Origin of the sequence: Bradyrhizobium sp. USDA 241, assembly GCF_049739505.1 — a bacterium.
Lineage (GTDB): Bacteria > Pseudomonadota > Alphaproteobacteria > Rhizobiales > Xanthobacteraceae > Bradyrhizobium > Bradyrhizobium liaoningense.
In genome coordinates, this window is record NZ_JBMGPZ010000009.1 from 56,728 (window position 1) to 114,126 (window position 57,399).

The 57,399-nt window shown below is 62.1% G+C and carries 44 protein-coding genes and 12 pseudogenes (1 of these 56 only partly in view); 13 read left to right on the forward strand and 43 right to left on the reverse strand.

All coding sequences use genetic code 11. From position 1 onward, the window contains the following. Positions 1–192, reverse strand: partial view of an IS256 family transposase gene (locus ABIF91_RS45435; RefSeq protein ID WP_014497957.1) — the 5' portion only. It extends 1,077 nt beyond the left edge of the window; 192 of the gene's 1,269 nt are visible here — the first part of the coding sequence; its start codon is at positions 190–192; its stop codon lies beyond the left edge, outside the window. 95 nt (positions 193–287) lie between these two features. Between ABIF91_RS45435 and ABIF91_RS45440 the strand changes: the two are divergent. The 3 genes and pseudogenes from ABIF91_RS45440 to ABIF91_RS45450 all read left to right on the forward strand — a co-directional run. After that, positions 288–767 (forward strand): annotated as a pseudogene (locus tag ABIF91_RS45440) (IS3 family transposase); the annotation flags it as partial. Positions 768–830: 63 nt separating this feature from the next. Then, complete coding sequence (locus tag ABIF91_RS45445) at positions 831–2,099, forward strand: IS256 family transposase (protein ID WP_038952271.1); 1,269 nt, start codon at positions 831–833, stop codon at positions 2,097–2,099. A gap of 235 nt (positions 2,100–2,334) precedes the next feature. After that, positions 2,335–2,571: pseudogene (locus tag ABIF91_RS45450) on the forward strand (IS630 family transposase); the annotation flags it as partial. Positions 2,572–2,768: 197 nt separating this feature from the next. Here ABIF91_RS45450 and ABIF91_RS45455 read toward each other — a convergent pair. From ABIF91_RS45455 to ABIF91_RS45505, 11 genes are all read right to left on the reverse strand, one after another. Continuing rightward, complete coding sequence (locus tag ABIF91_RS45455) at positions 2,769–4,112, reverse strand: IS1380-like element ISBdi2 family transposase (RefSeq protein ID WP_208086440.1); 1,344 nt, start codon at positions 4,110–4,112, stop codon at positions 2,769–2,771. 406 nt (positions 4,113–4,518) lie between these two features. Further along, a complete protein-coding gene (locus tag ABIF91_RS45460; protein WP_424579927.1) occupies positions 4,519–4,965 on the reverse strand; it encodes a hypothetical protein in 447 nt (148 codons plus the stop codon). A 239-nt stretch (positions 4,966–5,204) separates the two neighbouring features. Continuing rightward, positions 5,205–5,465 (reverse strand): transcriptional regulator, encoded by a 261-nt coding sequence (locus tag ABIF91_RS45465; protein ID WP_018273761.1) that lies wholly within the window; start codon positions 5,463–5,465, stop codon positions 5,205–5,207. Between the two features lie 171 nt (positions 5,466–5,636). Next, positions 5,637–6,842, reverse strand: a complete 1,206-nt coding sequence (locus tag ABIF91_RS45470) for an MFS transporter (RefSeq protein ID WP_051393982.1) — start codon at positions 6,840–6,842, stop codon at positions 5,637–5,639. A 132-nt stretch (positions 6,843–6,974) separates the two neighbouring features. After that, a complete protein-coding gene (locus ABIF91_RS45475; protein ID WP_028181296.1) occupies positions 6,975–8,108 on the reverse strand; it encodes an FAD-dependent oxidoreductase in 1,134 nt (377 codons plus the stop codon). An 89-nt stretch (positions 8,109–8,197) separates the two neighbouring features. Then, a complete protein-coding gene (locus ABIF91_RS45480) occupies positions 8,198–9,622 on the reverse strand; it encodes an NAD-dependent succinate-semialdehyde dehydrogenase (RefSeq protein ID WP_028181295.1) in 1,425 nt (474 codons plus the stop codon). Positions 9,623–9,635: 13 nt separating this feature from the next. Next, positions 9,636–10,652, reverse strand: coding sequence for a dihydrodipicolinate synthase family protein (locus ABIF91_RS45485; RefSeq protein WP_026193395.1), 1,017 nt, complete (start codon positions 10,650–10,652; stop codon positions 9,636–9,638). Positions 10,653–10,727: 75 nt separating this feature from the next. Next, entirely contained in the window at positions 10,728–11,705 is a 978-nt protein-coding gene (locus ABIF91_RS45490) for an ornithine cyclodeaminase family protein (RefSeq protein ID WP_018273766.1), read from the reverse strand. A gap of 183 nt (positions 11,706–11,888) precedes the next feature. Then, positions 11,889–12,587: a FadR/GntR family transcriptional regulator gene (locus tag ABIF91_RS45495; RefSeq protein ID WP_424579928.1), complete on the reverse strand. Its 699-nt coding sequence runs from the start codon at positions 12,585–12,587 to the stop codon at positions 11,889–11,891. 75 nt (positions 12,588–12,662) lie between these two features. Then, entirely contained in the window at positions 12,663–13,031 is a 369-nt protein-coding gene (locus ABIF91_RS45500; RefSeq protein ID WP_100213550.1) for a Rieske (2Fe-2S) protein, read from the reverse strand. Between the two features lie 159 nt (positions 13,032–13,190). Continuing rightward, positions 13,191–14,111, reverse strand: a complete 921-nt coding sequence (locus ABIF91_RS45505) for a VOC family protein (protein ID WP_028181293.1) — start codon at positions 14,109–14,111, stop codon at positions 13,191–13,193. Positions 14,112–14,272: 161 nt separating this feature from the next. Between ABIF91_RS45505 and ABIF91_RS45510 the strand changes: the two genes are divergently transcribed. Together ABIF91_RS45510 and ABIF91_RS45515 are read left to right on the forward strand one after the other, a co-directional pair. After that, positions 14,273–15,178, forward strand: coding sequence for a LysR family transcriptional regulator (locus tag ABIF91_RS45510; RefSeq protein ID WP_244430210.1), 906 nt, complete (start codon positions 14,273–14,275; stop codon positions 15,176–15,178). A gap of 86 nt (positions 15,179–15,264) precedes the next feature. Further along, on the forward strand, positions 15,265–15,843 hold the full coding sequence (locus ABIF91_RS45515) for a hypothetical protein (RefSeq protein ID WP_051393981.1): 579 nt from the start codon (positions 15,265–15,267) through the stop codon (positions 15,841–15,843). Here the strand turns inward: ABIF91_RS45515 and ABIF91_RS45520 are convergent. From ABIF91_RS45520 to ABIF91_RS45550, 7 genes and pseudogenes are all read right to left on the reverse strand, one after another. Continuing rightward, a pseudogene (locus ABIF91_RS45520) lies at positions 15,844–16,650 on the reverse strand (IS256 family transposase); the annotation flags it as partial. It lies immediately after the preceding gene. A 3-nt stretch (positions 16,651–16,653) separates the two neighbouring features. Next, on the reverse strand, positions 16,654–17,517 hold the full coding sequence (gene istB, locus ABIF91_RS45525; RefSeq protein WP_038952122.1) for an IS21-like element helper ATPase IstB: 864 nt from the start codon (positions 17,515–17,517) through the stop codon (positions 16,654–16,656). Next, a pseudogene (gene istA, locus ABIF91_RS45530) lies at positions 17,426–19,016 on the reverse strand (IS21 family transposase). The gene istB and the pseudogene istA overlap by 92 nt, the downstream one beginning before the upstream one ends. A gap of 286 nt (positions 19,017–19,302) precedes the next feature. After that, positions 19,303–20,538, reverse strand: coding sequence for a plasmid replication protein RepC (repC, locus tag ABIF91_RS45535; RefSeq protein WP_028181603.1), 1,236 nt, complete (start codon positions 20,536–20,538; stop codon positions 19,303–19,305). A 197-nt stretch (positions 20,539–20,735) separates the two neighbouring features. Beyond that, positions 20,736–21,755 carry a plasmid partitioning protein RepB gene (gene repB / locus ABIF91_RS45540; protein WP_018273801.1) on the reverse strand — a complete coding sequence of 340 codons (1,020 nt, stop codon included), beginning with the start codon at positions 21,753–21,755 and terminating at the stop codon, positions 20,736–20,738. Continuing rightward, a complete protein-coding gene (gene repA / locus ABIF91_RS45545) occupies positions 21,752–22,966 on the reverse strand; it encodes a plasmid partitioning protein RepA (protein WP_018273802.1) in 1,215 nt (404 codons plus the stop codon). The genes repB and repA overlap by 4 nt, the downstream gene beginning before the upstream one ends. A 1,020-nt stretch (positions 22,967–23,986) precedes the next feature. Beyond that, positions 23,987–25,255 carry an IS256 family transposase gene (locus ABIF91_RS45550; RefSeq protein WP_038952271.1) on the reverse strand — a complete coding sequence of 423 codons (1,269 nt, stop codon included), beginning with the start codon at positions 25,253–25,255 and terminating at the stop codon, positions 23,987–23,989. Positions 25,256–26,151: 896 nt separating this feature from the next. On the opposite strand from ABIF91_RS45550, the gene ABIF91_RS45555 reads away from it, so the two are divergent. The 3 genes from ABIF91_RS45555 (at position 26,152) to ABIF91_RS45565 (ending at position 28,279) form a co-directional block, all read left to right on the forward strand. Continuing rightward, positions 26,152–26,397 carry a type II toxin-antitoxin system VapB family antitoxin gene (locus tag ABIF91_RS45555; protein ID WP_018273804.1) on the forward strand — a complete coding sequence of 82 codons (246 nt, stop codon included), beginning with the start codon at positions 26,152–26,154 and terminating at the stop codon, positions 26,395–26,397. Next, a complete protein-coding gene (locus ABIF91_RS45560; RefSeq protein WP_018273805.1) occupies positions 26,397–26,792 on the forward strand; it encodes a type II toxin-antitoxin system VapC family toxin in 396 nt (131 codons plus the stop codon). Before ABIF91_RS45555 ends, ABIF91_RS45560 begins: the two co-directional genes overlap by 1 nt. 287 nt (positions 26,793–27,079) lie before the next feature. Beyond that, positions 27,080–28,279 (forward strand): RHE_PE00001 family protein, encoded by a 1,200-nt coding sequence (locus ABIF91_RS45565; protein WP_244430221.1) that lies wholly within the window; start codon positions 27,080–27,082, stop codon positions 28,277–28,279. A 289-nt stretch (positions 28,280–28,568) separates the two neighbouring features. Here the strand turns inward: ABIF91_RS45565 and ABIF91_RS45570 are convergent, their stop codons facing one another. From ABIF91_RS45570 to ABIF91_RS45640, 15 genes and pseudogenes are all read right to left on the reverse strand, one after another. After that, positions 28,569–28,865 (reverse strand): type II toxin-antitoxin system mRNA interferase toxin, RelE/StbE family, encoded by a 297-nt coding sequence (locus ABIF91_RS45570; RefSeq protein ID WP_018273807.1) that lies wholly within the window; start codon positions 28,863–28,865, stop codon positions 28,569–28,571. Then, positions 28,862–29,170: a type II toxin-antitoxin system RelB/DinJ family antitoxin gene (locus tag ABIF91_RS45575; RefSeq protein ID WP_018273808.1), complete on the reverse strand. Its 309-nt coding sequence runs from the start codon at positions 29,168–29,170 to the stop codon at positions 28,862–28,864. The genes ABIF91_RS45570 and ABIF91_RS45575 overlap by 4 nt, the downstream gene beginning before the upstream one ends. A gap of 133 nt (positions 29,171–29,303) precedes the next feature. Further along, the gene (locus ABIF91_RS45580; RefSeq protein WP_028343038.1) at positions 29,304–29,615 is read right to left on the reverse strand and encodes a DUF736 domain-containing protein; all 312 of its coding nucleotides are present in this window, start codon (positions 29,613–29,615) and stop codon (positions 29,304–29,306) included. Positions 29,616–30,274: 659 nt separating this feature from the next. Further along, positions 30,275–31,201 carry an ArdC family protein gene (locus ABIF91_RS45585; protein ID WP_018273812.1) on the reverse strand — a complete coding sequence of 309 codons (927 nt, stop codon included), beginning with the start codon at positions 31,199–31,201 and terminating at the stop codon, positions 30,275–30,277. A 294-nt stretch (positions 31,202–31,495) separates the two neighbouring features. Next, entirely contained in the window at positions 31,496–32,083 is a 588-nt protein-coding gene (locus ABIF91_RS45590) for a hypothetical protein (protein ID WP_284280205.1), read from the reverse strand. A 396-nt stretch (positions 32,084–32,479) separates the two neighbouring features. Next, on the reverse strand, positions 32,480–32,893 hold the full coding sequence (locus ABIF91_RS45595) for a hypothetical protein (protein WP_018273814.1): 414 nt from the start codon (positions 32,891–32,893) through the stop codon (positions 32,480–32,482). Beyond that, entirely contained in the window at positions 32,890–33,780 is an 891-nt protein-coding gene (locus ABIF91_RS45600) for a DUF7007 domain-containing protein (protein WP_035677528.1), read from the reverse strand. Before ABIF91_RS45600 ends, ABIF91_RS45595 begins: the two co-directional genes overlap by 4 nt. Then, the gene (locus tag ABIF91_RS45605; protein WP_018273818.1) at positions 33,777–34,256 is read right to left on the reverse strand and encodes a hypothetical protein; all 480 of its coding nucleotides are present in this window, start codon (positions 34,254–34,256) and stop codon (positions 33,777–33,779) included. Before ABIF91_RS45605 ends, ABIF91_RS45600 begins: the two co-directional genes overlap by 4 nt. 91 nt (positions 34,257–34,347) lie before the next feature. Next, positions 34,348–36,033, reverse strand: coding sequence for a ParB/RepB/Spo0J family partition protein (locus ABIF91_RS45610; protein WP_018273819.1), 1,686 nt, complete (start codon positions 36,031–36,033; stop codon positions 34,348–34,350). Between the two features lie 246 nt (positions 36,034–36,279). Next, positions 36,280–41,382: an N-6 DNA methylase gene (locus tag ABIF91_RS45615; RefSeq protein WP_424579929.1), complete on the reverse strand. Its 5,103-nt coding sequence runs from the start codon at positions 41,380–41,382 to the stop codon at positions 36,280–36,282. A 159-nt stretch (positions 41,383–41,541) separates the two neighbouring features. Beyond that, positions 41,542–42,141: pseudogene (locus tag ABIF91_RS45620) on the reverse strand (DUF1419 domain-containing protein). A gap of 330 nt (positions 42,142–42,471) precedes the next feature. Further along, positions 42,472–43,041, reverse strand: a pseudogene (locus ABIF91_RS45625) (DUF3991 and toprim domain-containing protein); the annotation flags it as partial. Between the two features lie 23 nt (positions 43,042–43,064). Next, positions 43,065–43,904: an IS5 family transposase gene (locus ABIF91_RS45630; protein WP_038975173.1), complete on the reverse strand. Its 840-nt coding sequence runs from the start codon at positions 43,902–43,904 to the stop codon at positions 43,065–43,067. Positions 43,905–44,003: 99 nt separating this feature from the next. After that, positions 44,004–44,297, reverse strand: a pseudogene (locus ABIF91_RS45635) (hypothetical protein); the annotation flags it as partial. 141 nt (positions 44,298–44,438) lie between these two features. Further along, entirely contained in the window at positions 44,439–44,657 is a 219-nt protein-coding gene (locus tag ABIF91_RS45640) for a hypothetical protein (RefSeq protein ID WP_424579930.1), read from the reverse strand. A 706-nt stretch (positions 44,658–45,363) separates the two neighbouring features. Between ABIF91_RS45640 and ABIF91_RS45645 the strand changes: the two are divergent. Then, a pseudogene (locus tag ABIF91_RS45645) lies at positions 45,364–45,620 on the forward strand (WGR domain-containing protein). Positions 45,621–45,699: 79 nt separating this feature from the next. On the opposite strand, the gene ABIF91_RS45650 reads toward ABIF91_RS45645, so the two are convergent. Continuing rightward, complete coding sequence (locus ABIF91_RS45650) at positions 45,700–46,296, reverse strand: LuxR C-terminal-related transcriptional regulator (protein ID WP_424579931.1); 597 nt, start codon at positions 46,294–46,296, stop codon at positions 45,700–45,702. Here ABIF91_RS45650 and ABIF91_RS45655 point away from each other — a divergent pair. Further along, a protein-coding gene (locus tag ABIF91_RS45655; RefSeq protein ID WP_424579938.1) for an IS3-like element ISRj2 family transposase occupies positions 46,260–47,356 on the forward strand; the annotation gives its coding sequence in 2 pieces (ribosomal slippage) (positions 46,260–46,521 and positions 46,521–47,356; 1,098 coding nt in all). The two genes, ABIF91_RS45650 and ABIF91_RS45655, sit on opposite strands and share 37 nt — an antisense overlap. 20 nt (positions 47,357–47,376) lie before the next feature. On the opposite strand, the pseudogene ABIF91_RS45660 reads toward ABIF91_RS45655, so the two are convergent. Continuing rightward, positions 47,377–48,102: pseudogene (locus tag ABIF91_RS45660) on the reverse strand (IS256 family transposase); the annotation flags it as partial. 33 nt (positions 48,103–48,135) lie between these two features. Further along, positions 48,136–49,404 (reverse strand): IS256 family transposase, encoded by a 1,269-nt coding sequence (locus tag ABIF91_RS45665; RefSeq protein WP_038952271.1) that lies wholly within the window; start codon positions 49,402–49,404, stop codon positions 48,136–48,138. Between the two features lie 468 nt (positions 49,405–49,872). On the opposite strand from ABIF91_RS45665, the gene ABIF91_RS45670 reads away from it, so the two are divergent. Together ABIF91_RS45670 and ABIF91_RS45675 are read left to right on the forward strand one after the other, a co-directional pair. Further along, on the forward strand, positions 49,873–51,261 hold the full coding sequence (locus tag ABIF91_RS45670) for an ABC transporter substrate-binding protein (RefSeq protein WP_244430220.1): 1,389 nt from the start codon (positions 49,873–49,875) through the stop codon (positions 51,259–51,261). Between the two features lie 304 nt (positions 51,262–51,565). Beyond that, a pseudogene (locus ABIF91_RS45675) lies at positions 51,566–52,356 on the forward strand (IS110 family transposase); the annotation flags it as partial. Positions 52,357–52,509: 153 nt separating this feature from the next. Here ABIF91_RS45675 and ABIF91_RS45680 read toward each other — a convergent pair. The 6 genes and pseudogenes from ABIF91_RS45680 to ABIF91_RS45705 all read right to left on the reverse strand — a co-directional run. Next, positions 52,510–52,779, reverse strand: a pseudogene (locus tag ABIF91_RS45680) (integrase core domain-containing protein); the annotation flags it as partial. Between the two features lie 47 nt (positions 52,780–52,826). Continuing rightward, on the reverse strand, positions 52,827–53,477 hold the full coding sequence (locus tag ABIF91_RS45685; RefSeq protein ID WP_063712394.1) for a UPF0149 family protein: 651 nt from the start codon (positions 53,475–53,477) through the stop codon (positions 52,827–52,829). Next, the gene (gene tnpC, locus ABIF91_RS45690) at positions 53,474–55,024 is read right to left on the reverse strand and encodes an IS66 family transposase (protein WP_424579932.1); all 1,551 of its coding nucleotides are present in this window, start codon (positions 55,022–55,024) and stop codon (positions 53,474–53,476) included. The genes ABIF91_RS45685 and tnpC overlap by 4 nt, the downstream gene beginning before the upstream one ends. A 50-nt stretch (positions 55,025–55,074) precedes the next feature. Further along, positions 55,075–55,431 carry an IS66 family insertion sequence element accessory protein TnpB gene (tnpB, locus tag ABIF91_RS45695; protein WP_018273742.1) on the reverse strand — a complete coding sequence of 119 codons (357 nt, stop codon included), beginning with the start codon at positions 55,429–55,431 and terminating at the stop codon, positions 55,075–55,077. After that, complete coding sequence (gene tnpA / locus ABIF91_RS45700) at positions 55,428–55,850, reverse strand: IS66-like element accessory protein TnpA (RefSeq protein ID WP_424578819.1); 423 nt, start codon at positions 55,848–55,850, stop codon at positions 55,428–55,430. The genes tnpB and tnpA overlap by 4 nt, the downstream gene beginning before the upstream one ends. A gap of 86 nt (positions 55,851–55,936) precedes the next feature. Then, a pseudogene (locus ABIF91_RS45705) lies at positions 55,937–56,137 on the reverse strand (DDE-type integrase/transposase/recombinase); the annotation flags it as partial. A gap of 64 nt (positions 56,138–56,201) precedes the next feature. On the opposite strand from ABIF91_RS45705, the gene ABIF91_RS45710 reads away from it, so the two are divergent. Then, positions 56,202–57,397 (forward strand): IS3 family transposase gene (locus tag ABIF91_RS45710; RefSeq protein ID WP_424578816.1). Its coding sequence is split into 2 segments (ribosomal slippage): positions 56,202–56,450 and positions 56,453–57,397, totalling 1,194 coding nucleotides; the frame shifts between segments, so codons are not numbered across the junction. The last annotated feature ends 2 nt before the right edge of the window (positions 57,398–57,399 follow it).

The window sequence follows — 57,399 nt, forward strand, 5'->3', positions numbered from 1 at the left end:
ATGGCCGTGTCGCACGAGGCGGTCGCGGCCATCGGGAAGCTTCAAGCCCTTCATCGCGGCGAGAAACGCCTCGGCTTCCATCTCGACAGCCTGCGCAAGCAGCTGCCGAGCTCCAGATCGCAAAATATTCGTCAGTGGATCGTCGATCTCATCGGGCTGACGCAGTGGGACAATGTTGCTATGCTCGTTCATGGCGTATCGCTCTCCTTGAGGTTCTGGCAGGCTCGACACCCGCCTCGATACGCCGCCTATCTCATTCCGTCATCACCCAGTTTCCCGCATAGCTCCCCGACCATGCGTGGGCAATGGACATCACCTACATTCCGATGCGGCGTGGCTTCGTCTATCTCGCGGCGGTCGTCGATGTGTTCAGCCGACGGGTCCTGGCCCATCGCGTCTCGATCACAATGGAGGCGGCCTTCTGCGTCGAAGCGGTCCAGGAGGCGTTGGCGAAGCACGGCAGGCCCGAGATTTTCAACACGGATCAGGGCAGCCAGTTCACCAGCCTCGAGTTCACCGATGTGCTGCTGGACGCGAAGATCGCCATCAGCATGGACGGCAAGGGCGCCTGGCGCGACAACGTGTTTGTCGAGCGGCTCTGGCGCACGGTCAAATACGAAGAAGTATATCTCCGCGCCTACGACAGCGTGTCCGAGGCGCGAGCGTCAATTGCCAAGTATCTGGCCTTCTACAATCAGGGACGCCCTCACTCGAGCCTTGACGGGCGCACGCCGAGCTATGGCGGAATCTGGGTGATGACGGTGTGAGGAAGGCGGCGTATCGAGGCGGGTGACGAGCCTGCCAGAACCTCTCGAGGAGAGCGATACGCCATGACCGAGACTACCAATGTTCTTGCTTTCCGTCAGCCGTCCGCGGTTGATGATCCACTGACCGATATCGTTCGTGCCGGCGCGCGGGACCTGCTTGCCAGGGCGATCGAGATCGAGGTTGGCGCGTTTCTGGCCAGCACGGCCAATCTGACGCTGCCCGACGGTCGAGCGCGCCTGGTCCGACATGGGCACGGTCCGGTGCGCGAGATTGCGACCGGCATCGGTCCGGTGGAGGTCGCTCGTCCCAAGGTCCGCGACCGCGGAGCGAGCGGGCCAGGCGACCGCCTCCGCTTCAGTTCGGCAATCCTGCCGCTATGGGCGCGGCGGACGAAGAGCCTGGATGCCTTGATCCCGGTCCTCTATTTGCGCGGCATCTCGACCGGCGACTTCCAGGAGGCGCTCTCGGCGCTGCTCGGCAAGGATGCGCCGAACCTGTCGCCTTCGGTGATCGCCGGCCTGAAGGCCGATTGGCAGGTCGAGTACGAACGCTGGCAGAGACGCGATCTGTCGGCGCGTCGCTATGTCTACATCTGGGCCGATGGCGTGTACCTGCAGGCCCGCATGGAAGATCACAGCGAATGCATGCTGGTGCTGATTGGCACCACGCCGGAAGGCAAGAAGGAGCTGATCGGCTTCCAGGTCGGCGTGCGCGAGAGCGCGCAGAGCTGGCGCGAACTCCTGATCGACCTGCGGCAACGCGGGTTACGGATTGCCCCGCAACTCGCCATCGGCGACGGCGCCCTCGGCTTCTGGAAGGCACTGGACGAGGCCTTTCCCGGCACGCGGCACCAACGATGCTGGTGCCATAAAGTGAGCAACGTACTCGACAAGGTCGCCAAATCCGTGCAGGGCCCCATGAAGAACGACCTGCGGAACATCTATCTGGCCCCACACCGGGCCGAAGCTGAAACCGCGATCGACGTCTTCGTCGAGAAATACCACGTCAAATACGGACGTGCGGTGGAGTGCCTGATCAAGGATCGCCATGCGCTGCTCGCCTTCTTCGACTTCCCTGCTGAGCACTGGATCCACCTACGCAGCTCGAACCCGATCGAGAGCGTCTTCGCCACGGTGCGCCACCGAACGGTGCGGACCAAGGGATCGCTGTCGCAACAAACTGCGAAGCTGATGGTGTTCAAGCTCATCGACGCCGCATCGAAGACCTGGCGGCGATTGAAGAGCACGAACCAGTTGCCGAAAGTCATCGCCGGTGTAAAGTTCATCGACGGAATCGAAGTCATTCCGAACACTGAAAGCCACGCCGCCTGATCAGGCCGCGTCACCCAAAATCAGCCATAGCTCGCGCACGCCCGACGAGGCTTACTTCGGCACGCAAGCTATGGTGATGGCCGCATGACCGTCGCCGACGGTTTTGTCGTCGCTCTGGTCGGGCTACGCCCTCCCGACGCAACGACAAAACCGTAAAGCCCCGCGTTCAGCATAACCCGGCAGGAATCCACTTAAATCCAGCGGGGCGCTGTCCAAACAACCGGGGCCAGCTCTGACTTCCACGTCATGGATCAATCAGATCGAGCGCTGGTTCGCTGAACTCACCAGAAAGCAGATCCAGCGAGGTGTTCACACCTCAGTCAGGCAGCTCGAGGCCGACATCCGTACCTTCATCGAACTGCACAACAATAACCCGAAGCCCTTCAAATGGACCAAGTCCGCAGACCAGATCTTGGCTTCCGTCAAACGCTTCTGCCACAGAGCCCAGCAGACTTTATGTAGCGAACTTTAGATTCACGTGACTAGCTCAATTCGTTGGCTAGCCCGTCCTATTCGTGAGAGTGCGGCTTTTGGGCCCGATTGATGCGGCCGCACATCTTGTCTGACGAGGCGCACAGGATTGCCTTCGGCTTTTCGCCGCCTGACGACCGGTACTTTGCAACGCGCTTGAGGGATGGGTTGGGCGAACGGGGGCGGACGCCCCGCCGGTCAAGGACCGAGCGGCAGCAGCGCGCCGGGCAAGCCGCAGATCAGGTCGGCTTCGGGACATGCCGCGGCAAACGCAAGGCGAATGCGGCTCGTGGTCTCGACGACACGGGCGGCGATTTTCAAGAGCCGAAGACGCAGCGTCGCGAACTCGGCAGCGGCCAATTCCCGGGCTTTGGGAATGGCGTCGCGCACGGTCAGCATCAGCCAATAAGCGGCCGTATGGAGCACGAGACGGACCTGGTTGGCGAGCGCCGAACGGCAGCTGGTGCGATCGGAGGCGAGCTGCGTCTTATGCAGCTTGATCAGATTCTCGGCTTGGCCGCGCGCGCAATACAGGCTGTCGTAGATCCACTCGGCCGAGCCGACATCGAGGCTGGTGACGACGAAGCGGATGTCGAGGCCGAGCATCGTCGCCTCAATACGGGCGACAGTGCGCCGTTCGCGATCCCAGGACTTTGCCTTGTGGCGCGTCTCGGTATAGCCACGCAGAACCGGCAGGTTCTCGATGGCGCGTCGCGTGCGGATGTCGTCGGCGACCTCGTCGACTTTTCTGGCGAGAGGCTTGGTGCCGGACAGACCGAAGATGTAGTCGATGCCGTTGGTCTCGCACCACGCCATTGCCTCCGGCCGGGCATAGTGCCCGTCGCCACGGAACGTAATTTGCGTGTTGTGCCATCGCGTCCGGATATGCCGTACCAGGCGGCGCAGATGGGCACGCACCTCGACGCCGCCCGGCGTCTTGCCGGGCCGCAGCACGACGGCCACGGGCCGGCTCTTCTCCGTGTCGTAGACGTGGATCGGCAGGAAGCAGCGTTCGTCATAATGAGCGTTGAACAGCGAGAGCTGCTGATGGCCGTGGACGACGTCGCAGGTATCATCGATGTCGAGCGTGACGGATGCCGGCTCGCGCGGGTAGCTATCCATCCATGCGTCGACCAAAGTGTAGGTCAGCCGGATCACGTCGCGCAGGCGCGGAGCATTCTCCAGCCGCGACAGCGTCGGCTGGGAACACAAATCCCGGCCCGTGTCCGGTAGGCGACCGCAGGCCAGCTTGAATGCCGGATCGGACCTCAGATGATCGAGGTCGTCGGCGTCCTCGTAGCCGCAGCAGATCGCGAACATGCGAGCGCGGAACATATCGACCAGGCTGTGCACGACCCGCGTCGGATCGCGCCGATCCGGGAACACCCGGGCCAGATTGTTGGCCAAACCGAGACGCCGCTCGGCCATCGCCAGAAGCATCACGCCCCCGTTCGAGGTTAGGCGCCCACCATCGAAGGCAGCTGTGACTTTCTTGGCGTGAACGGCTGGAAACGAGAAGGGCGGAATCGTATCGTCGGTCATGGCGGGCGTGGCGTTCGCGGTTGGAGGTGATGGGGTTGGCTTCGCAACCGAATCCTACGCCGCATCAGCGCTTTACCCCTCAGGCGCACTCTTACGAATAAGACGGGTTAAGTTGAAGAAAGATTGAGTGACTCCCGATCATTTCTGTGCCGAAACGTGGAGTCGCGGTCGTGCCGCGTCCAAAGAAACCGGCGCGAGCGGCCTATTAGACGCGGTAGGTGCTCAGCCTCCGAAACGAGACTATCAAGCATGAAGAGATCGAGCGCGAGGCAGAGGTTTTATTTGTGTTGAATTCTTGCTTCTCGATAGTGGTCTGAAATCGTATCATCGGTCATGGCGGGCGTGGCGTTCGCGGTTGAAGGTGATGGGGTGGCTTCGCAACCGAATCCTACGCCGCATCAGCGCTTTACACCACGCTCGCCAGCCTCTCAGGCGCCCTCTCGCGAATAAGACGGGCTAGAAACATGTTGTGCATGCCCGAGGGGTTGGCGTCCATCGGAGGACCAACGCTCGCCGAAATGAATGGCACCACGCCAACAACGTCATAGGTCGCGCCGAGGAAATTCCAGCCGGGCACCCAGAGCAGGCCTTGCGCGAAGACATCGGCTTTCACGCCGGTCGACGCTCCTCCGGGATTAACCGGGGCTCCTGGACCGACCAGGTTCGACTGATAGGTGAACACCTGATCGAATCCGTAGAGGCCAGGCGGCGGCGCCGCGGCGGCAGCTCCAAGCACGATCCCGGGCTTTTGAGCCCAACCGGACGATCCAAACTCATACGCATTGGCCACCGTAGCAACAGCTGACAACGTCAGCGCTCCGACCATCACGGCCACGTTGCGTTTCTTCATCATTCCCCCTCCCGCGTTTCCAAATATCCCGTTTCAACGGACTCTTTGCCAGTATCCGCCAAGCGGATTGCGGGGGTAGAGCAGTACAAAAATCACGCGTCATCAATAGATTCCGCGATGGAATATTCAAATAATCCAGTTGATTACAGTAATCACACTAGTTTGTATTTGCGATACAAGCATTCGGTTCTGTGATACGACATGATATACTTGAAGCGCCGGCTTGTGGCTCTGCGCCCACCTCATTCCGCCAGCTTGTTTACTGACGGCTCGGCAGAAAGCTTCACTCCCGGCCCTGGGCCGTTCAGAAATTCGATTCCTGCTGCTTCGAATGCCCGACTTATCTTCGTGAGCGTCTCGACATGCGCGCCCAACGGCGCATCCTTGAAGCCTTCGAGCCGGCGTATCGTCGAGATCGCCACGCCTGATCGCGCCGCGAGATCGTGCTGCTCCCAACCGAGGAGCGACCGCGCAGCTTTGATTTGACGCGCGATCACCAACATCGGCTAGGTCACCTTCAAGAACAAGCGCTCTGTGGCGTTCATCACATGCCTTGCTTCGTAGACGTCGTGGGCGATGCGCACGGAATACGCGGACAGTGGCGGGCATGATCGGCTGCCTCCAGTCGCCAATGGCAGTGATCGATCAATGCCCGCGCGCTCATTCACCACGCCCTACTTTGCTTCCGCCAGTTCAAGTCGGATAGTCCCGCCCAGCCGTGTCAGGCCGTAGACCAGAGCGATGATGGCGGCTGCGGCGGCGGTCCATCCCAGTATGCCGATCGCAGCGTCAAGTCCGCCTGCTCCCGCAGCAAGAATACCGGCAACGATCGGGCTGAAGAATTGCCCGACATAGAACGCACCGGAGAATCCGCCAGCACCCAGCCCGCGCTGTTCGAAAGGAAGCCTGGACATGATCCACGTCAGGTGAAGCGGGATGACGAGGCCGCCACCAATGCATGCGATGAACGCACCAACGACCGTGAGCTGAGGAGTTCCGGCAGCGGCAACGATCGCAAATCCAGCCGCGAACAACACGAGACCCGAGGTCAGGAGGCGCATCACCGGCTGTCGCGCGAAGGCCTGGAAAAGATAGGAGCCCAGCGGAACACCGAGGTTGGCGATGGCACTCGCCAAACCAATACTCTCGGGCGTTGCAAGCCCGCGAGAATTAAGCACGAAGCTGAGCTGGACCGGCACAACGTAGAATGCGATGGATGAGAGCATCGTCATCAACCAAAGCGGCGCAATGTGCAGCCAAGGGAACGGCGCTGATTGTTTGGCTTCGTCCGTAAGCCGATCGATCGGCTGAGTTGGCTCCCAGAGGAAGAAAATGAAGAGCGGCAACAGCAGGATCATGAAGCCATAGACAAGAAAGGGGGTGTGCCACCCCCACGCCAGCCCGCCCAAAGCACCACCTAGGCCGAACGCGATCACCGCAATCACCGATGCAGAGCCGAATTGGAATGCCAGCCACCGCTCTCGCGCCCGGCCAGAGAAGTAGTCCACCGTCAAGACAGTGGCCACCGCCGTCAGTACCGCCTCGGTCGCGCCGACGATCATGCGGCTGGCAATGATATGGTAGATATCATTGAGCCAGACCGGCGCCGATCCCGCGATAGCGTAAACGACAATAGCCGCTATCAGGGCATTCTTGCGTCCGACGCGCTTGACCAAAACGCCTACGAAAGGAGACAGCAGCGCGATGATCAACGCAGGGCCGGCAAGTACCGTCGTAACCAATACCTGCGCATTCGGGTGCTGCGCAAACTCTTTCATCATGAACGGCAGGACCGGCGACAACAGAACCACCCCAAAAACCGTCATCCATGGAGCAGACGTCAAGATCCATCCCTGCAACGAGCCCGCTTGCCTTGTCATGCATTCCCCCTCTCGTGATTTATTTGTCGTAGGCCGAAGTTAAGTGACGGAGTTTGCCTTCTGTCCTCGGATGGGCCCTATCACCGTGGAAGCGACGTCCGTTGATTCCGGTTCGACTTCGCCTACCCGCAATCAGACAGGCGCGGCCAGGAACGCGTAGCCTTCGCGAAGAAGGCCCATCGAATAGTCCCGACCATGCTCCGGTTTGCGCTCTTCCCGGCAAATGGCGTATGCGATGTCGTAGACGCGCCTGGCCCTTTCCTCGCGCCGACGGCAATAGCTCACGAGCGCAGTCTCCAGACCGTCGTTCCGATCCAGTTCCTGAGAGAGAACCAGCGCATCCTCAATCGCCATACCGCCGCCAGACGTCATTTGCGGCGTCAGTGAATGGGCCGCATCGCCCAGCAGCACGACCCGGCCGCAGTGCCAGGGAGCCGGCATCATCAAGACATCGAATGGGCGGTAGCTTATGTGCTTGTCCACGCCGACCATTTCAGCAGCCGCGACCAGTTCGGGCGCCGTAAAGGGGGTGAGCAGGTTACGGAGATAATCGCACACCTGATCTTGCGGGACACGAAGCTTTTCATCCGTGCTTTCCAGGAAGAACAGATAGCACAATTCCTTCGACAGCGGCAGCGAGCCCACCATTCGACCTGTCGGAAGACGGTATAGGACGAAGCCATTCATGGACTGGGTGCGGGAGACCGTGTAACGCCACACCCCCTGGCCGGCATAATGCGGCTTGAACTCTTCGCCGAAGATTTTCTGGCGTATCTTCGAATATGCGCCATCCGCGGCGATCAGCAGATCGGCGCGATCTGTCTCGCCGTTCGATAGATGAACCGTCACCCCATCATCGTCCTGGTCAATCTGGGTGACCGTTGTATTGAAATCGATCTTCGCGCCGCTCTTCGTCGCAAAGTCCTCCAGGACCTGCCCCAAACGCGGGCGCATGATCCCCAGCGCAGCCGGACGATTGGGGTCCCAAATTCTTGGCGAGGATTGCTCGCTCAGGACCGTTCCGGCACCATCGCGCACCGACACGATGTCCCAACCATGGCCGCCTTCGAGGCAAGCATCCACCAATCCCAGTTCGGCGAGTGCCCGCAAGGCATTCCCAAGCAGCGTAATGCCGGTGCCGATCCGGTCATGCCTGTCGCCCATTTCAATGACTCTGGTGGATACGCCTATCCGCTGAAGCGCATGGGCGACCGTCAAGCCGCCAATCCCGCCGCCCACGACGAAAGCCTTCTTCACCGCGCCCATGTTATCCTCCTTCTCGTGGTATTCTATTTTTTTGGCTCCCGGTCCTACACGGGCCACGCAATGATCAGCAAACGGCTCCTTGTCGCTCGTTACAGCGAGACCGCGATGTACTTGGTTTCGAGATATTCCTTGATGCCTTCGGTCGAACCTTCGCGCCCCAGACCGCTTGCCTTGCTGCCGCCGAAGGGCGCGGCAAGGTCAGTTGCCAGCCCCCTGTTGAGCGCAACCATGCCGCTCTGCATTTGCCCCGACAGGCGCAAACCTCGCTTCAAATCCTCGGTGTACAAATAGGAGATCAGTCCGAATTCGGTGTCGTTGGCAAGTTTCATGGCGTGCGCCTCGTCGTCGAACGGCACGATGGGCGCAACGGGTCCGAAGATTTCGTTCTTCAGGATGGCTGCATCCTCAGGGACGTCGGCGAGTACTGTGGGTGCATAAAAATGGCCTGCGCGATTGAGCCGGTGCCCGCCGGTAACGACGCGCGCGATGGCATCCCGGACGAGCTCGTCGATCTTCAACACCGCCTCGGCATTCACCATTGGGCCGAGCTGCGTATCTTCGTCGACCCCATCACCGATCTTGAGCCCCGACATCCGTCTGGCCAGCCCTTGAGTGAAGTCCTCGTAGAGATTGCGCGCGACATAGAACCTGTTTGCCGCCGTGCATGCTTCTCCGCCGTTGCGCATCTTCGCGACCATGGCGCCGTCGAGCGCGGCGTTGAGGTTCGCGTCATGGCAAACCAGGAACGGGGCGTTGCCACCAAGCTCCATCGACGTGGTGAGAACCTGGTCGGCGGCCTCTCTCAGCAGAATACGACCGACCTCGGTTGAGCCGGTGAACGAGACAGTCCGCACGCGCGGGTCGTGCAACATCGCACCAACCGACTTGCCCGACTGAGAGGTCACGATCACATTGATCGCGCCCTTTGGGACACCCGCCTTCAAGATGATTTCAGCGACCGCGAGTGCGGTCAGCGGCGTTTCCGTCGCAGGCTTGAGCACGCAGGTGCAGCCGGCTGCAAGGGCCGGCGCCATCTTGCGCGTGGCCATGGCCGCGGGGAAATTCCAGGGCGTCACAAGGACGGCAATGCCTACGGGCTCATAGGATACGAGAATATGGTTCTGCCCCGAAGGCGCCAAGCTCATCTCGCCGATGATCCTCGGCGTTTCCTCGCTGTACCAGCGAAAGAACTCGGCAGCGTAGCGTACCTCCCCTAGCGCGTCTGAGTAAGCCTTGCCATTTTCGAGAGAGATCAGGCGCGCCAGCTCCCTCTCCTCTGCGATCAGCAGGATTTCGGCTCTTTGGCGCGGCGACGTGGCGGCCCACGCCGGCGCGGCGGCCGCGGCGGCATCTACGGCAGCAAGCGCGTCGGCCACGCTGGCGTTAGCGACATGGGCAATCACTTCATCATTCGAGGGATTTCGGACCTCGATCGTCGCGCCGGTTTCGCTATCCCGCCAATCTCCGATCAGGATCGGGTGGCGGCCGGACTGATATTTCCTGGCAATCGTCATGTCCTCGTCCTGATCAGGAGGGACTGCGGCCTATGAAGTACTCGTGGAGCGGATCCTCACTGGGATTAAGACCTGAGGCCCGTTGCGCGTTGCGCAGCGCAAGCATGTGATTTTCGTGCAACCTCGGCGTCGGCCCGCGCAATGGGCCACCATTGTAGCCCTGCAACCAACCCTGAAATTTCCACTGCATGCGGTTCAGCATGAACGCACCCGTCATCGACTGGGTCATCTGGTTCTTCACCTTGCGTGCCGGATGCATACGCCAGTAGATTTCGGTCGCCTCGTCGAACTTGCGCTCGCGTAGCAGCTTCATGACGTGCGGGATCAGCGGGCCCCAGAACTCGTGGTCCGAAGTCGCCGAGAGCTGGATTGGAAATAGCTGTGACAACGGGATGAGATCCCATTCCAGCGGCATCGAGATCACCACTTCTTCGCCGAACAGCCGATGGCATTCGATCACGCTCATGATCGAGGGATGGCCGCCCTCCGCCTTGATGGCGCCGATGTTGGGGCAGGCGTCCAGCATCCGACGGATCACACTCGATGAGATGTCGGCCGGATGCAGCCGAGAAAATCCCCAGATCGCCATCGGAAACAGCAGGACACCGAGATTCGTCGCATCACAGAACGCCTTGGTGTATTGGAAGATCTCATCTTCGGACTGCGGATAAAAGTTTGCGGGATAGGTCAGGAGCACGTAGTCAGCTCCGGCACGCTCAGCGAGCTGCACGGCCTCGATGTTCTGCTCGAGTGTATTCCAGCTTGCATGATGCATGACGTAGAAGTCCTTGCCGGCCTCCTCCTTCATAATCCGGACGAAATCGACGTATTCGGGAAGCGTGATGTTGACTTCACCGATGGCAAGCGACCCGACGAAGCCGTGCTTCTTGGCGAGCGCGACATCGTGGCGAATCGCCGTTTCGTTGATGCCGTTCATGTCCCCGGTGAAGGAAGGGATGGTGCAGTTCACAGCACCGATCATCCTTTCGCGAGTCCAGCCGCGTGTTTCATTTTTCGAATAAGAGGCCACTTCTATCTCCTCCCGGACTGCCGAACATGCACGGCCAGTCTCAACACTCCACCAAGAGAGACGCAGAGCTCTGCGCTAGATCGTCTTCCTGTAGAACTCGATCGGCAACGGAACGAGACGACGGGCTTTGTCGGCAAGCTCATAAGCAAGCTCGGCGCAGACGATGTCCTGGATACCGGCGCCGACGCTCTTGAACATCGGCATGCTCGCACTTCTGACCCTGTCCGCGACCTTTCCGCACAAGAGATCGTTGAGCGATACGCATTTCTGTTCGAAGCTGACGCCCGCTTTTTTCGCCGCGATCATGTCACCCGTTTCGTGCATGACCTCCTCAAGCACATCGCACACGATCAGATCAGAACGCGCGACCACGCTGGTGTCGATTTCGCGCTGTTCGGGGACCGTGGATCCGACCGAGACCACGGCCCGGCAATTATCCAGCCAGTCACCGTACAGGATTGGTGACTCGTCGCGCGAGCGCGCTGCCGCGACCACGAGGGTCGCCGGCCTTACGGCATCCTCAGGCGTATCTGCCGCGACGCAAGTGACGCCGGTCTCGGCCTGAAATGTTTTTGCAAAGCGTGCCCTGCTTTCCGGCGTGGGGCTAAAGATGCGCAGCTCGCCAATCCTGCGAATGGCGTGAATGGCGCGGGCGTGGGCTACGGCCTCCTGGCCGCTACCAATCATGCCAATGACCAAATCCTCTTTCGGTGCGAGCACGTCGAGGGCTGCCGCGGAGGTAGAGGCGGTGCGGAAGCTGGTGATGAACGCTCCATCGACAAGCGCGCGGAGCTCGCCGGTTTCCTGCTCAAACAGTGGGATCAGATAGTTGATCGCCGGCTTCGGCCCCATGCCGAACAGCTTGCCGCCCATGAAGCGAGCGCCCGGTGGAATCGCCGTCAGGCTTCTGAGCCAAATCCGGCCATTCCGCGCCACCGTCCGAAGCGGACTGACCATCGGCCCGTGCGGCACGGAATAGGCGCGAGACAGGCTTTCGATGACCTGTTTCCAATCCAGGATTTCCAAAACTGCCGAGGCCGGCACGAAGCTCACGGCCGCATTTGATACCGTCAAGGCCCAATCCTTGTATAACCAATTTCCACCCAATTAAGATCAATAATCGACCAATTTGGAAGAGTCAATCAACCAATTTGAGCGTTGGCCCAATCGGAATAGCAATCGGCGGGCACGGGGCCCGATGCCGATACAAGGATACTGCGAGGCTTACGTTTGGGGTCAGATCGGCGCGAACGGGCCCAGCAGGGCCTTGCGCACTTCCTCGAGATGTCGGCGCATGAGAACCGCAGCATCGCGAGCTTCTCGCGACTGGATGGCGTGAAAGATCGCATCATGCTCGTGCGTAATATGGCTGCGCCTAGCAATCGCGGACGGCAAGTCGGAGAGCCGCCCCCAATTTCTCTGGGTCTGGCTTTCCTGAATCATCACCAGAATTTTCAGCAGCAGCTGGTTCTTGGAAGCCTGCGCGATGGCGAGATGAAACGCCTTGTCGAGTTCGCGCCACTCCTCCCAAGCCTCTATTCCCTTCGATGTTTCGAGGATTCCCTTGATCCTTTCGACATCACTGCCAGTCGCGCGCTGCGCCGCAAGGAAGGCGATCTGCGGCTCTAGCGTAAGCCTGGTCTCCAGGATCTCAGCTGGGTTGGTTTCCAGGGTTGGGCCGGCGTCCGTAAACTGAGCCAAGCCCTGCGCTTCCGCCCGCGCGCTCATGAACGTACCCTGCCCGACATGCCTCCAGATCACTCCCTCACGTTCAAGCCTTGCCAGAGACGTGCGCAGGCGACTACGGGTCAGGTTCAGGTCGTCGGCGAGCTGGCGCTCGGGGGGCAATTGTTCGTTGGGGCGGAAGCCGCGCTCCTTCAGATAGCTCCGGAGGATTTCGATGACGGGTTGACGGGAATCAGAGATTTCATTCATCCGCCCAATATCAACCAATTCCAGCCGAATGACAAGGCCGAGCTTTCTGAGCGAACGTGATCGCGATCAGAGGGGTCAGCCGGTGGCAACCGGTGTGCGGATCGGGCCCTCCTCCGGTTCGAGGAAAAGCCGGATCTCCCCCGCCTGGGAGATCGCGATCTGCACTGAGGTCAGCGATTGGCCCAGGCACGGGCCCAGTGTGCAAGTGCCGGTTTCAATATCGAACGTTGCCCCATGCGCGCTGCAGAAGATGTGCTGCGCGTCTCTGGTCAGATAAGCGTTCTTCTTCCAGGGAAGCGGCGTGCTGCCATAGTGCGGACATACGTCCCGATAGGCATAGACCTTGTCGCTCCTGCGCACGACGAACACGGTGTCGCGCCCTATTTTGAAAGGGTCGAACCCGCGAGCCTCACCGTCCTCCAGATCCGAAAGACAGCATAGCACTTTGGTTAGCGGCTTCGTTTTGTCCGCGCTCAAATCAGGCCCCGCGCAGCGGTAGAGGAAATCTCCGCATCATTGTGTAAGCATGCTGCCTTGCATTTTCACGGAACAAGAATACGGGCGCGGCCCCCTACTCCCGCACCCGTTGGTACCCGCCGCGACCTAGCCCGGAGCCCATTTTTCCCGATGCTCCAGCAGGAAGATCTGAGAATGCTCGGTCCTCATCGGCAAGACGCGCGGCTCCCACTTATCATCGAAGACATCCATATCAGCGTCGAATTCAGCGTGGGTACCCATTGGGCTGTTGAAATACCAGAACCAGTTGGAGCCGAACTTGTGGCGACCCGGTCCCCAGAACGACTGGTATCCCTTCTTCACCATTCGCGATCCGGCAAGCATCAATTCCGTCGGACCTTGCATGTGGAATGCAAAATGCTCGATCCCTTTCATGTATTCCGGGGTTTGGATCAGGAATAGCGTGTGATGATCGGTGTTCGAAGCTGGGCGCAGGAATGGACCGCCCCCGGTGAACCGGTCCATCACGGCAAACCCAAGACGCTGGATGTAGAAGGCCTCCATCTTTGCCGCATCGGGCACGAAATAGACGACGTGCGACAGGGTTCGCGGCAACGCCGCGGCGTCCTCATTAGCGCCGATTTCGTTGAAGCCACGCTGCGGAGCAGCACCGGGCGAATTGATGCGCTCCGGCAGCAGGGTCAGCTTGCGGCGCCGCGTAATGCGGAAGCCGAGCGCGAACCCTAAGTCGTCCACCGCTTCAACCGTACCATCCGGCCGAACCTGGACTTGACGGTCCTTGCTGAGTTCATCCTTGATCTGATCCAGGGTCTGCTGATCCTCGACGCCATAAATCGTCTTTCTGAGCATGTTGCTGGTCGGCAGCGGCGGCGGCAGGCTGGGATCATCCTTGGGATAGATCGACAAGCCCGTTCCATCGAGGGCCTCGTAAAGCCCGGAGCCGTCCTTCTCACCGACATGTTTCAATCCAAAATCGGTGATGAACGCGGCGCACGCCTCCACACTATCAACACCGAACACAAGCTCATCGGGGCCGACGATTTTCAAGGCTGTCCTCCTCCATTATCTTTGTCGAAACCCGCCAATCCAAGGAGCGCATTGCGCGGGTGATCCGAGACATCAGCATATGCCCTGGCAATTCATCAAGAAAATGGATAGTTTAAATCATATCTATTCATCAGATCAATAAATTGGAGGTAAAGTTGCGGTTGAACAATCTCGATCTCAACTTGCTCGTCGCGCTCGACCACCTGATTGTCACAAAGTCCATCAGCCAGACGGCAGAGCGCATGAACCTCAGCCAGTCCGCGATGAGCAACGCCCTTGGCCGGCTTCGGCAATATTTCGACGATCCGCTGCTCGTTCGCGTTGGTCAAAAAATGGAACTGACCGTACGCGCCGAAATACTGCGCCCCGAAATCGCCGACGTGCTCACGCGCATCGAGGCCGCTTTGGCCAAGAAGCCTGATTTCGATCCCAAACAGGCGAGCCGTGAATTCCGCCTGCTCGTCTCCGACTACTCGCTTCACACCATCATTCCGCTGGTACTCGAGCTCACGGCCCCCTTCGGCGATCACATCCGCTTCCATTTCTTGCGGCAGACGGATCGACCCAACGTCTATCTGGAACGGGGTGAGGCGGATCTTCTGCTCGCGCCGCGTATCGTTTGTTCACCGGAACACCCGTCGATCAAGCTGTTCGACGACGATTATTGTTGCGTGGCATGGCGTCGCGGCAAGTACGGCCGAGAACCGCTCACCCGGAAGGCGTTCGCAGCCGCAGGTCACGTGCGATATCTTTCCTCGCCGACGGGGGGCGCGCTCGATTCCGTTCTCCTGGATCAATTGGGGATCACGCGGCGGACGGAGATCTCGACCTTCGCTTTTTCTTCCGTACCGCACCTTGTTGTCGGGACCGACCGCATAGCGGTCGTCCATCGCCGCACCGCGCAACTCTGGGCACGTCACCTCTCCATTTCAGTCCTCGAGCTCCCGTTCCCGATGGAGCGGTTCGAGCAGCAGATGCAGTGGCACCACTATCGCAGCCGCGACCCCGGCATTATTTGGATACGGGACATCTTCAAGAAAGCCGCCGCTAAGATGCAGAAGAAGTAGCCGCGGGGCAGCAAAGCTATTCCGGCGCGTTCTTTACACAACGATACGTTTCGTTTAGCTCTCCTCGGCGGGAGGAGTGACGAGGAATGCAAATCACCGTCAATTGGTTTGTCGAGCCCGCAATCTCGATCCTGGCGCGCGCCAGCACGCGATCGACGCCGGCGCGCCCGCGAATTGACGGCATTGCAACAAAATCCTCCGATGAGCAGTTCGTGGCTCTCGTGAGCGGGGCGGCAGATGCAGTCGTCACTGCCATGGACAATGTGATGGACTGGAGGATGCGCGACTTCGGACGAGATCTCTGTATCATCGCGCAAGTCGAGCAGACGACTCCCCTCTCCCTGATTGCCGGTGCGGACGTTTCCGAAATCGAAGACTTGAGAGGCGGCACGCTTCTCGTCGATTCGACGAAGAACGGTTTCGTGGTGGCCGCCAGAGCGTTGCTGGACGATGCCGGATTGCCGAGCGGATCGTATGCACTCAAAGCTGCCGGCGGCGTGCGTGAACGATACCAGAGTTTATTGGCCGGAGAAGGGGACGCCACCCTGCTCGGGCCCCCCTTCGACGGCACGGCCATCGCACAGGGGGCGCGAGTGCTGTCACGCGTGAACGATCGCTATCCTGCATTTCCCGAGCTATGGCTGATTTTGGGTGACGCGGCCTGATCAGGCGGCGTGGCTTTCAGTGTTCGGAATGACTTCGATTCCGTCGATGAACTTTACACCGGCGATGACTTTCGGCAACTGGTTCGTGCTCTTCAATCGCCGCCAGGTCTTCGATGCGGCGTCGATGAGCTTGAACACCATCAGCTTCGCAGTTTGTTGCGACAGCGATCCCTTGGTCCGCACCGTTCGGTGGCGCACCGTGGCGAAGACGCTCTCGATCGGGTTCGAGCTGCGTAGGTGGATCCAGTGCTCAGCAGGGAAGTCGAAGAAGGCGAGCAGCGCATGGCGATCCTTGATCAGGCACTCCACCGCACGTCCGTATTTGACGTGGTATTTCTCGACGAAGACGTCGATCGCGGTTTCAGCTTCGGCCCGGTGTGGGGCCAGATAGATGTTCCGCAGGTCGTTCTTCATGGGGCCCTGCACGGATTTGGCGACCTTGTCGAGTACGTTGCTCACTTTATGGCACCAGCATCGTTGGTGCCGCGTGCCGGGAAAGGCCTCGTCCAGTGCCTTCCAGAAGCCGAGGGCGCCGTCGCCGATGGCGAGTTGCGGGGCAATCCGTAACCCGCGTTGCCGCAGGTCGATCAGGAGTTCGCGCCAGCTCTGCGCGCTCTCGCGCACGCCGACCTGGAAGCCGATCAGCTCCTTCTTGCCTTCCGGCGTGGTGCCAATCAGCACCAGCATGCATTCGCTGTGATCTTCCATGCGGGCCTGCAGGTACACGCCATCGGCCCAGATGTAGACATAGCGACGCGCCGACAGATCGCGTCTCTGCCAGCGTTCGTACTCGACCTGCCAATCGGCCTGTCAATCGGCGTTTGACTGGGACCCCCTATCGGCCTCCAAAAGGGACCCCTTTGATCGGCGTGCTCTGCTGGTAGCGCTCGGGTCGTCGGAGCTGGTCGGGGTTGCGGAGACGGCGCGAGCGCGGGTTGTTTGAACATCGTCGCGGCTTTTGAATCGCCAGCTGTCGTTGCCGGTCTCGACGATGTCGCAGTGATGGGTCAATCGGTCGAGTAGCGCGGTGGTCATTTTGGCATCGCCGAACACGCTCGGCCATTCGCCGAACGCAAGATTTGTGGTGACAATGACTGAGGTGCGCTCGTAGAGCCGACTGATGAGATGGAACAAGAGCTGACCGCCGGATTGCGCGAACGGCAGATAGCCCAGCTCGTCGAGGACGATGAAGTCCATGCGGGTCAGATGCTCGGCGAGCCGTCCCTGCCGACCGTTGCGGGTTTCGGTCTCGAGCCGGTTGACGAGGTCGACGACGTTGTAGAAGCGTCCTCTAGCGCCATTGCGGATGCAACTTCTGGCGACGGCAATGGCCAGGTGTGTTTTGCCTGTACCGGTGCCGCCAACCAGCACGACGTTGCGTTGTTGGGCGATGAAGCCGCCGTCAGCGAGATCATTGACGAGAGTCTGATTGATCGGCGTGCCGTCGAACTGGAAGTCGGCGATGTCCTTGGCGAGCGGCAGCTTGGCAATGGTGAGCTGGTATTTGATCGACCTGGCTTGCTTCTCGTTGATCTCGGCGTTGAGCAGGTCGCCGACAATGCGCTGAGGTTCGTGCTGGCGCTTAACGGCAGTTGCCATGATCTCGTCGAAGGCAGCCTTCATGCCGTAGAGCTTGAGTTCGCCCATGAGGTCGAAGATTTGGGTTCGTTCCATCAGATGGTCCTCCGGAGGTTGTCGTAGCGGGCACAATCGGCGATCGGTGCATGACGGAGCGTCAGTGCGGCCGGCGTCATGATGTTGGCCGGTGGGGCGGGTTCACGTTGACGGGCCAGGATATTGAGAACGACATCGGCGGAATGAACGCCATGAGCGACCGCCTCGGCGCAGGCGGCTTCCACCGCGGGCAATCCGTCTGTCAGCACCGCATTGAGGATGTCGACCATCTGTCGATTGCCATCGTCGGCACCGGCGAGTTTGCGCCGTACACGCTCAATCGCTGCGGGCAGCACCCAGTCCTTGAAGGGAGCGCCATTACGCAAGGCACCGGGCTTGCGCACCAGCACGGGCACATAGTGCCAAGGGTCGTAGACCGTCTCGCCGCGACCGAATGATCGCGGGTGCTCGGCAACGATACGTCCATCCTGACGGATCACGATGCGATCGGCATAGGCTTGAACCTCGACCGGTCGTCCGACTGCGCTGGCTGCGACCGAGTACTTGTTGTTGTCGAAGCGCACCAGGCAGGTCTTCGAGACCGATGCCGTCACCGCATGGAAGCCGTCGAAGCGGCCGGCATAGGGAACGAGTTTGGGGCGTTCGGCTTCGAACACGTCCCAGATCGTCTGATCGGTCAGCTCCGGATGGCGATGAGCCTTGGCGTAGGCGATGCATTTGTCGAGCAGCCAGGCGTTTAACTCGTCGAGGGTTTTGAACCGCAGCCGCGGCGTGAAGAAGCGTTCCCGGACCAGCCCGACCTGGTTCTCGACTTGCCCCTTCTCCCAGCCCGACGCTGGCGTACAGGCGACCGGATCGACCAGATAGTGGCTGCACATCTGCAGGAAGCGGCGATTGTAGAGACGGCCTTTACCGACAAAGATCGTCTCCACCGCGGTCTTCATGTTGTCGTAGATGCCGCGGGTGCAGGTGCCTTTGAACAAGGCGAATGCCCGGTCGTGGGCGTCGAACACCATCTCCTGCGTCTCCCGCGGATAGGCCCGCACGAACAGCATGCGGCTGTGACAGAGCCGGACATGAGCAGCCTTCACCATCACCGTGGTGCCGCTCAGCAGGACGACCTCGTGGCTCCAGTCGAACTGGTAAGCTTCGCCGGGTGCAAAGCTCAGCGGCACATAAGCCGACGCTGTCGAGGTGCCGCGTTCCTTGCTCCACCGTCGTGCGTATCGACGAACCGCATCATAGCCGCCGGCATAACCCAGGCCGCGAAGCTCCTCGAATAGCCGGATCAGCGTCAGCCGTTCCCGCGCCGCCTTGCTCTCATTCCCTGCCAGCAACCGATCAAGCTCGGCACTCCAGGCACCCATCTTCGGGAGCGGCTGCGTCTCGCGCTCGTACCGGAACTCCGTCGCTTGAGAACGAATGACCTTGCGAACCACCTTCCGCGATACGCCAAGTTCTCGGCAGATCGCCTTGATCGGACGACCATCAACAAAGTAGGCGCGACGGATCTTACCAATCGTCTCCACCACCAGCATCCCAACCTCGGCTTCCATGACTCGATGGAAGCCACTGTGGACCCTTATCCCGGGGTCCCGATTGGATGCCGATCACCCCGAAAACGGGGTCCTTATTCCATGCCGAAACACACCCGGGGGTGCGCAATCGCCGCACGGACGATCTCGGGGGCGCCAGTCTTCTGCCCGGCGCTTGATGGGGACTGGACGCCGCTGCCAAGGCTCCATTCGACCTTAACCGCAAGCTCAGACCACGACGCGTCAGCCCGAGCCGAGGCGATGGCGCACAGAGACGCTTACCCATCCGTCAGGCCGTCCGTTTTTCATGGAGCCGGGTGTTGATCTGCGACATCAGGATCGGCCCAAGGGAAAATTCTCCAGCCTCCGCTTTCCGCGTCAGCCCGCGCAAGTAGCCGCCAGCCGATCTAATCGCGGTGCCACGCTGCAGGATGCAGGCGACAACGACCGCCGCCTGCATTTCACCCAGGACGGTTTGCGCCTCCTCCCAGGCGCTTGGGCTGATCCCCAGCGACGACCGCACAACAGCCGCCGTGGCGAAGAAATCGCGCCAGTTCGAAATCCCACCTTTCGCATAATCGACGATGTCTGGGCATGCACTCAGGACCATTCCCAACGGATACGAACCCTCGGCGACTCGCGATGGTTGAGGTTTAGGCTCGGCTCTCGCCGCCCGGCCTTTTCGGAGGCGAGGTTCAAGATCAGTAGAGGCATCTGTATTTGAATTCTGTATGTGGCGCTCAGAATGGGACTCATTGGCGCTCGGATTCTTGGATTTGATATGCGTTTCCAGAAGATTGAGCACATCGTCAGCAAGTTGCGACAGCTCGTCGGCGATCGGCTCGAGCTCCTGGCGCGTCGCGGTGCGCGGAATCTGGGCGACCATTGCGCGGAAGGCGGCATGCACCTCCTGCCAGTCGGCAGCCCCCCCCTGCCCTACCCTTCGCGTCGGGACACCTTCCTCGATGCCAGTTGCAATCATCTTCGCGATGTCGCGCCGGCACAGCGTAATCCGCTCACGCACCAGTTTGAGGGCGCGGGCTTCTGCTTCGATATCGGCCGCCAGGTTCTCGAACTCTTCCGAGCGCACGACGAGCGGTGACAGATCGAAGCCGAAGGCAAGCTCGATTTCGCCGGCATCGTCCTTCCGCGCATAGCGCTTGCCATTAGGGCTGTCGCGCCGAACGATCAGTCCCGCGTCGACCAGCACAGCCAGGTGACGCCGCAGCGTCGATGCCGGCATGCCGTGCGCCCGCCGACTGAGCTGATGGTTCGACGGGAAGACGATCAGATCATCCTCCCCTGTGAGCGCGGTCTCGGGATGGAAGGTCAGGAGCGCATTTAACACCGAGAGCGAGCGCTCCGACACGCCAAGGCGCGGCCGTGCCGTGCAGATGGCGTGGAAGATCTTCCATTTGTGAACGATCTTTTCGGGAGGGCGTTCGGTTGCGACCATCTGGCTTGCCACATGGGCAAGCGTCAATGATCGCCGCCCAAAGGGCGTCGCTGGAGAGTGTGACTGCATGTCTTTGCCTCAGCTGGGCAAAGGAAACCTGCTCGCCGAAACGACGATAAAATCGCGTAGAAACTCTTGACTGCGATTCGCGAAAGTGATTCTCTGTCAGTCGCCAAACTTGAAGAGAAGGGCTTCCGGAACTCCGTTTCGGGGGCCTTTTTCTTTTGCCTTGTCTGCTCCTGGTTCGTGTTTACGGGACGAGGCCGTCAGGCCTCGGTAGTTTCCTGACCACTGCTCGTCTTGGAAAAGGCCTCGAACAGCGCCGGGAGCTGGTCGACAAGAAATGCCGCGAATGTCGCCGAGACATTCTTGTCAAGGGTAAGCTTCAATTCGCGCTCGGCCTGACGCACGTGCGCAATCTTGTCGCCGGATACGGAAAAGACCGGCTTCTCTTCGGAAGCCTTCGATGTCCCCGCAGAGGATGGACGGCTTGCCGCTGTGAATGCGGCAAGAAACCGGGCGTCGGTTTCTCGCTCTGCAAATTTCGGTTCAGCGATCGCCGTTCTGACACGTTTGAGCGCCGCGGCATCCTTGATCAATTCAGCGAATGACTGCCAGCGACCGCGGCCAACTTTCGGAGCCTTCCCGATTGCTTGAATAACATCGGTTGGAACTGACCGGGCCACGGCAAGGAGTTTCGAGGCCTCCGCACGATCGATCGACAACGCATCTTGCACGATTGACCGGCTATGCCCGGCATCTTCGATATGCATCGCGAAGGTGGCGCGCTCAATGAAACTCAGATCTTCGCGTGGTGCGTTCTCGAGTCCTTGCGCCACGACGAGCGCTTCATCTGACAGCGCTCGCAGGATCGCTTTGACCGAAATGCCTAGTTCGCGAGTGGCGCGGACGCGGCGGTGACCATACGCACTCTGGTAGCGCCCTTTTGCTTCAGGATGCTCCCGAACGAGAACGGGCACCTCTTGACCACGCTGTGCGATCGACTGCTTAAGTGCCTCGAACGAGCTGTCATCCTGGTCGCGAAACCGGTCGGCTAGCGGTGACGGATCGATAAGCGAGGGGTCGATTTCAAGGATCATCGCCCCGGAGGCAATCCTTTCACGCAGCTCCTCGTTCTCTTTCTCAACTCCGGAAAAAGTGTCCTTCAACGAGCGGACTGAGCCGGACGAGACCCGTGGCAAGGCTCCCGGCACGTTGTCAGCTGACAACGCAGGTGACTGCGGGGCCGTGAAAAGGCTCTTGATGGTGTCAGTACGTTTGCTCATCGACCCCACACCTTCTTGAGAAGTTGCGCGATTTCGGCATTGACCGCGTCGACCGATTCCAATGCCCGGTCGTAGGCGCCCCGCCCTACGGCGCCGCGCTCCAGCTCGTAAAGTGATTGCTTGGTGAGACCAGCATTGGCGATCGCGGTCGATTTCCACACTGTGGCCTGAAGCACATCCGATCCAAAAAGAGTCCGGAGGAGAGCCACGATTTGAGCTTCGGGCACGTCATTGGGATCGTGACGCGTGATGACGTACCGGATGAAATCGTGATCGAGTCGCCCGCCAGCTTCCTCGATGACGGACATGAGGTCCGACGTCATGAGGAGAAATTGGCTCATGGACGCAACATCGACCATCTGAGGATGGATGGTCACGAGCATCGCGGTCGCCGCGTTTAGCGCGCCCATGGTCAAGTAACCAAGTTGGGGGGGGCAGTCGACGACCACGACGTCATAGTCGTCGGCGACCTGGTCGATCGCGCTGGCGACGCGACGAAAGAACAGGTCGTGCCCGCGTTCACGCCGCTCGACCATGGCTCGAGGTGTGGTGTGCTCGAACTCCATGAGCTCGAGATTGCCGGGCACGAGACCTATCCCGTCAAAATAGGTCGGCCGAATGACCTCGTGCATTGGCCGCCGGTGCTCGTCATACCGTATGGCGCCGTAGAGGGTTTCGTTCGCTCCGATGTCGAACTCGGGTTGGTACCCGAACATTGCTGACAGCGAAGCCTGCGGATCGAGGTCAATCGCGAGGACCCTAAAGCCGGCAAGGGCGAGGTATTGCGAAAGATACAATGCCGTCGTCGTCTTGGCGGAGCCGCCTTTGAAGTTCGCGACGGTGATGATTTGGAGCTTGTCGCCCGGGCGCCGGCGCGGGAGAAATTCCAGTGCTTCTCGGGGCCGCGCGGTCGCCAGATACCCGCGCAGCTCATGAATTTGGGCCAGAGTGTAAGACCGTCGCCCCCCGATCCCCGTCGCTGGGGTCGGTCCAAGTCCGTCGAGAGAGAGCTGGCGAAGGTACCCATCGGACACGCCTGCAATTCGCGCAACCTCCCCTGAGGTGAACGACCGGAGCGATTTGCTTGCTGAGGGCGGGAACAGTGTCGTCGCGAGCGAGCGAAGCTGGCCGGAAAGAATGCCGGCATGCCGAGAGATCCGCGCAGACGCAGTCTCGCTCATCGTAACCGTATCTTCCGCTAAGGTCGTCATTTGCCTTCTCAAGACGGTTTCTGCGCGTCAGACGCCTAATATCCGTCTTGAGAGATGGCCACGATTCTATGATTTGAGCAAGAAATAAAGGGTTAACGAGTTCTTAACGCTCGATGGCGTGCCCAACTGCGAGCAGCGGCTTTTTGGACGCGTCGCCCTGTTGTCAGCTGACAACAATGGCCCCGGCCAGCCGGGGGAGCCTCTACTATAGCGCGATTCGGCGAGGCCGCCTGGATTCCACAAGCGTCATTCGTACGATGCCAGCCGCTGCTCCGATCAGTGTTGCTATCGTGCGGATGCGCCGGGGCCTCTTTCCATGCGCGGCAAACCCTCGCTTCTGGGGTCGACTCAGCGTGCACCAGCGCTTGAAGAGCGGTCGATCCATGCCGCGTGGGTATCTCTATTCCCCGTGCCAGCAAGCCGTTGCCCCCGGAGGATCGTATCCCTCGTAAGGCAGGGTCGTTCGCACCCGATACCCAGAACCGACGGCTCCCCGAAAAGCGTCCTCCCCGTCAGGTTGAAGCGCCGGAGCCGGTGGTGAGCGTCCGGATCTTGTGGGGCTGGTTCGCCAGGTCCCGCAGCGCGCCGGGCCATCGCAGTGTGGATCGACGCGCCACTGCGGCACTCCGCTGGGCCGCCGCTCGCCAGGTCAACAAGCAAGCCCACACGGTAATAAGTCTCCGCCAATCAGCCGAACGAACAAGCATAGAGTAATCGACGGAGGTGCACTCCGGTCATTGGCGCTCGCTGTTCCCGGATCAACAGCCGCAAGGCCGGCCACCACCCTGCGCTGCGGGGCCCCTCCTCATCGGCCGCTCGTGCGACCTGTTTCGCCGAAGGGGGCCAATGCGCAGTTAGGCCAACACCTTCACCGACACGGCCGTGCGGCAGATCGACCTCGCGCCGGGCCGGAGCCCAATCTTAACGTCTGGCGTCCAGCTGCCCGCGATAGCATCCCGACCTTCGAGTTCGAGGCGAGCGCGCCGCGAGCTATGGCTGATTTTGGGTGACGCGGCCTGATCAGGCGGCGTGGCTTTCAGTGTTCGGAATGACTTCGATTCCGTCGATGAACTTTACACCGGCGATGACTTTCGGCAACTGGTTCGTGCTCTTCAATCGCCGCCAGGTCTTCGATGCGGCGTCGATGAGCTTGAACACCATCAGCTTCGCAGTTTGTTGCGACAGCGATCCCTTGGTCCGCACCGTTCGGTGGCGCACCGTGGCGAAGACGCTCTCGATCGGGTTCGAGCTGCGTAGGTGGATCCAGTGCTCAGCAGGGAAGTCGAAGAAGGCGAGCAGCGCATGGCGATCCTTGATCAGGCACTCCACCGCACGTCCGTATTTGACGTGGTATTTCTCGACGAAGACGTCGATCGCGGTTTCAGCTTCGGCCCGGTGTGGGGCCAGATAGATGTTCCGCAGGTCGTTCTTCATGGGGCCCTGCACGGATTTGGCGACCTTGTCGAGTACGTTGCTCACTTTATGGCACCAGCATCGTTGGTGCCGCGTGCCGGGAAAGGCCTCGTCCAGTGCCTTCCAGAAGCCGAGGGCGCCGTCGCCGATGGCGAGTTGCGGGGCAATCCGTAACCCGCGTTGCCGCAGGTCGATCAGGAGTTCGCGCCAGCTCTGCGCGCTCTCGCGCACGCCGACCTGGAAGCCGATCAGCTCCTTCTTGCCTTCCGGCGTGGTGCCAATCAGCACCAGCATGCATTCGCTGTGATCTTCCATGCGGGCCTGCAGGTACACGCCATCGGCCCAGATGTAGACATAGCGACGCGCCGACAGATCGCGTCTCTGCCAGCGTTCGTACTCGACCTGCCAATCGGCCTTCAGGCCGGCGATCACCGAAGGCGACAGGTTCGGCGCATCCTTGCCGAGCAGCGCCGAGAGCGCCTCCTGGAAGTCGCCGGTCGAGATGCCGCGCAAATAGAGGACCGGGATCAAGGCATCCAGGCTCTTCGTCCGCCGCGCCCATAGCGGCAGGATTGCCGAACTGAAGCGGAGGCGGTCGCCTGGCCCGCTCGCTCCGCGGTCGCGGACCTTGGGACGAGCGACCTCCACCGGACCGATGCCGGTCGCAATCTCGCGCACCGGACCGTGCCCATGTCGGACCAGGCGCGCTCGACCGTCGGGCAGCGTCAGATTGGCCGTGCTGGCCAGAAACGCGCCAACCTCGATCTCGATCGCCCTGGCAAGCAGGTCCCGCGCGCCGGCACGAACGATATCGGTCAGTGGATCATCAACCGCGGACGGCTGACGGAAAGCAAGAACATTGGTAGTCTCGGTCATGGCGTATCGCTCTCCTCGAGAGGTTCTGGCAGGCTCGTCACCCGCCTCGATACGCCGCCTTCCTCACACCGTCATCACCCAGATTCCGCCATAGCTCGCGCGCCGCATCGGATCTCTCCCTAAGCGTAACGTTTCGATCGCAGGGGGAAGTAGTCCCATAGGGGACGCCGCACAGACTGTTGTCAGCTGACAACATCCTCTTAGTCCAGACCTGCGCAACAGGCTGGCGGCTCACGGTCGGGCAGGCGGAGGCGCCGCCGGACCTTGCGTGATCACGGCCGGCATCGGGGTCGGGCCATGGCCGTAGATCGTCGGGAAGAACGAGCCGAAGAGCAGGCTGAGCTCACGCCCCGATTCGGCCTGTCAGGAAGCTGATCCACAGCATCCAGTTCAGAACGGCACTCCATCAGCAGGCCGCAAGGCGGATCTATAATCTAATCTCGCGGGTTCGCGTGACTCCCATGAGGCCGATCGGGAGCTGAGAGTCGCCTCGCGCTGCGGTCTCAGGTCGCAACCGGCCCTGGAGGATTGTTGTCAGCTGACAACAAGAGCCTGGGCCTACCAAGCAAATGGATGTTGTCAGCTGACAACAATCTGTGCCGTCCAGCCGTCGACGCGCGCCTTTCCAGCCCTCGTTGATCCGCGCGCTGATGAATTCAGGAGCCGGGACGAGGTCGTCCTCGGCCGGAGCCCCGTCCAGATGATGGCGTGGTCTTGATGGGAAAAAGCGCCCGGAAGGCCCGAGGATGGCATTCACACAATGCTAACCATAGAAGTCTACGGCCTCCGTGCGCTCTTACAACCTTCTCCATCAGATTTCCGAGAGTAACCAACCTTCACGCGGTGTATCCGGAATGTTATATAGGGATACACGATGCGCGCTAGAGGAGCGCCGGATGGCCTTCCATATCAAGAATCCCGAGACCGACGCGCTGGCCCGCAGGGTCGCGGCGTTAAAGAAAATCGGACTGACCGAGGCCGTACACACCGCGCTCGCCCATGAACTCGAACGCGAGCAGGGCAGGCCGTCCTTGGTCGACCTGGGCGTCCAGTTTTGTCGCGATTTGAGGGCGAAGGGCAACCCGCAGAGCGGCAAAGCCGCCGACAAGGCGTTCCGCGACAGCCTGTACGAGGATTCCTGATGTTCATCGACGCTTCGGCGCTCACCGCGATGCTGACCAACGAAGACGAGGCGCGCGAGTTGCTGGCGCGCGTGCAGCAAAGCACAACGCGGTTGACCTCGCCGCTGGCCGTGTGGGAGGCGGCGATTGCCATCGCCCGCGTGCTCGATCTGCCGATCGCCGCGGCGGCCGAAGCGGTCGAGAGCTATCTCGCGCTGATGGAAATCAAAATGGTGAACGTGGCGCCCGAAACAGCCCGCATCGCGCTCAAAGCATACGACCGCTACGGCAAGGGTCGACACCCGGCACGGCTCAATTTTGGGGACTGTTTCGCCTACGCCTGCGCCCGCCATCTCGGTGAACCGCTGATGTTCAAGGGCGCCGATTTTCCGCAGACCGACATCGAGGCGGCCTGACAAGCGCTACTATCGAAGCGAGCCTGAGCGTGGCAGAAGTAATGAACGTTGATTCGCGCGAAGCCACCGAGCCTGCGCTCGGAAGCCAGCCCGATAGCCACGACGACAGTCGACCTGGCCGACGAGGACTCTAAGCGGACGGCGGTCGACGGGGTCGGAAGAGGGCAGGGGAGCTGACCAGCGGCGCATCTTTCTCGGCGGTTTGGCGCCGACCGGTGCTAGCCTGGCTTGACCTCGCCAGAACAGCTCGTTGAGTTGCAAGCGGACAGTCCGCAACCGACGTCGCTATGACGGAAGCGAAAGCCATGTTAGCTTCCGTTTCGCTGATTCCCAATAAGGTTATCAGGACCTTGCCGTCCACCTACAAAATCCCCGATCCGCTGCCCTGGGTCCAGCTCGCCGGGCCGCTTGCCGCCGCCGAGGATGCTGTGGCCCGCTTCGACGAGCGGCTGGCCAAAAGCCCAATCCGCGACGGCGCAATCAGTCGGACACACTTCACCGATGCCTGCGCCAGTCTGTGGCTGGACGGCGAACTTGTCCACCTCGATGACCTCGTCCTCCACGATGCGGGCATGGACGTTCGCGCTCCCACCCATGAACTGACTCGCGCTCACGCTGTGCTGCGCGCCCGTCGGCGCATCGCCGAGGCGAAGCCCGGTTGGGCGCTGTCGGCTCCGGGGCTCTCCAGCCTCCGCGGGCGGGGCGAGCGGGAAGAGGAGAGGACCAATCGGAAGGAAGGTAAGGGAAGTTTTGAGCTCGCCGAGGACGGCGAGCGGGACGAGGTGGATCTCGAAGAGCCGCTCGGTGCCATCGAGGCTGATCCCCATTTGGCCTCCGCCTTCGCTGCCGTCGACGCCGCAAACGCCAGGGCTGAGCGCAGGCTTGCCGACGAGACTCGGTTTCGGCCGGAGCGGGATTCTCTCATCTACGATCCCGACTGGGATGAGGAGGAACGCCTCGATCACTGGCGCGATGTGATCGACCAGACTCGCGGCTTGCCGCCGACCCTGGCGGGGGCAATTGCCGCCGACGCCTGGGGTGAGATCGAACCGCTCGAGCACACGCCTTGGCTCGGCCGCCTGCTCGCCGCGGCATTGTTGAGAGACCGCGGCAAAACGCGATCGCATCTGCCGTGCCTGCATGCTGGGCTGAAAATCATTCCGCGTGAGCGCCGGCGGCCGCGCGACGTCGCAGCGCGTTTGGTCGTGCACCTAGAGGCCATGACGGCCGCCGCCGAGTCTGGCCGCAAGGATCACGACCGCTGGCTGATGACCAGAAACCTGCTCGCCCGAAAACTCGCCGGCCGTCGCGCCACTTCAAAACTGCCGGCTCTCCTCGATTACGTGCTGACGAGGCCGATCGTCTCGGCGGGCATGATCGCGGCGGAACTCGGGATCACTCCCCGTGCTGCCCAAAACCTGGTCGCCGAGCTCGGCCTGCGCGAGGCGACCGGGCGGGGACGCTACCGGGCGTGGGGCGTCCTGTAGAGGCGAAAGTCCGTGCTGTGAACGCTCGGCTGAAAGACCGTCTCAATAAGGCACCAACAAAAATGCCGCGCGGTTGAATCCAGCGCAGCGGCCGTTCCCAGCGCCCGAGGGTGACGAAAACTCCGGTCACGCTCGAGACGCTGACCTAGGCCTTTATTCGCCCGGCACGCACGCGAGACGAAGGCTTGAAGATTTAGTTTGATCGTACTTATCGTAGCCAACCTACGATATAAGCGATAAATCGAAACTTGCTCGTCCAGCTGGTCGCACGATACTGTACGGAGCCGCCTCAATCGTCGTTGGTAAGTTCGTCAGGCCACATCTGCGCGCCATGGAGCACGCGCAAGATGCGAACGGTATCGCCGTCGACCAGGTACGCCGCGACATAAGATGTACGCGGAATGACCAACTCGCGCGTCCCAGCGACACGGCCCGGCCGACCGCTATCCGGAAAGTCGAGCAGGCGCCGCGCGGCATTCGCAATCTGTTCGTCGACATGGACCGCGGCACGAGGATTCTCGGCCTCGATGTAGCTGAAGATGCTGTCGCGATCGGACAACGCGAAGCGCGACCAGACGAGTTTCACCGTTCCTGCTCCGGCGCTTTTCGAAGCGCAGCGGCACGGCGTTGTGCGAAATGCGCTTCGACCTCGGAATCATCGATATCAGGCCGCGTGTCGGCCAACGCCTGGCGCACCTTCTCACGAAACCAGGTATCGTAAGCTTGGCTGTTGCTCACGAGCTCCAGCGGAAGCATCCCTTCATTGGCCGTGCGCGTCAGCAGGATCCGCACGGCGTCGGATACCGTGAGACCCATATTTTCCAGAACCGCAGTGGCCTTTTCCTTCACGTCCGCATCGATGCGGGTTTGGACCAAGGCATTCGAAGCCATAGCGACCTCCTTATTCGTAGCTAGATGTAATACATTTGAATGACATGCGCCAGGGACTATCACGGCTCCGTGAGCCGAGGCTGTGACAGCGGGCAAATGGCCCCGCCTTTCGGCGGGGCCGTTGCGTGGGCCCTCAATCCCGATTCGGGCGGGACCAGATGAGCTGTAGGCCGTCCTGGCCCTCCACCTCGATCAGGGTGGCATAGATCGGAGCCGGGAAGCTCGGATCGTCCAGCTTGACCGAAAGGTAATCGCGCTCGGTGTCCCTGGCGGTCTTCTGCCAAGCCGCTCCCAGCTCGACATTGCCGGCGAAGATGCGGAAGTGCGGTCCCTTGTCGGAGGGATTCTCGACCCGAACTAGCTTGGCTTTGGCATTGAGAGCGAGGGTGCGAACCGTGCCGGAGAAGCCGTTGCCGGTCGAGGTGAAGGTGCCGATGGTCGCCATTGTCGTGTCCTTTCAGTTTTCCGGGCCGCCCATCGCGGCCTCGATGGCTGGCGACAGACCGGAGGCGATCGACCCGCACCCCGAAGGGGCCGGCACGCAGTAGAGGGCAGCCCGGGCACGACTTTCTTGGCTTGCGCGAGGAATGGGCGCGCAGCGGCCAGGGGAAGAAAGTCGTAACCGGCTGTTGCGGGGATAAGAGCGAGGCGGCGCTCAAGCGACGGCGCCCTTCGGTCAGACATGCCAATCGAGGACGACGTGGGTGTGCCAGAAGAAATGGCCGAGGAAACCGACAATGGCGACCATCGAAACCTTGACCGACGAAACAACCCGATCACCGCTCACCGCACACATCTTTCAATTCCTCAGGCTTGCGGGTCGAAGCCCGAAACGGGTAAGCGCGCTACTCTGCCGTCAAGCGAGCCTCGCGGCCCGAAAGTGAATCCGCAGGCCGCGAGCGAGATTTGCTCGGCACAGCGACGACTTGTGCAAAGTCAGAACGTCGTCTTCCTCGAACGACGGCACGCAAGGCCACAATCAGGTGGCGCAGAACGAGGAATGAACGGACACTGGCCCTCGAGCGGCCAACAAGGCCGGATCTCTGCCCTGAATCACCGGATAGCTAAGCGCCGGCGCCAATCACGTTATGCGCTCATCATGTATCATGCTGCCTCTTCGACTTCAGCGGCGTTCGGCTGCTGGTCGTGCAGATAGGCGACGGCGCGTTGCGCATGCGCGGCAGCCGAGAAGATAAAGCGCTTCTCACTCGATAAAAATTCCAACCACGATGCGAGGTAGCTTGCATGATCAGGTCGCGGTTCGAGTTCGGGAGAGATCCCGAGATCCGCGCAGAGGAAACAGCTCCCGAGTTCGGCAATCAACTCTTCGCGCGCGCGTTCGCTCCGATCCTTGCTGTAACGGCTGAGATCGCGATTAACGCGGTGAGCGGGAGCGGTCCAGTGCACGGTTTCATGGGCTCTGACGGCGACATAGGAGGCGGTGTCGCGAAAACTTTCGATCGTCGGCATCTGAATGTGATCGGACGAGGGCGCGTAAAACGCCATCGAGCCGCCATGCCGAACAAGCGCGCCGGTATTGGCAAAGAAAGCGTCGGCGCTCGCGTTACGCTCGATCGTTGATGCGACAGCGGCCGGCCGACCGTAATAATGCTCGGGCAAGCCATCGATCTGGTCGACGCAAAACACGGTATAGGCCTTCAAGAAGGGGATATCCCTTTCGACTTCGTCGCCGTGAGTGTCGGTCTCTGTCTTGGTGAAGCGGCTCGCATAAACCACAGTGCTGCCGGTCTCGCCCTTACGGACGTGCGCGCCGAGTTCGCTGGCCTGCTTGAACGTCATCCAGATCGAAGAGCGGAAGCCGCGCGCGACGGCTTCTGACCAAAGCAGCACGACGTTGATGCCCGTATAGGGCTGTCCGTTGTGTCGCAGCGGTCGCGTGATGTGGCCTGCCATATTCGCGGTGGCCCAAGGTTGAACCCAGGGGCGCACGCCGCGTTCGAGCTCAGCGACAATGCGGTCCGTGATGCGGGCGTACAGGTCGCCTCGCACCTTTTCTCCATTCCTGTTCATAATAATGACCTCCGTTCGGGAGACCGCGCCCATCGCGGCTCCTCACGGGGTCCGCCACTGCCGAGCCCAAGGTCCGCGCACCCGCAGGGCCGAAGCAACGCGAAGGACGGAGAAGCCGTTGCGCGGGCATAGGGTCCGGCACAGGACCACGGACCGGGAGGAGCCGACGATGGCGCGTAGGGCGGGGAGGCGCCCTTTGTTGCAGCGGCGACACGAAGTTGGGCCGGTCTGGCAGACCGGCCCGCGAGGTGGCTGCAGTGGAAGAGGCGCGGGGCCGAGGCCCCGCGCCGACGGTTAGTCGAACGCCGACATTTGCGCCTTGGCCGCCTTCCGCCCGACGGTGTCGGTCGTGTTGTCGACAGGACGCTCGAAAGGCTTCCAGGTCTCGCCGACGACTTTTTCGTAGGCGGCGACGGCGCCCTCGGCAGCCATGCGAAGCGCGTGAGACTGCACGCCCATGTCGGCGGCGAATTCACGCTTGCGCTGTGCCTGGCTATCGAAGCCGACCGGACCATCGAGGTCCTCATCGCGGCCGTCATTGGCGAGCTTGGCGGTCGCATCTCGCGCTTCGGTGACTGCGCGGGTGTAGAACTGCCCAGCGCCATGCGCGGAGCCGACGTAAGCGCCGACGATCCGTTGAAGGTGAATCTGCATTGCGCGTTCACTCAGGCCGTCCTTGAGCGCGTCAGCGGTTTCGATGATGAGCCTCTCATGCAGATCGCGGATGCCGTCGCTGTCCAGGATCGCAAGGCCGAAGCTTTCGGAGATTCGCTGTGCCTGTGCCGCGTCGGGACAGGCGAGCCGGACCATTTCGAGAGTGGTGCCCTTGCGAAGCGGGATGACACGGGCGCTGGCGCGGGAGGGACGAACAGGTTTGGTCATGGTGAATTCCTTTCCAAGGTTTCGCCGTCAGGTTCGATCCGGCCCCTCCGGACCTCCCTTCGGGTGCGGTCGCCCAGCGCCGCCGGGATGAGGGCCGCTTCAAGGTCCGGGGACCGCCAGGCGAGCGAGGTCCGGCTGCGGGCCAGCAGGGTCCCAGCTTGCTGGGGCCCTGCGCCGGACGCGGTCGGGCCTTGCCGAGATCGGCGGTTCCTGGTCGCTTGCGACTTGGCCTTGAAGCGGACCGCCGGGGGCGCAGACCGCAGCAAACCCGAGGGGAGGGCCGACAGGGTGCGGGCCGGGTTGGCGAATGCGGAAAGGTTCGAGGAGCCGATCGCAAGCTTCGCGCCGTGCCCAAGACGTTCGCCTGAGCGAGCCGCAAGGTCGGCTTCGGCCCCGCTAGGCTGCAGCGCCTTGCCGATTGCCCGGACGACAATTGGCCGGACTGCGACATTCGTCCTTGCGATGCGCGAGCTCCGGGTCGTCACGAGCGGGTCGAGACTCCGGCGCGGATCGAGCCCGCAGCGTCTCGATCGCGGCATCCTGCCGGGCGAGCTTGCGCGAGAGCGCATCGATCTCCGGCTGGCGCTCTGCGGTGATCGCCGCAAGGTTCGAGCGATAGCGTTCGAGGAAGGCGCTCGGGTCAGGCGGCTTCCCGCGACGGTATCCGGAGCGCTTGCGGCCGAGCTGCGGGATCAGCGTCGTCATGCGGCGGATGATCTGCCGGTCGATCATGTTGAGTTGGCGCTGCGTCTGGCGGCGTGCCTCTTCCATGCGCGAAAGCTGGGCGAGGCGTTCGGATGAAGCCTTCATGGCGACTTCCTTCCCTGCCAACCGATGAAGCTCGATGGTCCGGAATAGACCGGGTGGCGGGTCTCATCGACGACGAAGCCGAAGCGGCCGATCCGGTACTCCTCGGACGGGACGAGGAAACGTCGCTCCTCAGTGCCCGCGCCGCGTCTGCCGCCCGGAGTGGCGACGACTTCAACAAAGCCCGGCTGCTGATCCGACGTGATCGCCGACACGACGATCCAGTTGTCGGCGTGCTCCTTCTCGAAGGCGCGCCGATCCTTCTCACGGGATTCGCCGGGCTGCAGCACGATCCCGAAAATCGCCTCCCACCCATCGGGCCAGCTATCCTTGATCGTGCGCTCGGCGCAGCGCCGCTCGTAGCCGGTGAACAGATGCGGGAAGGTGATCGCCACGATCGCCCAGGCCTCGTCTTCCTCGTACCAGCCGTCCGGCGCGCGCAGTACAGGATTGACCTTGCGGTTGCGCTCGGCCGAGAGATGGAAGCCGACGTGGCCCGCCGTCGAATGGCAGATGACGCCTTCCGCATAGATGGTTGCACCCTGCGACGGACCCCATGGCGTGTTCGCATTGGAGCCGGTGTCGCGACGGCCGAGCGCACGCTTCTCGCGCTGATGCTCGGCGTTCTCCACGACCTTTGTCCGGAAGGCCGCCTCGTCGGCGAGCCCACCGGAATGACCGTAGAAGTCAGAGCGCTTCCATTCGGCAATCGGCCGGTTGATACGCCAGCCGGTCGCAAGATAATGGCGGGCGTCGCGTCCCGGCAACATGGCGAAGGCCGTCTCGCCGACGCGAGCGACGAGATAGCCGTCGCCGCTGCGGCCGAACTCGACCTCGGGAAATCCAGAATTCGAATCCGGCTCGGTGGTGAGCGGTGAGGGCGTCGTCATGCGGCCGTCCTCCCCTCTATGACGTCGGCTGCCGGCACATCGGCTGTCACCTCGTCGAGAACCGCATCCGGATAGCCGTGGCTCTGCAGCCAGGTTTCGGCGTCGGCGCGGCTGCTGGCGAGATAGACGAGTTCAGCGTCCTCGCCGGGTCGGCTGAGCACGCGGACCGAACCGACCCTTGGGCGTTCGGTCGCGACGAACCTCAGGTCGTCGCTGTCCACCGAGAAGGTCCGGTGGACGCGAAGCACCACGACACCGCCGCCGCCATAGTTGCCGGCGTGCAGTGTGATGCTGGCGCCGATGACGGTGTTGCCGACGCGGCGTTCTGCCTGCTTGCGGATCAGCCGGCCGCCGCTGTTGCGGTGTTCCCAAGCCGCAAGCTTCTTACGGTGCCGCTCCGGTGGCCGCGGCGTGCCGTCGGAAAACCGTATAATCGCGCCGAGCGGGACGAGATCGTAGATCAACTGCGCGGACATGGACGTCCTCCTGTTCATGGGTGTTGGAAGCGAAGCCGCCGCCGGCTGGGCCGGCGGCGGGGCGTCATTCGGATTGTCGATGGCGGGCGGGCTATTCAGCTGCCTCACGGAACGCCTCGTCACCTAAGGCTTCGCCGCTGTCCTCGTCGCCAGCGTCCGGCTCTTCGACCTGGTCGTCGACGTCGTCGGGGGCGGTGACGACGTTCTTCGTCAGCCAGGCCAGCAGGTTGACCTTGTCCGGAGCGAACAGCGCTGCCGGATAGACGAAGCGGCCTTCCTTGAAGTGCTCGACCAAAGCGGCGCGGGTGTCCTTCACCTTTTGGCGCGGGAAAACAGAGGCGTCCTTGCACGAGCCTTCGAGCGCGGCGCGCGACAGGCACGACAGGAAGTCGTCGGTTCCCATGTTCGGCAGGAAGCTGTCCGCACCGACAACCTCGCCGGCGACGCGCGCAACGATGCCGCTGTCGGTACGGTTTTCCCGGCACGAGAGAACCTCAACGAGGATCGAGCGCGCCGCGACGCGCAGCGTGTCCATGTCGAGGACGAGCTTGCCATCCTGATCGAACAGCGTTGCGGTATAGCGCGCGATGCGCCGGTTGCCATAATAAGTGCCGCCGCTACCGGAATCGACCGAGACATTCTGGCCCGCGAACGCGAGGATCAGCAGCGCCATCAGCGCATCGTCCTCGACGGGCGCGCGTGCCAGCGCCTCATGGAGGGCGTCGGTTCGGAAGTCGCCGATGATCTCGATGCCCTTGCGCGTCACGTCGGGACGCGGCTTCGAGACCGCTGTGCTCTCGTCGGCAGCGCCAGTGCCGGGCGCCGTGCCCTTGTCCTTCGACTTCTTCGCCGCAGGCATGCGGTAATGCACGCTCTGCACACGGCCGTCACGGTCGAGATACATCGCCGCGCAATCCGACTTCGACGGCTTGCCGTAGACGCGCTCCGCCTTCGGCGGCAGCTTGACCTCGCCCCAGTTCGTCGTCTCGGCGATGATGCCGCGCTTCGGCAAGTTGTTGGTCATCCACTCCTGCTGCGCGCCAAGGAACGCTTCGACATCCGCGGTGTAGCGGCTATCCTCGTCCGCCGGCGCGAACAGGTCCTCGACCCACTGGATGCCGTAGGCCTGGGCGAGGTCGTCACCGAAGCTGGCGTGACGTGCGTACATGCGGGCCTTGGTCAGGGCCTGCGCCACGCTCCCCCACGACACCTGCGGATCCGCCTTGGAGGGCTTGTGCTTCTTCCAAACCTCCTTCTGCTCGTCGAGCGACGCCGAGGCGATGGTACGAAGCTGCCGTTCGTCTGGCACGTCGCCCTTGGCCATGTGATCGAGCATGATCGGCAGCACGTTGGCGAGCAAGCGGAGCTTCCTGATCTGCCGGACGGGCAGGGTCAATGCGACGCCGATTGCCTCTTCGGTCCAGCCGAGCGCGACGAGGCGTTCGATCGCGCGCCACTGGTCGACGGGATTGAGCGCTTCGCGCGCGATATTCTCGATCATCGAGCGCATGGCACCGTTGTCGTTCGCCGCCTCGTCGACGAGGACATCGATCTCCTCGAGGCCCGCGGCGATCGCCTGCTTCACGCGGCGATTACCGGCATTGATCACATAGCCGTTGCGGCCACCGGTCTCGGGCGTGATGACGGGTGGCTGGACGATGCCGACGGCCTTGATCGTCGCGAGCAGCAGGGCGTCGGCCTGCGGCGTCGACTTCGTCTGGCGCATGCGGTCGGGATTTTCGTTCAGCGCACGCGGATCAATTTTGATGAGCTGCATGAGATTCTCCTGTTCGGGTTCGCGGACCGCGCCTTGCGGGCCCTTCCTCGTCTTCTTCCCGAAGACACCCCCGGGCCCCGCGGAGCGGTCGGGCCGGCACAACTGCGGCCGAGCATCCCTGCCAGGCCGGACAAGCAGGGCTAACAGCCCTGCGAAGGACGACGGGCTGGGATCGCGCAGGCGGCGGTTGAGCGTCAGCGTTGCCGGCCTGGCCGATCTGCGAGCAGGCCTTCTCTTCCTCCTTCATCACGCTGCAATTGCGCTCTCGCCCGCGCCCTCCACATCCGTCGCAAGGGCTTTCTCTACCTCCGCCCACTGCCTGCGCTTCTCGGCGAGATCGGCTGCGAATACGAATTCGCCGTCCTCGCGCGACCGGTACGAGGCGAGCCGGCGATGTGCGTCGGCGAGACGCTGGCGATAGCGCTCCCGCTCGCCCTCGAAATCGTCGAGCGCGTGCTCGAGACGGGAGATTGCGCCGAGCGGCGTCACTGTGAGGGGCAGCTCGATCTCATGCGCTTCCCCGGTGCGGATCAGCATGGTGCCGTAGCGATAGCCGTCACGGCCGTAACGCTCGCCGGTGTACGCGAGGTCGAACCCGCCGATCGTGGTGATGATGGTCTCGCCCTCCTGCTGGAGCTGGACGAGGGTCAGAATTTCTTTCATCAGGGCGCGGCCGGCCTCCTTGCGCTCGACATAGCGCTTGCCGGCCACAGTCGCGGCGAAGGCGTCGCCAACGGTCGGAACAAGGCGCTCGATATCCTTGCCGACCTCCGCGATCCGCCGCGTGCAGAACTCAATGTCGCGTCCCGCGTCTCGGATCTGCCGACGGACGGCGTGCTGATCGTCGATATGCGCCGCGCTCAGACGCTCGAGCCGGGCGATGTCGGCTTCGAGCCCAGCCTTTCGCATCAGCCGCTGGTCGCCGCTCGCGATCGCCTTGGCCATCGCGAACTGGTTGGCTTGGCCTTCACCGAGATCCTCGAGCCGACGGATCGACGTATCGCCGGAGAGTGCCGCGGCGATGAAGCGAGCCTTGCGCTCGTTGTTCTGCCACATGCTCGCGTCGAGCGAGCCCTCGGTAGCATAGGCGAAGATGTCGATGACGTCGTGCTGGTTGCCCTGGCGCTCTATCCGCCCCTCGCGCTGCGCGATCTGCGACGGCAGCCACGGCACGTCGAGATGATGGAGAGCCTTCAGGCGAAGTTGCGCGTTGACGCCCGTCCCCATTGTATCTGAGGAGCCGATCAGGAACCGGACCTTGCCGGCACGTACGTCACCGAACAGACGCTGCTTGGCCTCGGACTTCTTGAAGTCCTGCATGAAGGCGATCTCGGACGGGGGCACGCCCATGCGGACGAGCTCGTCCCTGATCCAGCGATAGGCCGAGAAGCCTCGCGTCTTCTCGACGCTGACCGTTCCAAGATCAGAGAAGATCATCTGCGCGGCGCCCGGCAGCTCGTACGGCTTGCCGTCGGCGCGCACGTAACTGTTGTCTGACGTCTCCTTCCAGATGCGGAAGGCGTTGCCGACGAGAAGATTCAGCTTGTTGTTCGGCTCATTATCGTTGTCCGGATCGACCAGACGCAGGTCAATCGCCGCATGCCGCCCATCGGTGATGACAGAAAGCAAAATATCGTCACCCGGCGCCGGCGGCCGGTCGCGCGTCTCGATCGCCTTGATCCGCGCGTCGAGCAGGGCTTGATAGCGCTTGAACGCCGGCGTAGGCTTTGCCGTCAGGATCTGGCGCTTGCCCGTCGAGATCGCCGGGACCTTCACGTACTGCCGCAGGTCCTCCGGCATCACCACGTCGGCGAAGGACCGGAACATGGCGATCAGCTCGGGGACGTTCACGAAGGTCGCGAAGCGAGTGACCGGCTTGTACCTGCCGGACGGCTGGAGCTCGAGCTCCGTCGAGACGTCGCCGAAAGTCGAGGCCCAGGCGTCGAACTCATGCAGGCCCCGATCCAGGAGCGCTGCGTAGCCGAGGTAGCGCTGCACCGAGAACATCTCACCGAGCGTATTGGTGATCGGCGTGCCGGAGGCGAGCACCAGCGCCCGCCCAGGATTCTTGGTCTCGATGAAGCGCGTCTTTACATAGAGGTCCCAGGCGCGCTGCGAGCCGTTCGGATCGACGCCCTTCAATGTCGACATATTGGTAGCGAAGGATAGCTTGCGGAACTCCTGCCCCTCGTCGACAATGATCTGGTCGACGCCGATCTCGGAGATGGTCAGGAGATCGTCCTTGCGCGTGGCCAGCGCTTCGAGCCGTTCCTTCAATCCCTCCTTCAGGCGCTCGAGCCTCTTGCGTGAGACGCGGTCGTCGCTCTCGACCTTGGTGAGCAACGTCTCATAGAGCTCGAGCTCGTCCTGGATCATCTGCTGCTCGAAGGCGGACGGCACGCCGATGAAGCGGAAGGCCGAATGGGTGATGATGATCGCGTCCCACGTTGCAGTCGCGGCGCGCGACAGGAAGCGGTGCCGCTTGTCCTTGGTGAAGTTGGTCTCGTCGGCGACGAGGATGCGGGCACCGGGATAGAGCGCCAGGAACTCGCGCGCCGCCTGCGCCAGGCAATGGCCGGGAACGACAAGCATGGCCTTAGCGATCAGGCCGAGACGCCGCTGTTCCATGATCGCGGCCGCCATCGTCATCGTCTTGCCGGCGCCGACGGCGTGGGCGAGATAGGTCGCGCCTGAGGCGATGATGCGCCAGATGCCGCGCTTCTGATGTTCGTAGAGAACGAAGGCGCCCGATGCGCCCGGGAGCTTCAGATGCGAGCCGTCGAAGGCGCGCGGCACGATGTTGTTGAAGCGGTCATTGTAGACCCGCGCCAGCCGGTCGGTCCGATCCGGGTCGGACCAGATCCAATTCTGAAAGGCGGTCTTGATCTTCGAGAGCTTCTCCTTCGCCGCCTCTGTGTCGACGACGTTGAGGACCCGACGTTCGCTGTCGCCGTCTTTGATCGTGTCGAAGATCTGCGGGACGGAGGAGTTGAGCGCATCAGAGAGAAGCTGCCCGGCGTGCCGCCGCTCCGTGCCCCATTCCGAGGTGCCGGCGGCCATCCAGCCGAGCTGCCGGGCCTCCACCGTCCACGACGCCAGTTCCGGCATGTGGTGAATCCTGATTTCCGCGCCCATCGTTTCCTTGACGAACGCGACGATGTCGGCGGCGGGAATCCACGGCGCGCCAAGGCGTGCGGTGATGTCCGAGGGCCGGAGGTCGGCAGGCTGCATCTCCCGCAGGGCGGTCACGTTCCGCGCATAGGCGGGGTCGAGCGCAGCCGCCGCTTCCGCAACCTTCAGCTTGTCGCGCACAGCACCCGACAGATAGGCGTCGGCGGTCTGCCACGAGCCGCCGCTGGGATCGCGGAAGATGGCGCTGCCGAGCTCGGCGATGACGCCGTCCGCGTCGCGGTGCACGAGCTCCGCGATATGGTCGGGGTCGACATGGCCGCGCTCGTTGAGAACGACGGCCAGCGCGTCGGCGGCGCTGGTGATGACGGGCGGCGCCGGCGGCGCTATCACCCGCTCGGTGAAGATCGGGCCCGGCTTCGCCGTGTCGGACGCGAGATCGTAGTCCTCGATTGAGGCCACCAGCCAGCAGTCCGGATCGTCCAGGAATGGCTGGAGGTTCGGCCTGCGGTGCGTTTCGCGGACCTCCCCGGTCTCGTCATCCTCGACCGTCGACACGACGGTCGTGATGATCGGACCGAAGGCGCGCACGAAGTTCGACCACACGATGCGCAGCCTGACCTGCGCGTCCTTCCACGGCCGATCGAGCTCCTGACACTTCAGCACCTCGCGGACCGCGTCGCGGATGGGGATCAGCTTCTGGATGATCCGAGCGTGCTTCTCCGGAACACCGTCCGCGCTGCGGCCCTTGCGCAACCTGACGGCGACTGACCGTCCATCAAGGATCTGCATCAAGCCATGCCGGCTATCGAGGAGATAGCTGCCCTCGCGCGCCGTGAGGCTCGCCGAGCTCTCCGACTTCGCCGGCACGGCTTCGTGCTCGCCATCAGAGACGATCGCCTCCGGTTCGCCGTCATAGATTGCGACAGGAAGGTTGGTGATCGCATTGTCCAGCGCGGTCGCGAGGTCCTCGCCGTCACTTGGCAGACAGGTGTAGGTCTCGCCGAACGGGCCGGAGGTCAGCGCGTGCGCGCCGAGCACAAGGCGGCCATGGAACGCGAACCAGCGATTGACCCGGATTGCGCCCTCGTCGTCGGTCGCCGGACATACTTCCTCCAGGTCGAGCCATGACAGGTCGCCTTCGGGCTCGCCGTGCTTGCGCCGCCGGAAGAACAGGATGTCGACCACAACGTTGGTGCCGGCATCGGCGCGGAAGCTACCTTCCGGCAGACGGATGGCACCGAGGAGATCGGCGTGCTTCGCGATCAGCGCGCGCGCCGAGCCATCCGCCTTGTCCATCGTGCCGTGCGATGTGACGAAGGCGGCGAGCCCGCCCGGCTTCAGCAGCTTGATCGCCTTGATGATGAAATAGTCGTGGAGCCGCAGACCGAGCGAGCGCAGCGCGCGGTCCGAGCGAACGGTGCGATCGGAGAAGGGCGGATTGCCGATCACGAGGTCGAACCGCGCCGGCAGCTCGGTGCGCGCGAAATCGCCGGTGACGATCCGCGCCCGCGGCTGCAATAGCCGCGCGATGCGCGCCGTGACGGGATCGAGCTCGACGCCGGTGACGTGGGAGACCTCGCGCAGAACCTGCGGCATCAGCGCCGGAAACATGCCGGTGCCGATGCCGGGCTCGAGCACGCGGCCGCCGCGCCAGCCGAGGCGCAGCAAACCCGCCCACATCGCTTGGACAATGAACCCCGGCGTGAAATGGGCATACTGCGTACAGCGTGCCAGCGAAGCGTAGTCAGCCTCATCGACCACATCCTGCAGGTCGGTCCCGATCTCGTCCCAGCCCTTCGCGAATTCGGCTTCGCCCGGTCGGCGGAAAACGCCATTGGCGAGCTCTGAGGCGCCAAAGCCCATAAAGCGGATCAGTTGCCGCTGTTCCTCGACCGTCGCGGACCGCTGCGCGGCCTCGATCTGTGCCGCAAGCCGAACTGCGGCGATGCTGTCGCGGGCGCGCTGCTTCCAGCCCTTTGCGAGGCCGCGCTCGCCGGAAAGATAGAAATTGTCGCCGCGCCTGCTGTGATCGGCCTCGGAGCGCTGCGCCGATTCGATCGCCGGTCCTACCGAGGCCGGCGTCGACGGGGGCGGATCATCCTCATGGTCGTCAGCGCTGCCGAAATCGGTAGCTAAGCCCGTGACGCCAAGGCCAAGGCTGGATGAACGGGCGGTATTGCCGAAGAGGTCGAGGGTGAAAGGATCGTCATGCGCCATGGGAAATGTTCTCCAGTTGGGGCGCGCGCGGCCGTCCGCCGGCGCGGGCTGAGACGGACGGCACGGCGTTGCGGGAATTGATGAGTGGGCCGGCGCCTGGCCGGTTGCTGAAATGCGACGCCCGGGGGGCCGGGCTGCCGCGGGGCGGGGGGAGGTCGGCTAGGCCGCGGCCGTGTCCGGCAGATGACGGAACTGCACCGGCAGCTTGGCCACGATCTCTGCCTCGGTGAGGTCGTCGAGCAGCTTCAGGACTGTGCCGCTCTGGCCGGCATAGACGAGTACGGTGCGGCGGCCGCGCATGCGGCCAGCGCTCGCCGGCGTAGCCGCGATAATCGTCATGCGTGCTCGACCAGATGTGCTCGAGCCGCTCGTCGCGCGTCATCGCGCGCACGGGCCGTGACTCGCGCTCGATGATCGCCGCCTTCATGCGCTCCGGCGACAGCCGATCGGAAAGATCGCAATAGCCATGGAACCAGCGCCGCCTTCCGTCGATGGCAAGCGCGAAGAAGATGCTGGTGACGCTGCCCGTCATGAATTCGCGCATCGCGAACATGTCGGCGCGCATGAACAGCGGTGGCAGGATATCGAGCATGTAGTCGTGCTCCCGCTCGTTGACTCAAACCACTCACCGGCGAAGAGATGTTGGCCTTCACCATCGGCCATCGCGGGGTCACCACGATGGCGGTTGAACAAGCGGTGCATCTCATGGCGCGTCGCGACGCCTTCCAAGACTTTGCGGATAATGGGTAAGGTGTGCATCGGCGGCTCCTCTTGGCCTAGCCGGACTGAAGCGCGAGCGATCCGCCTGATCTCTTCGTCACTTCAGCCCTTCATCACACCTCCTCGCCGGCCGCATCGAAGGTCCGGCGGGTCAAGGGCCGCGGAACGCGAGCGAAGCTTCACCCTTGATGCGCCGGCCGCGCATGCGGCAGCGCTCATTCCCATTTAATCTTCCCTCCCTCATTGTTCGATCGCCTTTTCCTTCGCTCAACGCCGAGGGATCAGAGACCCCACTCACGCGGTGGCCTTGGCGCGGTGCCACCACGCAGCCTGCGCGTCGCCCTTGCGAACCACATCAACAGGAAGCCATCAGGCCCTTAAATCCTCATTCCAGTCGCCGGCGCACGGCCGTAATCGGGCATACCGCGCACTTGCATCCGCGGCGATGGCACGAACACGGTCGGCGTAGATGTCGCCTTGCCGATTGTTGTCGGTTGCTGCCACGAGGTGGACGTTGGCGCGCTTGGCCAGGCCACGGATGGCTTCATCCGTTGCCGGGGACCAGCCGCCGCCAGTGCTGACATAAAGAGTGTCGGAACGCAGGTCCTCGATCGCGGCAAGGCTCATAGCGTCGATGGCCGCTTCAGTGATGCAGATCCGCTCGAACTCGGCTGGTCCGAAGCGGAATAGCTCCTTGGCGCCGTCCGTGGCGAAACCGCGCCATACAGGTCCACGCTCCTCCCAACCCGTGATCGCTCCGGCAGAATCGCGGTGCGCCGCCCACATGCTGCCCTGGGGGCCGTCTCTCAACCGATCGCAGGCGACGGCCTTCTTCAGGATGTCGGCCGGGAGCCCGCGCTCGCCGGTGAGATAGCGCCAAGCTGGCGAGCCGGGGCGCGGCCTGAAGCGATGTCCCCACCGCTCTACAATGGACGCAAGGGTCTTAGAGTCTGACTCAAAATTCATGACTTAACGTTGGCCGATCTGGCGATGCGGCGCAGCAGCTGTCGGGTTGATGCGACAAGGAGCCATGCTTCAGCCGAGGTGACGGAAGCCTCCCAATCCTTGGCGAGACGTCGGCAGCGGTTGAGCCATGCCAAGGTGCGTTCGACGACCCAGCGTCGGGCAACAATAACGAAGCCTTTTGCGTCATCCGGGCGTTTGACAATTTCAATCGTGGGCCCGTCGATTTTCCGGAGTGTGTGTTCAAGCTTTTCTCCGGCGCAGCCGCCGTCAGCAAACAAGTGTGCAATAGTCGGGTAACTCGCACACGCCAAAGTGACGACGGCCGGGGCACCGTCCCGATCCTGAACATTGGCCGGGTGCACGATGGCGCTCAGCAAATTTCCTTGTGTATCGGTGACGATGTGGCGCTTGCGACCTTTGATCTTCTTGCCCGCATCAAAGCCGCGTGGCCCTCCGCTCTCGGTCGTCTTGACTGATTGACTGTCGATGATCGCCGCCGTTGGTTGCGGCTCCCGTCCAGCAAGTCCACGCGCGATTTCAACCAAGGCTTCATTGATCAAATCCAACGCCCCGCTGTCGCGCAAGCCATAAAAATAGTACTGGACCGTCGTGAAGGGAGGAAAATCCTTCGGCAGAAGCGCCCATTGGCATCCAGTCGTCGCAATGTACTGGATCGCATCCCATACCGATCGCATGCAGGTCTTGCGCGGGCGACCGACCTTGCTCGGCCTTGGCATCAAAAGCTCGATCAAGGCCCATTCCGCATCCGTACAATCGCTTGCATAGCGGAGCTCTCGTCTGTCATGCTGACAGCGGGTGATTTCGGTCCAGGTCATCTGCTTCTCCGATGGCTTCGAACACCTCGAAGAATCACAACCTGCTGAAATCACCCAACTTTAGTTTCCGGTCGGCCTCTTAGGCTTTGCCGGGCGCTACCACGCTGGTGCAGCAGCAGGAAGGAAGCCAACCACATCAGCAACGCGCTCACATGCCTCGACGAAACCAAGGGCACCGAGGTGCGCGGCTAACGAAAACACGTCCCCTTTCGCCGGCGACAGGGGATCGAACCAGCCGCGGCCTTGGTGAATGACAATGACGATATTGCTCTCGCGGCGATATTTGATCGCGCGCCGGCTGCTTTCCTTGACGTCGACCTTCCAGCCGTCCTTCTCCAGCAGGGCGGCGCAGCCAACTTTTTTGCGCAGCTCTTCAATTTCTCTCTTGTCCATTTGTCTGCACCGGAGTCGCGCGGGCGACATCCGGCCCCTTCATCTGTTGGTCTCACTTGTTCCTAGCCTTGCGGCACATCCCCGACCGGCCGCGACGCCTGCCGAATGCAAGGGCGCGCTGACCAACCGTCAGTCGCCGCATCATCGGCGCGGCGAAGCCTCCCTTGCAGCCGGCATGGCGCCAGCGGCAGCCGGGCACCAGGGGTCGTATTCATGGACGACAGCGTCCTGATCGCCGTCGTATTCGCTGGAGACCATCACGCCGAATTCGCTCTCAGCCTGGAAAAGGATGACCGGCACCATCAGCGTGCGGCCCAGATCGAAGGCGTGGTTCTGAGCGAGGGTGAGATTGTGCGACATTGAAAGGCTCCCGTCTTGCGGCGGGGACCATCCCCGCTCGACAGGCGCCGAAGTGTTCGGGGGCGGCTGCGGTCACCTCGTAGGCGAAGCCGAAGAGGTCGCACGCTTGCGTAGCGAACCCCTTGCGGGGTGATCGTGGAAGGCCGCACCAGAACCAAGGAAAGCCCATTCGAGAGCGGGGTCGGTCCTTCACCGGAAGCATGGTGTGCCGAAGCGCACATGTTTCTTCCCGCGGATATAGTGTTGGTCTGATTGACACCGAGAACAGCCGCCGACGTTTTTTCCGGAGCGAAAGTGAATTTGTCCCACGTGAAGTTGCTGCGCGAAATTGGCGTTTCCGTTCGATGTCCTCAAGGCCATAGGCATCGCCTACATTTAGGGGTTAAAGCCAGACCGAATAGGCGGGAGCTTCCGATCGACTCAGCAGCTGTCTTGTACGGGGACTCGGGCCGTTTCGCGTCAGGGATGGCAGCCCGTAAGGGGGAAGACCCGCTCGCGCGGCTTCAGCGCAGCCTCCAGCCCGGCCCGCAGGGCGACGCCCACCTTCTTCGCAGTCAGAGGCGCACAACAGCCAATGCATTTTCCGAGACGGGTCGCGGAGCACCCTCAATGACTTTCACCACCGGTATTAAACTTCTGAATCGGGAGGCCTGATGGATTCGATAAATTAATTGGACGGCGATTTCGACAGTTGCGATTCTAGCGCATGTCCGAACTCACAGTGCCATACCTCGTGCTCCAACGTTGCGATCCGGCCCGCAATATGGCCAGGTTCTATGTACTCACGATCGAACCGACGCTGTTCGGTGATACGGCGCTTTGCGCGAATGGGGACGTCTCGGCCAACGCGGCCGCCGGCGGATGGATCTGTTTGCCAGGAGAGTTCAGGCCGTCGAAGAGCTCGACGCTTGGCTCGTACGCAAAACACGCTGTGGCTACGTACCAAAGAGTCCCGCGCCCTAGGTGCCAACGCCCAGTCTCCCAACCTGATTGAACAGTCGATCTTGGGCACATCTTACAAGCCGGACGGCTGTTTTGCGCATTACGGGAGCAATCCCTGCCGAAACGCGAGCGCCACAGCGTGCGGGAGGGTTAATGCAGCAAGATTTCGCCTGGCATTGTCCAGATGAAACTTCACACCCCGCGAGCTAACACCGAGGAGCTGGGCAATATCCTGCATCGTCTTGCCATCGGAGACCCAGGCGAGACACTGCCGCTCGCGTTGAGTCAGAGGGCAAACGATCTCGCCTGCTGCCGAGGTGCGTCCAATCCTGGCGCTCACATGCGCATGATAGGTGAGACCCACCATTTCCAACATCTCTTGGGAGGCCTCAATGAAACGATCGAGTCCCAGGCTGCGCTCGTCGACCGCAAGCGTAAACGCCGCGAACTGGTTTTGGCTCGAGGGAATGCGAACCGTCAGGCCGGTCCTGATCTTGAAACTCAGTGCATCGTCAAACAGACGGCGCTCTTTCGGCGACCTTGCGCTTCGCGCCTCACGGCCATCCCACAGGAGAGCTGGCCCCGCAAATTCGGACAGTAGCTTGAGTGGATTTTCTGCCTGACAGCGGCGAGGATTCTTGCTGCGAATCAGGAGCGAAGATGACGAAGAAGAGCCGCCGGACGCATTCTCCGGCATTCAAGGCGAAGGTTGCTTTGGCTGCGGTCAAAGGCGACAAGACACTGGCGGAGCTGGCGCAACTGTTTGATGTTCATCCGAACCAGATCACGATCTGGAAAAACCAGCTCCTGGAAGGCGCCGCCGGCGTGTTTGGGCATGACAAGACATCGGCCGAGACGCCGGTCGATTTGAAGGCGCTACATGCCAAGATCGGCGAGCTGGCGCTGGAAAACGATTTTTTGTCCGGCGCGCTCACCAAGGCGGGCCTGCTGAGCGCAAAGCGATGATCGACCGCGATCATGATCTTTCTATCGTGCGCCAGGCGAAGGTCCTGAAGCTGGCTCGCAGCACGGTCTACTATGAACCTCGGCCAGTTTCGGCCGAGGACCTTGCCTTGATGCGTCGGCTCGATGAGCTGCATCTCGATTATCCCTTCGCGGGAGCGCGTATGCTGCGATCGTTGCTGCGGCGGGAGGGCGTATACGCCGGTCGCCGCCACATCGCGACGCTGATGAAGCGCATGGGGATCGAGGCGGTCTATCGTCGCCCGAACACGAGCAAGCCGGCTCCGGGTCACAAGATCTACCCGTACCTGTTGCGCGGATTGAAGATCGAGCGGCCCGACCATGCGTGGGCAATGGACATCACCTACATTCCGATGCGGCGTGGCTTCGTCTATCTCGCGGCGGTCGTCGATGTGTTCAGCCGACGGGTCCTGGCCCATCGCGTCTCGATCACAATGGAGGCGGCCTTCTGCGTCGAAGCGGTCCAGGAGGCGTTGGCGAAGCACGGCAGGCCCGAGATTTTCAACACGGATCAGGGCAGCCAGTTCACCAGCCTCGAGTTCACCGATGTGCTGCTGGACGCGAAGATCGCCATCAGCATGGACGGCAAGGGCGCCTGGCGCGACAACGTGTTTGTCGAGCGGCTCTGGCGCACGGTCAAATACGAAGAAGTATATCTCCGCGCCTACGACAGCGTGTCCGAGGCGCGAGCGTCAATTGCCAAGTATCTGGCCTTCTACAATCAGGGACGCCCTCACTCGAGCCTTGACGGGCGCACGCCGAGCTATGGCTGATTTTGGGTGACGCAGCCTGATCAGGCGGCGTGGCTTTCAGTGTTCGGAATGACTTCGATTCCGTCGATGAACTTTACACCGGCGATGACTTTCGGCAACTGGTTCGTGCTCTTCAATCGCCGCCAGGTCTTCGATGCGGCGTCGATGAGCTTGAACACCATCAGCTTCGCAGTTTGTTGCGACAGCGATCCCTTGGTCCGCACCGTTCGGTGGCGCACCGTGGCGAAGACGCTCTCGATCGGGTTCGAGCTGCGTAGGTGGATCCAGTGCTCAGCAGGGAAGTCGAAGAAGGCGAGCAGCGCATGGCGATCCTTGATCAGGCACTCCACCGCACGTCCGTATTTGACGTGGTATTTCTCGACGAAGACGTCGATCGCGGTTTCAGCTTCGGCCCGGTGTGGGGCCAGATAGATGTTCCGCAGGTCGTTCTTCATGGGGCCCTGCACGGATTTGGCGACCTTGTCGAGTACGTTGCTCACTTTATGGCACCAGCATCGTTGGTGCCGCGTGCCGGGAAAGGCCTCGTCCAGTGCCTTCCAGAAGCCGAGGGCGCCGTCGCCGATGGCGAGTTGCGGGGCAATCCGTAACCCGCGTTGCCGCAGGTCGATCAGGAGTTCGCGCCAGCTCTGCGCGCTCTCGCGCACGCCGACCTGGAAGCCGATCAGCTCCTTCTTGCCTTCCGGCGTGGTGCCAATCAGCACCAGCATGCATTCGCTGTGATCTTCCATGCGGGCCTGCAGGTACACGAGCTATGGCTGATTTTGGGTGACGCGGCCTGATCAGGCGGCGTGGCTTTCAGTGTTCGGAATGACTTCGATTCCGTCGATGAACTTTACACCGGCGATGACTTTCGGCAACTGGTTCGTGCTCTTCAATCGCCGCCAGGTCTTCGATGCGGCGTCGATGAGCTTGAACACCATCAGCTTCGCAGTTTGTTGCGACAGCGATCCCTTGGTCCGCACCGTTCGGTGGCGCACCGTGGCGAAGACGCTCTCGATCGGGTTCGAGCTGCGTAGGTGGATCCAGTGCTCAGCAGGGAAGTCGAAGAAGGCGAGCAGCGCATGGCGATCCTTGATCAGGCACTCCACCGCACGTCCGTATTTGACGTGGTATTTCTCGACGAAGACGTCGATCGCGGTTTCAGCTTCGGCCCGGTGTGGGGCCAGATAGATGTTCCGCAGGTCGTTCTTCATGGGGCCCTGCACGGATTTGGCGACCTTGTCGAGTACGTTGCTCACTTTATGGCACCAGCATCGTTGGTGCCGCGTGCCGGGAAAGGCCTCGTCCAGTGCCTTCCAGAAGCCGAGGGCGCCGTCGCCGATGGCGAGTTGCGGGGCAATCCGTAACCCGCGTTGCCGCAGGTCGATCAGGAGTTCGCGCCAGCTCTGCGCGCTCTCGCGCACGCCGACCTGGAAGCCGATCAGCTCCTTCTTGCCTTCCGGCGTGGTGCCAATCAGCACCAGCATGCATTCGCTGTGATCTTCCATGCGGGCCTGCAGGTACACGCCATCGGCCCAGATGTAGACATAGCGACGCGCCGACAGATCGCGTCTCTGCCAGCGTTCGTACTCGACCTGCCAATCGGCCTTCAGGCCGGCGATCACCGAAGGCGACAGGTTCGGCGCATCCTTGCCGAGCAGCGCCGAGAGCGCCTCCTGGAAGTCGCCGGTCGAGATGCCGCGCAAATAGAGGACCGGGATCAAGGCATCCAGGCTCTTCGTCCGCCGCGCCCATAGCGGCAGGATTGCCGAACTGAAGCGGAGGCGGTCGCCTGGCCCGCTCGCTCCGCGGTCGCGGACCTTGGGACGAGCGACCTCCACCGGACCGATGCCGGTCGCAATCTCGCGCACCGGACCGTGCCCATGTCGGACCAGGCGCGCTCGACCGTCGGGCAGCGTCAGATTGGCCGTGCTGGCCAGAAACGCGCCAACCTCGATCTCGATCGCCCTGGCAAGCAGGTCCCGCGCGCCGGCACGAACGATATCGGTCAGTGGATCATCAACCGCGGACGGCTGACGGAAAGCAAGAACATTGGTAGTCTCGGTCATGGCGTATCGCTCTCCTCGAGAGGTTCTGGCAGGCTCGTCACCCGCCTCGATACGCCGCCTTCCTCACACCGTCATCACCCAGATTCCGCCATAGCTCGCGCACGCCCGACGAGGCTTACTTCGGCACGCAAGCTATGGTGATGGCCGCATGGCCGTCGCCGACGGTTTTGTCGTCGCTCTGGTCGGGCTACGCCCTCCCGACGCAACGACAAAACCGTAAAGCCCCGCGTTCAGCATAACCCGGCAGGAATCCACTTAAATCCAGCGGGGCGCTGTCCAAACAACCGGGGCCAGCTCTATACTCCACCTGCTGAATTAGCCCGACGGCTTTGTCGATCAATGGCATCCTGGCGCCTTCAACTGACGCGAGGACGCTGATCGGCTGAGTGCGGCTGTTTCCACCAGACTTCTCTGGGAGCCCTGTTAGATTTGGGAGGTGTTCAGCGTTCTACCTTGGGACTATCAATCTTGCTGCTGCTTCGCATTGAAGACCAACATGCCGCCCACCCAAGCTTGCCAAGCTTGATCGCATTTAGCGGAGCACAGACCTCCAGGTTCTATGCCGCCATCATTCGTTACCTCAAGATCCTAGATGTCCGCAGGCATCAAGGAGAAAGAAGCATTATGAGACCTTCGGCTGCCTACGTCGCCATCATGGCAATCCTCGTGAGTGCGAAATCTATTGCCGCGCCGACCCTGGTCGTCGCACAGGGAATTTCAGGGGACGTCATCAAGATTGGCGTCATGAACGACCAAAGCGGCCCCTATTCCGACAATTGCGGGCTGGGTTCGGTTATCGCCGCGCGGTTAGCTATAAGCGACTTTGGTAGGGCCATCAACGGTAAGAACATCGAGCTCATCGTGGCGGACGATCAGAACAAGCCGGACATCGGCGTCGCGATCGCGTTGCGCTGGCTGGACAATGAGGGGGTGGACGCAATCGTCGGATGTTCTGCATCGTCAGTCGCACTCGGTGTACAAGACGTCATGAGGAGCCGGAAGAAACCATATCTCTTGGCCGGAACGGCGGCCGCGTTCTTCACCAATGAGAGATGCTCTCCTTTGACGACGCAGTGGGCAATGGATACTTATGCGCTGGCTAAGGCGACGGTCAAATCGCTGCTGGCTCGGAGACTGGATACTTGGTTCTTTGTCACCGTCGATTATTCCTTCGGCAAAGTCTGGCAGGCCGACGCGACGAACTTTATCAAGTCCGCTGGCGGCAAGGTCGTCGGCTCCGTTCTGCATCCGCTCAATTCTTCCGATTTCGCGTCTGTTCTCGTGACGGCCCAGTCGAGCGGTGCAAAGGTCGTCGCTTTGGCCAATTCGGGGGCAGACTTCGCCAATGCCCTGAAGCAGGCTGAGGAGTTCGGGCTCACGCAGAAGCAGCAGCTAGCTCCGCTGGGATTGATGATCAATCAGACGCACAGCATCGGCCTGAAGCCGCTGCAGAATGTAGGTCTGACCACCACGTTCTACTGGGACAGGACAGACGAGACGCGCGCTTTCGCGAAGCGCTACGAGGCAGCATTCGATGGCCGGATCCCGAACGAGGCGCAGGCGAGCACCTACAGTGCAGTTATGCACTATCTCAAGGCGATTGCCGCGGCGCAGACGGACGAAGGCGAGGCGGTGGTGCGACAGATGAAGAACACCCCCGTCAATGATTTCGAGATGAAGAATGTTAGCATCCGCGCCGACGGTCAGGTGATGCGACCGCTCTATGCCGCGCGCATAAAGGCGTCGATCGAGTCAAAATATCCTTATGACTACTACGAGATCACGGGGACTATTCCGGCCGAGGATGCTTGGCGCCCGGCCGCGGAGAGCACCTGCAATCTCCTGAAGACGCAGTAAGTCGGACGGGCGGGCCAGACCGATCTGTCTCGGTCGGGTTACAGTCAATCCGCCAACAACAATAGTTCTGCCCGACAACAATGTTCATCAAGAACTAATCCAAAGAGTAGCGCTGCGGTGAAGTGGACCCTTTGCTGAGGACCACCGGGTCCGGTTCTTAAGGAGAGCTGCTGCCGTTCGTTCTTCCCAATACTTTATGCTACTCTTGCTTGCTGCTGTTGTGGCTGTGATGGGGTGGACGCCCCTCGACGGCATCGATGTGCCAAAGTGAAGGGTGTTGAACCGTCAGAAAGAGGAAGCGTCCGTGAACGAAGTTAGCACGATTGGACTAGACCTGGCGAAACATGTTTTTCAGGCACATGGCGCAGACGCGCTGGCGGCGTTGTTGTTTTCCGCAAACAGCTGCGTCGTGACAATGTGCTGGCTTTCTTTGCTCAGCAGCCTGCGTGCCTGGTAGCGATGGAAGCCTGCGCCAGCGCCCATCACTGGGCTCGTGAGATTGGCAAGCTGGGTCACACAGTGCGTCTGATTCCACCGTCCTATGTAAAGCCCTTTGTGAAACGCCAGAAAAACGATATGGCCGATGCAGAAGCGATTTGCGAAGCAGCCCAACGCCCCACCATGCGCTTTGCCGCCGTGAAGAGTGAGGACCAGCAGGCGAGCGCGGTCGTGTTTCGCGCTCGCGATCTTTTGGTCCGGCAACGTACTCAGATCATAAACGCGTTGCGAGGTCACCTCGCCGAATACGGCCTGGTCGTTGCAAAGGGGGCGTCCAATGTCGCCGCGCTGGTTGAGCACGCGCAAGCTTCCGGGAGCAGCGTGCCAACGGCGGCGCAACCGGCGCTCGATATCCTAGTCAAGATGCTGGCGGTGCTGGAAGAGCAAATCAAGCAACTCGATATTGAGATCGCGCGACGAGCCCGAGAAGAGGAAGTTGCTCGACGGCTTATGACAGTTCCTGGCATCGGCCCAATCACGGCGACAGCTCTGATGGCGCTAGCGCCTGAGCCTGAAAACTTCAAACGTGGCCGGGATTTCGCCGCGTGGTTGGGGTTGACGCCGCTGCAACGTTCCACTGGTGGAAGACAGAAGCTCGACCAAAAGAGCTGGCCCCGGTTGTTTGGACAGCGCCCCGCTGGATTTAAGTGGATTCCTGCCGGGTTATGCTGAACGCGGGGCTTTACGGTTTTGTCGTTGCGTCGGGAGGGCGTAGCCCGACCAGAGCGACGACAAAACCGTCGGCGACGGTCATGCGGCCATCACCATAGCTTGCGTGCCGAAGTAAGCCTCGTCGGGCGTGCGCCCGTCAAGGCTCGAGTGAGGGCGTCCCTGATTGTAGAAGGCCAGATACTTGGCAATTGACGCTCGCGCCTCGGACACGCTGTCGTAGGCGCGGAGATATACTTCTTCGTATTTGACCGTGCGCCAGAGCCGCTCGACAAACACGTTGTCGCGCCAGGCGCCCTTGCCGTCCATGCTGATGGCGATCTTCGCGTCCAGCAGCACATCGGTGAACTGTAAACGGTACGAGAGGCCCACGGAGCCACGGACTTGGTGCGGACGGCCTACGCACCGCGCTTGAAGCGTATAGGCATCCAGAACTGCCGGAGGGCCTCGACGGTTGCTGGAATGTTGCGCCAGGCGTTTTGGATGATGGGCTGCGTTCCCAGCGTGCGCCGGGCCGGGGGTAGCAAGGGTCGACCGGCGTCGTCGATGCAATGGACCAAGATCGGCCGCAGCATAAGGTGTTCGGTTCCATTCGGGGGGAGAAGCCGCGACCAGACGAGAAGCCGAAGCTTCATGACGGCGTAGAAGCCCATGCACCAGGGCTGCGGGTCGACTTCGCCGTCCGGTGATCGCACGAACAGCGGCTCGAAGCTCTCCGGTCTCGTCGACAGCGTCTCGCTGATAGCGTTGTGGCGCATCAGCGTGGCGGCGATTGCCGAGAACTCCTCGGTGTCGTGATTGAAGGCGTCGGGATCTACGCCGAGGAGCGGGCACACCCATTCCTCGGACGCCATCGAGACCGGCCCGGCGACGACCGCGGCCACCGCGCCATCGAGCATGGAGAGCGACGTCGCCCGCGGATGCCGAAGCGTCGGCGACCTGGCGCGCTTGCTGATCCATTGCCCGAGCCGTTCGAACGACATGGCATAGTCCGCCATCGTCGTCTTGCGTGCTTTTCGCGTTCCCCGCCCTTGCTTCGGCTTCGTCATGCCACGGCCCGCTTTTCGGCTTCGCGTGCGGCCTTCCAGTTCCAGGCCAGAAGTTCGTGAAGCTGGTTGGTCTTCGTGGCGCCGCTCACCATGCGATCGAGAACGTCGACGAGATACGCCTCGGGGTCGAGGCCATTCAATTTCGCTGTGTTAAGAAGCGAAGCGAGTATCGCCCAGGTCTCGCCCCCGCCTTCGTCACCACTGAACAACGAGTTCTTTTTTCCGATCGCAATTGGCCTGATCGATCGTTCGACCGTGTTGGTGTCCGGCTCGAGCCGCCCGTCATCCAGGAACGTCGTCAGGCCCTGCCAGCGTTCGAGCATGTAGTCGATCGCCTTGATGAGCGTCGAGCGGCGGGAGATCCCGTCCTTCACCGCGATCAGACGGGCCCTCAACGCCTCCATCAGCGGCTTCGTCTCGGCCTGTCGCGTCGCGCGGCGTTCCCCAGCATCGAGACCGCGGATCCTCTCCTCGATCGCGTAGACGGCCGCAATGCGCTCGATGACCTCCGCGGCGAAGGGTGAGTTCGTCGTCTTGTGCACCCTCACGAAGTTGCGGCGCGCGTGAACGAGACAATACGCCAGCTGGATCTGGCCCGACATCATCGCATCGCCCGCCAGCGAGGCGTAGGCGGCATAGCCGTCGACTTGCAGCACGCCTTCGAAGCCGGCTAACTGCGCCACGATCTCCTTTTTGCCGCGACCACCTGCGAACACGTAGGCGACCGCCGGCGGCGCCGGCCCCTTCCACGCCCGATCGTCCGTCGCGTGCGCCCAGAACTGGCAGATCCTCGTGCGGCCGCGTCCCGGATCGAGCACTGGCATCGGCGTCTCGTCGCAGAACAGCCGCTCGAAGCCGTGCATAGTCTTCAGTTGCAGATCGTAGAGGCCCCTGACCAGCCACGCCGCGCTCCCCATCCAGCGCGCCAGCGTCTGACGGTCGACGACGACACCCTGACCCGCCAGGATCTGCGTCTGGCGATAGAGCGTCGATTGCCAGGCATATTTGGCCGCGGCGATATGCGCGATCAGCGCCGTCGTTGCCATGCCGCCCTCGACGAGCCGCGCCGGTGCCGGGGCCTGGACAATCGGGCCCTCACAGGAGCGGCAGGCGTATTTTGGACGGATCGTGCGGAGCACGCGCAGCCACGCGGGAACCCGATCGAGCGCTTCGCTGCTCTCCTCGCCGATCCGATGCATCTGACCCGTGCAGCACGGGCACAGCGTGGACGCCGGCTCGATCACCCGCTCGACCCGAGGCAGATGCGCCGGCAGCGCGCCGATGTTGCGCTTCGCTTTGCGCCGCTCCGGCCGCGGCGCGTCCGGTTTGTCGTCATTGGCCGGGAGCTGTGAGCCGGCGGTCCGTTCCAGATCAAACGCGATCTGTTCGGCGCAGACGATCGCCGCGCGCTCCGATCGTGCGCCGAAGATCAGGCTCTTCAACGTGGCGATCTCTGCGCGCAGATCATCGTTCTCGCCTTCGAAAGCCAGCAGCATCTCGGCAAGAGCCGCAGGGTCAGAGGGGAGATCTTCGGGGCGAAGCGCCATATCGCAGAGCTACACGAACGCACTCGCAATCGCCAGCAAAACAAGACGCTTCAGGCAACCTTCGTCGGCCGCTTCGTCACCTTCGGGACCACACGCGACCACTCCGCAAGACCTTCAATCAGCATCGCCAGTTGCGCCCCCGTCACCGGCATCGTACCCTCGCGAACAGGTGGCCAGGCAAAGCCCCCATTCTCCAGCCACTTCGTCGCTAGAACCATTCCCGAGCCGTCAAAAACCAGTAGCTTCAAACGATCCGATCGCTTCGATCGGAAGACATAAACGTCACCGCTGTAGGGCTTGCCGCCTAATCCCTCCGCTACCAGCGCGACAAGGCCATGAACGCCTTTACGAAAGTCAATCGGCTGCGTCGCGACGAACACACGGACCATTGGACCGAAAGAGATCATCGCGTCGATCTCACCGCCGCCAGCACGCGCTCCAGCGTCGCGGCGTCGACGCCGACGGGCACGCGCACCGTCGCGCCCGCGATCATCACCTCGATCCGCTCGGCCGGATCCGTCAGAACATGCGCCTTATCGATCGCGTTCGGCTGCGCCTCGACGGCGGCCTGGAGCCTGACTTGCACGAACTGCGGCGCTTCGCTCGACGCGAGCCGCGCCTGGCGCCGCCACACACTGAGCAGTCCCCGGTTCACCCCGTTGCGTCGAGCCACCTCGGAAATGCTCGTCTCCGGATCGGCACTCTCGGCCACGATCCGCGCCTTCTCCGCATCGCTCCAACTGCGCCGTCGCCTCTCCCCTGTGATCACCTCGATCCGCTGATAGGAGGCGGCATCATGCCCGTCTTGATGTCTGTCTTGATGCATGGAACGAGCGTCCCTCGCGTTGTCAAATCCACGCGCGAGTCTCGCTCATCCCGTCCACCTAAACGAGGTGGGGTCGTCGTACCGCTATCGGTGAACTCGAGGCTGGTGAACTGGCTGCCCTGATCCGTGTTGAAAATCTCGGGCCTGCCGTGCTTCGCCAACGCCTCCTGGACCGCTTCGACGCAGAAGGCCGCCTCCATTGTGATCGAGACGCGATGGGCCAGGACCCGTCGGCTGAACACATCGACGACCGCCGCGAGATAGACGAAGCCACGCCGCATCGGAATTGGTCTGAGCCCCGCAAACTCCTCCAAGAATGGGTAGAGTCCGTCACCTCTGAGGAGATGGACCATGAAGCCAAGTCGGTTCACGGAAGAGCAGATCATCGGGATTTTGCGGGAGCAGGAGGCGGGTGTGGCGACGGCTGATGTCTGCCGCAAACACGGGATCTCGAGCGCAACATTCTACAAATGGAAGGCCAAGTACGGTGGCCTGGAGGTATCCGATGCCAAGCGGCTGAAGGCATTGGAGGACGAGAACGCCAAGCTGAAGAAGCTCCTGGCCGAGGCAATGCTCGACAACGCCATGCTCAAGGACGTTGCGTCAAAAAAATGGTGACGCCCGCCGCGAGGCGAGAGGCCGTCGCTCATCTGCGGACCAACTTCGAAGTGAGCGAACGGCGGGCGTGCAAAGCCTTGGGGGCAGATCGCGCATCGGTGCGCTATCGCAACGGGCGAGCCGATGATGCGGCCGTACGCGCCCGCCTGCGCGAGCTGGCGGCCATCCGCCGCCGGTTCGGCTACCGTCGTCTGCTGGTGCTGATGCGCCGCGAGGGGCTGGTCATGAACCACAAGAAGTTTCGACGTCTGTATCGCGAGGAACGGCTGCAAGTCCGCCGGCGTGGCGGCCGTAAACGGGCGCTCGGCAGCAGGGCGCCAATGGCGATCCCGCAAGGCGCCAACCAGCGCTGGAGTCTCGACTTTCTGTCGGATGCGTTCGCCGATGGCCGACGGTTCCGGATTCTGGCTGTGGTCGACGACTTCACTCGCGAATGCCTGGCGCTCGTCGCCGATACTTCGCTGTCGGGCCTGCGGGTCACACGCGAGCTCGATGTCATCATTGCCTGGCGCGGCCGGCCGGCGATGTGCCTGTCCGACAACGGCACTGAGCTGACCGGAATGGCCGTGCTGCGCTTCAGCCAAGAGAGGCAGATCGAGTGGCACTACATCGCGCCCGGCAAACCGACCCAGAATGCCTTCATCGAGAGCTTTAACGCCCGCCTGCGCGATGAACTTCTCAATGAGACGCTGTTCACTTCGCTCGCACAGGCGCGAGCCGTGCTGGCGGCCTGGAAAGACGACTACAACAACGCCCGGCCGCACAGCGCCCTGGGCAACCTCACGCCGACCGAATACGCCAAACGCAACGCTCTTGGGCCGCAACGGGACGGGACGCTGCGCTATGCCGAGGGCTCCGCGCCCCGCCCCGTTGCTTCACCGAGCCCCTTGGGCTCATATTCAACCGGGACTCTTTCCATTGCTGGATGAAG

What these genes read in the sequence shown, in the direction of transcription:
- ABIF91_RS45445 (WP_038952271.1), top strand. Translation starts at nt 831, where the DNA reads ATGACCGAGACTACCAATGTTCTTGCTTTCCGTCAGCCGTCCGCGGTT.
- ABIF91_RS45455 (WP_208086440.1), bottom strand. Translation starts at nt 4,112, where the DNA reads ATGACCGACGATACGATTCCGCCCTTCTCGTTTCCAGCCGTTCACGCC.
- ABIF91_RS45460 (WP_424579927.1), bottom strand. Translation starts at nt 4,965, where the DNA reads ATGATGAAGAAACGCAACGTGGCCGTGATGGTCGGAGCGCTGACGTTG.
- ABIF91_RS45465 (WP_018273761.1), bottom strand. Translation starts at nt 5,465, where the DNA reads ATGTTGGTGATCGCGCGTCAAATCAAAGCTGCGCGGTCGCTCCTCGGT.
- ABIF91_RS45470 (WP_051393982.1), bottom strand. Translation starts at nt 6,842, where the DNA reads ATGACAAGGCAAGCGGGCTCGTTGCAGGGATGGATCTTGACGTCTGCT.
- ABIF91_RS45475 (WP_028181296.1), bottom strand. Translation starts at nt 8,108, where the DNA reads ATGGGCGCGGTGAAGAAGGCTTTCGTCGTGGGCGGCGGGATTGGCGGC.
- ABIF91_RS45480 (WP_028181295.1), bottom strand. Translation starts at nt 9,622, where the DNA reads ATGACGATTGCCAGGAAATATCAGTCCGGCCGCCACCCGATCCTGATC.
- ABIF91_RS45495 (WP_424579928.1), bottom strand. Translation starts at nt 12,587, where the DNA reads ATGAATGAAATCTCTGATTCCCGTCAACCCGTCATCGAAATCCTCCGG.
- ABIF91_RS45515 (WP_051393981.1), top strand. Translation starts at nt 15,265, where the DNA reads ATGCAAATCACCGTCAATTGGTTTGTCGAGCCCGCAATCTCGATCCTG.
- istB (WP_038952122.1), bottom strand. Translation starts at nt 17,517, where the DNA reads ATGGAACGAACCCAAATCTTCGACCTCATGGGCGAACTCAAGCTCTAC.
- repC (WP_028181603.1), bottom strand. Translation starts at nt 20,538, where the DNA reads ATGCAGTCACACTCTCCAGCGACGCCCTTTGGGCGGCGATCATTGACG.
- repB (WP_018273801.1), bottom strand. Translation starts at nt 21,755, where the DNA reads ATGAGCAAACGTACTGACACCATCAAGAGCCTTTTCACGGCCCCGCAG.
- repA (WP_018273802.1), bottom strand. Translation starts at nt 22,966, where the DNA reads ATGACGACCTTAGCGGAAGATACGGTTACGATGAGCGAGACTGCGTCT.
- ABIF91_RS45550 (WP_038952271.1), bottom strand. Translation starts at nt 25,255, where the DNA reads ATGACCGAGACTACCAATGTTCTTGCTTTCCGTCAGCCGTCCGCGGTT.
- ABIF91_RS45555 (WP_018273804.1), top strand. Translation starts at nt 26,152, where the DNA reads ATGGCCTTCCATATCAAGAATCCCGAGACCGACGCGCTGGCCCGCAGG.
- ABIF91_RS45560 (WP_018273805.1), top strand. Translation starts at nt 26,397, where the DNA reads ATGTTCATCGACGCTTCGGCGCTCACCGCGATGCTGACCAACGAAGAC.
- ABIF91_RS45565 (WP_244430221.1), top strand. Translation starts at nt 27,080, where the DNA reads ATGACGGAAGCGAAAGCCATGTTAGCTTCCGTTTCGCTGATTCCCAAT.
- ABIF91_RS45575 (WP_018273808.1), bottom strand. Translation starts at nt 29,170, where the DNA reads ATGGCTTCGAATGCCTTGGTCCAAACCCGCATCGATGCGGACGTGAAG.
- ABIF91_RS45580 (WP_028343038.1), bottom strand. Translation starts at nt 29,615, where the DNA reads ATGGCGACCATCGGCACCTTCACCTCGACCGGCAACGGCTTCTCCGGC.
- ABIF91_RS45585 (WP_018273812.1), bottom strand. Translation starts at nt 31,201, where the DNA reads ATGAACAGGAATGGAGAAAAGGTGCGAGGCGACCTGTACGCCCGCATC.
- ABIF91_RS45590 (WP_284280205.1), bottom strand. Translation starts at nt 32,083, where the DNA reads ATGACCAAACCTGTTCGTCCCTCCCGCGCCAGCGCCCGTGTCATCCCG.
- ABIF91_RS45595 (WP_018273814.1), bottom strand. Translation starts at nt 32,893, where the DNA reads ATGAAGGCTTCATCCGAACGCCTCGCCCAGCTTTCGCGCATGGAAGAG.
- ABIF91_RS45600 (WP_035677528.1), bottom strand. Translation starts at nt 33,780, where the DNA reads ATGACGACGCCCTCACCGCTCACCACCGAGCCGGATTCGAATTCTGGA.
- ABIF91_RS45605 (WP_018273818.1), bottom strand. Translation starts at nt 34,256, where the DNA reads ATGTCCGCGCAGTTGATCTACGATCTCGTCCCGCTCGGCGCGATTATA.
- ABIF91_RS45610 (WP_018273819.1), bottom strand. Translation starts at nt 36,033, where the DNA reads ATGCAGCTCATCAAAATTGATCCGCGTGCGCTGAACGAAAATCCCGAC.
- ABIF91_RS45615 (WP_424579929.1), bottom strand. Translation starts at nt 41,382, where the DNA reads ATGGCGCATGACGATCCTTTCACCCTCGACCTCTTCGGCAATACCGCC.
- ABIF91_RS45630 (WP_038975173.1), bottom strand. Translation starts at nt 43,904, where the DNA reads ATGACCTGGACCGAAATCACCCGCTGTCAGCATGACAGACGAGAGCTC.
- ABIF91_RS45640 (WP_424579930.1), bottom strand. Translation starts at nt 44,657, where the DNA reads ATGTCGCACAATCTCACCCTCGCTCAGAACCACGCCTTCGATCTGGGC.
- ABIF91_RS45650 (WP_424579931.1), bottom strand. Translation starts at nt 46,296, where the DNA reads ATGCCGGAGAATGCGTCCGGCGGCTCTTCTTCGTCATCTTCGCTCCTG.
- ABIF91_RS45665 (WP_038952271.1), bottom strand. Translation starts at nt 49,404, where the DNA reads ATGACCGAGACTACCAATGTTCTTGCTTTCCGTCAGCCGTCCGCGGTT.
- ABIF91_RS45685 (WP_063712394.1), bottom strand. Translation starts at nt 53,477, where the DNA reads ATGACGAAGCCGAAGCAAGGGCGGGGAACGCGAAAAGCACGCAAGACG.
- tnpC (WP_424579932.1), bottom strand. Translation starts at nt 55,024, where the DNA reads ATGGCGCTTCGCCCCGAAGATCTCCCCTCTGACCCTGCGGCTCTTGCC.
- tnpB (WP_018273742.1), bottom strand. Translation starts at nt 55,431, where the DNA reads ATGATCTCTTTCGGTCCAATGGTCCGTGTGTTCGTCGCGACGCAGCCG.
- tnpA (WP_424578819.1), bottom strand. Translation starts at nt 55,850, where the DNA reads ATGCATCAAGACAGACATCAAGACGGGCATGATGCCGCCTCCTATCAG.